This window comes from Streptomyces coryli (genome assembly GCF_011044975.1).
Lineage (GTDB): Bacteria > Actinomycetota > Actinomycetes > Streptomycetales > Streptomycetaceae > Streptomyces > Streptomyces coryli.
Genome location: NZ_JAAKZV010000017.1, coordinates 1 through 57,671 on the forward strand (window position 1 = coordinate 1; position 57,671 = coordinate 57,671).

The 57,671-nt window shown below is 71.4% G+C and carries 45 protein-coding genes and 1 pseudogene (1 of these 46 running past the window's edge); 23 read left to right on the top strand and 23 right to left on the bottom strand.

The features are described from left to right. The first annotated feature begins 230 nt into the window (after window positions 1–230). Window positions 231–1,667, top strand: a complete 1,437-nt coding sequence (locus G5C51_RS06535) for a DHA2 family efflux MFS transporter permease subunit (RefSeq protein ID WP_165233188.1) — start codon at window positions 231–233, stop codon at window positions 1,665–1,667. 15 nt (window positions 1,668–1,682) lie between these two features. Here G5C51_RS06535 and G5C51_RS06540 read toward each other — a convergent pair whose 3' ends face one another. Continuing rightward, window positions 1,683–2,396 (bottom strand): FadR/GntR family transcriptional regulator, encoded by a 714-nt coding sequence (locus G5C51_RS06540; RefSeq protein ID WP_165233191.1) that lies wholly within the window; start codon window positions 2,394–2,396, stop codon window positions 1,683–1,685. A 175-nt stretch (window positions 2,397–2,571) separates the two neighbouring features. Here G5C51_RS06540 and G5C51_RS06545 point away from each other — a divergent pair, with 175 nt between their 5' ends. From G5C51_RS06545 to G5C51_RS06560, 4 genes are read left to right on the top strand one after another with little or no spacing between them, the layout of a single operon-like run. Continuing rightward, the gene (locus G5C51_RS06545) at window positions 2,572–3,816 is read left to right on the top strand and encodes an aminotransferase class V-fold PLP-dependent enzyme (protein ID WP_165233194.1); all 1,245 of its coding nucleotides are present in this window, start codon (window positions 2,572–2,574) and stop codon (window positions 3,814–3,816) included. Next, a complete protein-coding gene (locus G5C51_RS06550; RefSeq protein ID WP_206313518.1) occupies window positions 3,813–5,126 on the top strand; it encodes an ABC transporter substrate-binding protein in 1,314 nt (437 codons plus the stop codon). Before G5C51_RS06545 ends, G5C51_RS06550 begins: the two co-directional genes overlap by 4 nt. Window positions 5,127–5,128: 2 nt before the next feature. Beyond that, entirely contained in the window at window positions 5,129–6,118 is a 990-nt protein-coding gene (locus G5C51_RS06555; protein WP_165233196.1) for a carbohydrate ABC transporter permease, read from the top strand. After that, window positions 6,115–6,951, top strand: a complete 837-nt coding sequence (locus G5C51_RS06560) for a carbohydrate ABC transporter permease (RefSeq protein WP_165233198.1) — start codon at window positions 6,115–6,117, stop codon at window positions 6,949–6,951. Before G5C51_RS06555 ends, G5C51_RS06560 begins: the two co-directional genes overlap by 4 nt. A gap of 5 nt (window positions 6,952–6,956) precedes the next feature. Here G5C51_RS06560 and G5C51_RS06565 read toward each other — a convergent pair whose 3' ends face one another. Beyond that, window positions 6,957–8,657: an AMP-binding protein gene (locus G5C51_RS06565; protein ID WP_206313519.1), complete on the bottom strand. Its 1,701-nt coding sequence runs from the start codon at window positions 8,655–8,657 to the stop codon at window positions 6,957–6,959. Window positions 8,658–8,858: 201 nt separating this feature from the next. Between G5C51_RS06565 and ccrA the strand changes: the two genes are divergently transcribed. The 3 genes from ccrA (at window position 8,859) to G5C51_RS06580 (ending at window position 12,876) form a co-directional block, all read left to right on the top strand. Further along, entirely contained in the window at window positions 8,859–10,184 is a 1,326-nt protein-coding gene (gene ccrA, locus G5C51_RS06570) for a crotonyl-CoA carboxylase/reductase (protein WP_165233202.1), read from the top strand. A 31-nt stretch (window positions 10,185–10,215) separates the two neighbouring features. Beyond that, window positions 10,216–11,514, top strand: coding sequence for a lipase family protein (locus G5C51_RS06575; RefSeq protein ID WP_338118034.1), 1,299 nt, complete (start codon window positions 10,216–10,218; stop codon window positions 11,512–11,514). Window positions 11,515–11,673: 159 nt separating this feature from the next. Further along, window positions 11,674–12,876: a PucR-like N-terminal domain-containing protein gene (locus tag G5C51_RS06580; protein ID WP_165233206.1), complete on the top strand. Its 1,203-nt coding sequence runs from the start codon at window positions 11,674–11,676 to the stop codon at window positions 12,874–12,876. A gap of 9 nt (window positions 12,877–12,885) precedes the next feature. Here the strand turns inward: G5C51_RS06580 and G5C51_RS43990 are convergent, their stop codons facing one another. The 5 genes from G5C51_RS43990 to G5C51_RS06605 form a co-directional block, all read right to left on the bottom strand. After that, entirely contained in the window at window positions 12,886–14,193 is a 1,308-nt protein-coding gene (locus G5C51_RS43990; RefSeq protein WP_206313520.1) for a phosphatase PAP2 family protein, read from the bottom strand. An 80-nt stretch (window positions 14,194–14,273) separates the two neighbouring features. Continuing rightward, window positions 14,274–16,343, bottom strand: a complete 2,070-nt coding sequence (locus G5C51_RS06590) for a dipeptide ABC transporter ATP-binding protein (protein WP_165233212.1) — start codon at window positions 16,341–16,343, stop codon at window positions 14,274–14,276. Then, window positions 16,340–17,218, bottom strand: coding sequence for an ABC transporter permease (locus G5C51_RS06595; protein ID WP_165233215.1), 879 nt, complete (start codon window positions 17,216–17,218; stop codon window positions 16,340–16,342). The genes G5C51_RS06590 and G5C51_RS06595 overlap by 4 nt, the downstream gene beginning before the upstream one ends. Next, window positions 17,215–18,162: an ABC transporter permease gene (locus G5C51_RS06600; RefSeq protein WP_165233218.1), complete on the bottom strand. Its 948-nt coding sequence runs from the start codon at window positions 18,160–18,162 to the stop codon at window positions 17,215–17,217. The genes G5C51_RS06595 and G5C51_RS06600 overlap by 4 nt, the downstream gene beginning before the upstream one ends. 4 nt (window positions 18,163–18,166) lie before the next feature. Then, the gene (locus tag G5C51_RS06605) at window positions 18,167–19,714 is read right to left on the bottom strand and encodes an ABC transporter substrate-binding protein (RefSeq protein WP_165233221.1); all 1,548 of its coding nucleotides are present in this window, start codon (window positions 19,712–19,714) and stop codon (window positions 18,167–18,169) included. Window positions 19,715–19,913: 199 nt separating this feature from the next. On the opposite strand from G5C51_RS06605, the gene G5C51_RS06610 reads away from it, so the two are divergent. Further along, window positions 19,914–20,927, top strand: a complete 1,014-nt coding sequence (locus tag G5C51_RS06610; RefSeq protein WP_165233224.1) for a LacI family DNA-binding transcriptional regulator — start codon at window positions 19,914–19,916, stop codon at window positions 20,925–20,927. A 65-nt stretch (window positions 20,928–20,992) separates the two neighbouring features. After that, entirely contained in the window at window positions 20,993–22,399 is a 1,407-nt protein-coding gene (locus tag G5C51_RS06615; RefSeq protein WP_165233227.1) for a sulfatase family protein, read from the top strand. A gap of 1 nt (window position 22,400) precedes the next feature. Here the strand turns inward: G5C51_RS06615 and G5C51_RS06620 are convergent, their stop codons facing one another. From G5C51_RS06620 to G5C51_RS06635, 4 genes are read right to left on the bottom strand one after another with little or no spacing between them, the layout of a single operon-like run. Next, window positions 22,401–24,422, bottom strand: a complete 2,022-nt coding sequence (locus tag G5C51_RS06620) for an aldo/keto reductase (RefSeq protein ID WP_165233230.1) — start codon at window positions 24,420–24,422, stop codon at window positions 22,401–22,403. 18 nt (window positions 24,423–24,440) lie between these two features. Continuing rightward, window positions 24,441–25,223: a carbohydrate ABC transporter permease gene (locus G5C51_RS06625; RefSeq protein ID WP_165233339.1), complete on the bottom strand. Its 783-nt coding sequence runs from the start codon at window positions 25,221–25,223 to the stop codon at window positions 24,441–24,443. A 58-nt stretch (window positions 25,224–25,281) separates the two neighbouring features. Beyond that, complete coding sequence (locus tag G5C51_RS06630; RefSeq protein WP_165233233.1) at window positions 25,282–26,289, bottom strand: carbohydrate ABC transporter permease; 1,008 nt, start codon at window positions 26,287–26,289, stop codon at window positions 25,282–25,284. Continuing rightward, window positions 26,290–27,570: an extracellular solute-binding protein gene (locus G5C51_RS06635; protein ID WP_206313521.1), complete on the bottom strand. Its 1,281-nt coding sequence runs from the start codon at window positions 27,568–27,570 to the stop codon at window positions 26,290–26,292. Between the two features lie 237 nt (window positions 27,571–27,807). Between G5C51_RS06635 and G5C51_RS06640 the strand changes: the two genes are divergently transcribed. Together G5C51_RS06640 and G5C51_RS06645 are read left to right on the top strand one after the other, a co-directional pair. Further along, a complete protein-coding gene (locus G5C51_RS06640) occupies window positions 27,808–28,830 on the top strand; it encodes a LacI family DNA-binding transcriptional regulator (RefSeq protein WP_165233239.1) in 1,023 nt (340 codons plus the stop codon). An 81-nt stretch (window positions 28,831–28,911) separates the two neighbouring features. Continuing rightward, window positions 28,912–29,547, top strand: coding sequence for a TetR/AcrR family transcriptional regulator (locus G5C51_RS06645; RefSeq protein WP_165233242.1), 636 nt, complete (start codon window positions 28,912–28,914; stop codon window positions 29,545–29,547). On the opposite strand, the gene G5C51_RS06650 is transcribed toward G5C51_RS06645, so the two are convergent. After that, the gene (locus G5C51_RS06650; RefSeq protein ID WP_206313522.1) at window positions 29,508–30,389 is read right to left on the bottom strand and encodes a 2-dehydropantoate 2-reductase; all 882 of its coding nucleotides are present in this window, start codon (window positions 30,387–30,389) and stop codon (window positions 29,508–29,510) included. The genes G5C51_RS06645 and G5C51_RS06650 overlap by 40 nt on opposite strands. 148 nt (window positions 30,390–30,537) lie before the next feature. Here G5C51_RS06650 and G5C51_RS06655 point away from each other — a divergent pair, with 148 nt between their 5' ends. Beyond that, entirely contained in the window at window positions 30,538–31,755 is a 1,218-nt protein-coding gene (locus G5C51_RS06655) for a DUF6777 domain-containing protein (RefSeq protein ID WP_165233248.1), read from the top strand. Window positions 31,756–31,773: 18 nt separating this feature from the next. Here G5C51_RS06655 and G5C51_RS06660 read toward each other — a convergent pair whose 3' ends face one another. The 5 genes from G5C51_RS06660 to G5C51_RS06680 form a co-directional block, all read right to left on the bottom strand. Further along, complete coding sequence (locus G5C51_RS06660; RefSeq protein ID WP_165233252.1) at window positions 31,774–32,931, bottom strand: alpha/beta fold hydrolase; 1,158 nt, start codon at window positions 32,929–32,931, stop codon at window positions 31,774–31,776. 126 nt (window positions 32,932–33,057) lie between these two features. Beyond that, a complete protein-coding gene (fdhD, locus tag G5C51_RS06665) occupies window positions 33,058–33,906 on the bottom strand; it encodes a formate dehydrogenase accessory sulfurtransferase FdhD (protein ID WP_165233255.1) in 849 nt (282 codons plus the stop codon). A gap of 5 nt (window positions 33,907–33,911) precedes the next feature. Next, complete coding sequence (locus G5C51_RS06670; RefSeq protein WP_165233258.1) at window positions 33,912–34,814, bottom strand: 2Fe-2S iron-sulfur cluster-binding protein; 903 nt, start codon at window positions 34,812–34,814, stop codon at window positions 33,912–33,914. After that, the gene (locus G5C51_RS06675) at window positions 34,811–36,643 is read right to left on the bottom strand and encodes an NAD(P)H-dependent oxidoreductase subunit E (protein ID WP_165233261.1); all 1,833 of its coding nucleotides are present in this window, start codon (window positions 36,641–36,643) and stop codon (window positions 34,811–34,813) included. The genes G5C51_RS06670 and G5C51_RS06675 overlap by 4 nt, the downstream gene beginning before the upstream one ends. Then, window positions 36,643–38,595, bottom strand: a complete 1,953-nt coding sequence (locus tag G5C51_RS06680; RefSeq protein WP_165233264.1) for a molybdopterin oxidoreductase family protein — start codon at window positions 38,593–38,595, stop codon at window positions 36,643–36,645. The genes G5C51_RS06675 and G5C51_RS06680 overlap by 1 nt, the downstream gene beginning before the upstream one ends. Window positions 38,596–38,774: 179 nt before the next feature. Between G5C51_RS06680 and G5C51_RS06685 the strand changes: the two genes are divergently transcribed. Both G5C51_RS06685 and G5C51_RS06690 read left to right on the top strand, forming a co-directional pair. After that, window positions 38,775–39,992, top strand: a complete 1,218-nt coding sequence (locus G5C51_RS06685) for a molybdopterin molybdotransferase MoeA (RefSeq protein WP_165233267.1) — start codon at window positions 38,775–38,777, stop codon at window positions 39,990–39,992. Between the two features lie 121 nt (window positions 39,993–40,113). Further along, complete coding sequence (locus G5C51_RS06690; protein WP_165233270.1) at window positions 40,114–40,803, top strand: GntR family transcriptional regulator; 690 nt, start codon at window positions 40,114–40,116, stop codon at window positions 40,801–40,803. 70 nt (window positions 40,804–40,873) lie between these two features. Here the strand turns inward: G5C51_RS06690 and G5C51_RS06695 are convergent, their stop codons facing one another. The 4 genes from G5C51_RS06695 to G5C51_RS06710 all read right to left on the bottom strand — a co-directional run bounded on the left by G5C51_RS06695 (window position 40,874) and on the right by G5C51_RS06710 (window position 47,472). Next, the gene (locus G5C51_RS06695) at window positions 40,874–42,265 is read right to left on the bottom strand and encodes an MFS transporter (protein WP_165233273.1); all 1,392 of its coding nucleotides are present in this window, start codon (window positions 42,263–42,265) and stop codon (window positions 40,874–40,876) included. Window positions 42,266–42,387: 122 nt separating this feature from the next. Further along, window positions 42,388–44,535 carry an acetate--CoA ligase family protein gene (locus G5C51_RS06700; protein ID WP_165233276.1) on the bottom strand — a complete coding sequence of 716 codons (2,148 nt, stop codon included), beginning with the start codon at window positions 44,533–44,535 and terminating at the stop codon, window positions 42,388–42,390. Between the two features lie 4 nt (window positions 44,536–44,539). Beyond that, a complete protein-coding gene (frc, locus tag G5C51_RS06705) occupies window positions 44,540–45,769 on the bottom strand; it encodes a formyl-CoA transferase (protein ID WP_165233279.1) in 1,230 nt (409 codons plus the stop codon). Between the two features lie 11 nt (window positions 45,770–45,780). Further along, window positions 45,781–47,472, bottom strand: a complete 1,692-nt coding sequence (locus G5C51_RS06710; RefSeq protein WP_165233282.1) for a thiamine pyrophosphate-binding protein — start codon at window positions 47,470–47,472, stop codon at window positions 45,781–45,783. Window positions 47,473–47,629: 157 nt separating this feature from the next. On the opposite strand from G5C51_RS06710, the gene sucC reads away from it, so the two are divergent. From sucC to G5C51_RS06745, 7 genes are all read left to right on the top strand, one after another. Further along, window positions 47,630–48,766, top strand: a complete 1,137-nt coding sequence (gene sucC / locus G5C51_RS06715) for an ADP-forming succinate--CoA ligase subunit beta (protein ID WP_165233285.1) — start codon at window positions 47,630–47,632, stop codon at window positions 48,764–48,766. Window positions 48,767–48,768: 2 nt separating this feature from the next. After that, window positions 48,769–49,662: a succinate--CoA ligase subunit alpha gene (gene sucD, locus G5C51_RS06720; RefSeq protein WP_165233288.1), complete on the top strand. Its 894-nt coding sequence runs from the start codon at window positions 48,769–48,771 to the stop codon at window positions 49,660–49,662. Next, a complete protein-coding gene (locus G5C51_RS06725) occupies window positions 49,659–50,099 on the top strand; it encodes a carbonic anhydrase (protein WP_165233291.1) in 441 nt (146 codons plus the stop codon). The genes sucD and G5C51_RS06725 overlap by 4 nt, the downstream gene beginning before the upstream one ends. After that, window positions 50,096–51,634, top strand: a complete 1,539-nt coding sequence (locus tag G5C51_RS06730; protein WP_165233294.1) for an aldehyde dehydrogenase family protein — start codon at window positions 50,096–50,098, stop codon at window positions 51,632–51,634. Before G5C51_RS06725 ends, G5C51_RS06730 begins: the two co-directional genes overlap by 4 nt. Window positions 51,635–51,756: 122 nt before the next feature. Then, window positions 51,757–53,415: an FAD-binding oxidoreductase gene (locus G5C51_RS06735; RefSeq protein ID WP_165233297.1), complete on the top strand. Its 1,659-nt coding sequence runs from the start codon at window positions 51,757–51,759 to the stop codon at window positions 53,413–53,415. A 10-nt stretch (window positions 53,416–53,425) separates the two neighbouring features. Then, a complete protein-coding gene (locus tag G5C51_RS06740) occupies window positions 53,426–53,887 on the top strand; it encodes a universal stress protein (protein WP_165233300.1) in 462 nt (153 codons plus the stop codon). A gap of 54 nt (window positions 53,888–53,941) precedes the next feature. After that, entirely contained in the window at window positions 53,942–54,160 is a 219-nt protein-coding gene (locus G5C51_RS06745) for a dodecin (RefSeq protein WP_165233303.1), read from the top strand. Between the two features lie 7 nt (window positions 54,161–54,167). Here the strand turns inward: G5C51_RS06745 and G5C51_RS06750 are convergent, their stop codons facing one another. Beyond that, entirely contained in the window at window positions 54,168–55,223 is a 1,056-nt protein-coding gene (locus G5C51_RS06750; RefSeq protein ID WP_165233306.1) for a hypothetical protein, read from the bottom strand. Window positions 55,224–55,520: 297 nt separating this feature from the next. On the opposite strand from G5C51_RS06750, the pseudogene G5C51_RS06755 reads away from it, so the two are divergent. Continuing rightward, window positions 55,521–56,816 (top strand): annotated as a pseudogene (locus tag G5C51_RS06755) (MFS transporter); the annotation flags it as partial. 48 nt (window positions 56,817–56,864) lie between these two features. Here G5C51_RS06755 and G5C51_RS06760 read toward each other — a convergent pair. Then, on the bottom strand, window positions 56,865–57,671 hold the 3' portion of the coding sequence (locus G5C51_RS06760; protein ID WP_165233312.1) for an Fpg/Nei family DNA glycosylase. 66 nt of this gene lie beyond the right edge of the window; 807 of the gene's 873 nt are visible here — the last part of the coding sequence; the start codon falls outside the window, past its right edge — the gene reads right to left on this strand; its stop codon occupies window positions 56,865–56,867.

A 57,671-nucleotide genomic window follows, 5' to 3' on the forward strand; every position in this document is an offset into this window, starting at 1 on the left:
GGGATGGCTGGCGGGGGACATGGCGGCTCCAACGTCGTCCTTGAGCACTTCGGCGCGCGAGGCCGGGCGCGGGCGGGACCTCGGTGAATCAGGTTCCGCTCCGGAGCTACTCACGGGTTAGAGGGCGGAGTGACAGTCGGGGCGGCGGTGCTTGTCAACGCGGGCACAAGGGTGCGGGCGGGTGCGGAAGCTAGCCTTCAGGCGCACTGCGCGTACGTGAGGAGGTGCGGGTGACCGGGGCGCGGCAGTTCGCGGTGATGGCGATGATCGCGGTCGCCGGCTTCATCACCATGCTGGACAACACGGTGATCAACGTCGCCCTCCCGACGCTGCAGCAGGAACTCGACCTGTCGCTGAAGGACCTGGAGTGGGTGGCGACGTCGTATGTGCTGAGCTTCGGGGCGCTGCTCCTGGTCGGCGGCCGGCTGGCGGATCTGGTGGGGCGGCGGCTGGTGATGGTCGTCGGTCTGGTGATCTTTACCGTCTCGGCGACGCTGGCCGGAATGGCCGGGAACGGGACCGAGCTGATCGCGGCGCGGACGGTGCAGGGCATGGGCGCGGCGCTGGTGATCCCGGCGTCACTGGCCATCGTCGCCGGCGATCTGCCCAAGCACCGGCGCGGGCTGGCCATCGGCGTGTGGACGGCGGCGCTTGCGGTCGCGCTGGCGCTGGGCCCGATGACCGGGGGCATCATCACGGACCACTGGGGCTGGGAGTGGGTCTTCTACAGCAACCTCCCGTTCGGGGTGGTGGCGCTGGTGCTGGCGGTAGCGGTGCCGAAGGCGCCGCGGCCGGACAAGGGACTGCTGAAGACGCTGGACCTGCCGGGGGTGGTGCTGTCCACCGCGGCGCTCTACTTTCTGACGTACGCGCTGGTGGAGGGCGGGACCCTCGGCTTCACCAAGTCACCGGTGCCGCAGTATCTGCTCGCGGCGGCAGTGTGCGCGGTGCTGTTCCTGGCGGTGGAGTCGCGGACGTTCCTGCCGCTGGTCGACCCGGGGCTGTTCCGCAACCGGTCGCTCAGCGGCGGCACGGTGGCCCAGATCCTGTGGGGCATCGGCATGAACGGGGTGTTCTTCTACACGGCGCTGTATCTGCAGCGCATCCTCGAATTCTCGCCGACGAAGGCTGGCTTGGCCTTCCTGCCGCTGGCGGGGGCGCTGCTCGTGACGACGCCGCTGGCCGAGTGGCTGGCGAAGGTGGCCGGCGCACACCGGGTGATCTCCGGCGGCCTGCTGCTCGTGTCGGCGGGGCTGTTGTACGTATCGAATCAGGGCCTGGACGCCACCTACGGCTCGCTCCAGCCGGGCCTGATCCTCATCGGCATCGGCTCGGCGCTGGCGACCCCCGTGACGGTGCGCTCGCTCGACGGCGTCCCACGGACCCGTACCGGCATGGCCTCGGGGGTGGTGAGCGCGGCCCGCGAGGTGTCCGGGGTCTTCGGCGTGGTGCTGGTCGGCGTCGTGCTCACCCGCAAGGAGCAGTCGGGCCTCGAGTCGGGGCTGCTGCCGCACGAGGCGTTCCTGCGCGGTTACGACGCGGGGCTGCAGCTCGCGGCGGCCTGCGCGCTCGCGGGCGCGGTGGTCACGGCGATCACGCTGCGCCGCTCCGGGCGCCATCGCAAGCCGGAGGTGCGGCCGGCGAACCGGCGGGCGCAGCACGTGTGACCGGCGCGCCGCGCGTCAGCCGGCGGCCGTCCCCGGCACCCCCTCCTCCTCCACGGGCGGCATGAAGGCGCGCAGCCAGCGCTCGGTCTGGGCGACGTGGGCCTCGGCGGCGCCGGCGGCCGCGCCCGGATCTCGGTCGGCGATCCCGGTGGCCATCAGACGGTGGTCGGCGTCGCTCTTCTGCCGCATCTCCGGGCCTTCGGGGAGCGTGAAGACCTGGTACTGGCGGGAGCGGGCGCGGAAGACCGACAGCAGGGACGCCAGGGTGGGGTTGCCGCCGATGCGGGCGATCTCGGCGTGGAAGCGGTGGTCGAGCTCGGACGCCTTCGTGGGGTCGTCGGTGGCCTCCATCTCCTCGATGAGCGAGAACAGCGTCTCGACCTCCTCCGCGCTGCGGCGCGCGGCGGCCTTCGCCGCGACATGCGCCTCCAGCACCCGCCGGATCTCGTAGATCTCCAGCAGCCCCGGCAGCGGCAGCAGTTCGAACGTCAGCAGCAGGCTGCGGATCACATCCTCGGGACGGAGCTGGGAGACATACGTGCCCGAGCCGTGCCGCGGCTCGACCACGCCCAGGGCGGACAGCATCCGCACCGCCTCGCGCAGCGGGCCGCGGGAGACGCCGAGTTCCTCGCAGAGGTCGCTCTCGGGCGGGATGCGCTCCCCCGGGCCGAGGCGGCCCGTGGCGATCATGTGCCGTAGGCCGTGGAAAGCCTTCTCTACTGCGGACATCCGTCACCTCTCATGGGTGCACTGTAGCGAGCCGGATGCTGGACAAGTCATCGGATGACGCACGATCCCTCCCCAAAGTCGTCTGATGACTTTTGCATTTCAACCCTTGCAGAGCGCGAAACGACCATGCCAGGATGCCGAGTCATCATACGAGTTCCGACGAATGTGGAGTCACGTGAGCGACTCGGAGGCCATCGCGGCCCCTGCCCCGCTGCTGCTCGCCGACGGCCGTCCGGCGGCCGACGCGTGGTCGCTGGACCCCGGCATGCGGCACCTCAACCACGGTTCGTTCGGCGCGGTCCCGCTCGCCGCGCAGGAGCGCCAGCTGCTGCTGCGGGCGGAGATGGAGCGCTCCCCGGTGGTGTGGTTCCCCGCGCTGCCGGACCGGATCGCCGCCACCAGGGCCGAGATCGCGGCCTTCCTCCGGGTCGCGGCCGACGATCTCGCCCTCGTGCCGAACGCCAGCGCCGGCGTCAGCGCGGTCTTCGCCTCGCTCCCCGAGCACCGCGGCGGCGAGATCGTGGTCACCGACCACGGCTACGGCGCCGTGACCATGGGCGCCGAGCGGCTGGCCCGGCGCTGGGGCGGCCGGGTCCGCACCGCCCGGGTGCCGCTCGACGCGGGTCCCGAGGAGGCGTACGAGGCCGTGGCCGCCGAACTCTCCCCGGCCACCGGCCTGATCGTGATCGACCACATCACCTCCCCGACCGCCCGCCGGCTGCCCGTCGCGAGCATCGGCGCCGAGGCCCGCCGCCGCGGCATCCCGCTGCTGGTGGACGGCGCGCACGCGCCCGGCCTCATCGACACCCCGCTCGCCGGAGTCGACTGCGACTTCTGGGTCGGGAATCTGCACAAGTGGGGCTGCACCCCGCGCGGCACCGCGGCGCTCATCGCGCGCGGCCCGCTGCGCGAGCGGCTCCATCCGCTCATCGACTCCTGGAGCGCCGCGGAGCCGTACCCCGACCGGTTCGACCAGCAGGGCACTTTGGACGCCACCGGCTATCTCGCCGCGCCCGTCGCCCTCGACTTCGTCGAGCGCAGCTGGGGCTGGTCCGCCGCCCGCCGGTACATGGACGACCTGGCCGGCTACGGCGCCGCGGTGATCGGCGCCGCGGTCGCGGAGCTGACCGGCGAGAGCTCGGCCGTCGACGTCGGCATGCCGGTCCCCGGCATGCGCCTGGTGCGGCTGCCCGACGGCCTGGCGAACGGCCGCATCCAGGCCGACGAGCTGCGCGACCGGGCGGCGAGCGAGCTCGGGGTCGAGGCCGCCTTCACCGCGTTCGGCGGCGTCGGCTATCTGCGCCTGTCCGCCCACGTCTACAACACCCCAGCCGATTACGAGTACTTCGCCGAGACCTGCGTCCCCGTCCTCGGCACCTGGGCCCGCGCCGCCCACGACAAGGAAGAGGTCAGCTCATGACAAAGCCCGTGAAGTCAGGGACCGCGGCGGTGGCCCTCGGCACGGCCGCCGTGATGGTCATGTCCGGTTGTTCCGCCATGGGCGGTGGCTCCGGCGGCACGGTCACCCTCAACATGGTCGAGAGCCTGACGAACCCGACCCGCACGGATCTCCTCAAGGACCTCATAGCGGACTTCGAGGAGCAGCACCCCAAGGTCCAGGTCAACCTGATCTCGCCGCCCACCGAGCAGGCCGACCAGAAGATGCAGCAGATGCTGCAGTCCGGCAGCGGCGTGGACGTCCTCGAGGTCCGCGACCTCACCGTGGGGCCGTGGTCCACCAACGGCTGGCTCTACGACATGAAGAAGGACCTCGACGGCTGGAAGGGCTGGAAGGCGATGACGGGCAACGCCGTCAACGCCGGCGAGTTCATCAAGGGACACACCTACTTCGTCCCGTACGGCTTCTACGGGCTGAGCCTCTTCTACCGCACCGACCTGATCAAGGAGGCTGGCTTCAGCAAGCCGCCGGCCAGCTGGGCCGACCTGGAGAAGCAGGCCGCGAAGATCCATGACCCGGCGAAGCGCCGCTATGGCTACGCCTTCCGCGGCGGCGCCAATGGCAACAGCAACGTCACCGCCGCCATCTCGGCCTATGTCGCCGACAGGATCGACCCCGAGAACGGCTACCAGCTCAAGGACGGCAAGACCATCTTCTCGGCCCCCGAGGCCCAGGACGCCGTCGACATGTACTTCAAGCTCTTCAAGAAGGCCTCCCCCAAGTCGTCCGTCTCCTGGGGCTACCCGGAGGTGGTCGAGGGCTTCTCCAACGGCTCCACCGCCTTCCTGCTGCAGGACCCCGAGGTCATCGCCACCGTCCGCGAGTCCAAGGCGGTCACCGAGAAGCAGTGGAACACCGCTCCGCTGCTGACCGGGCCGAGCGGCAAGACCGTGCAGCCGCTGGCCACCGCCGGCTGGGGCATCGCGAAGGGCAGCAAGCACAAGAAGGAGGCCGTCGAACTGGTGAAATTCCTGTCCGAGGGCAAGGCCTCGACGACCTTCTCGAAGAAGAACAGCCTGGTCCCGATCCAGAAGGCCGCGGCCTCCGACCCCTTCTACAAGACCGGGCCCTGGTCCAGCTACGTGACCATGACCAAGAACCCGGAGAAGTACCAGAACGTCGTCCAGCCGCGCAGCGTCGCCTGGTGGACCGAGTGGGAGCAGAAGGCCGACGCCGATGTGCAGAAGGTGCTGCTCGGCAAGATGACGCCGAAGCAGCTGCTCGCCGAGTGGGACTCCTTCTGGACCGAGAAGTGGAAGCAGGAGAAGTAGGCATGCCCGCCTCGTCCGCACACACAACGGCGGCGAAGGAACCGGCCGCGGCGCGCCCCACGCATCCGAAGGGCGCGCCGCCCGCCCCGGGCCGCCGCAAGCGCGAGTTCACCACCCGCCGCGGCCTCGTCATCGCCGCCTATATGGCCCCGGCCGCGATCTTCGTGGCGATCTTCACGTACTACCCGATGGTCGCCGGCAGCCAGATGGCGTTCCGCAACTGGAAGCTGGCGGACCTCACCGACACCTCGTGGGTGGGCCTGAAGAACTTCCAGGACGTCTTCGCCGACCCGGCCTGGGGCACGGTGCTGACCAACACCGGTGTGTGGGTGGTCGCGTCGATCGTGCCCCAGCTGGTGATCGGCTTCGCGCTCGCGCTGTGGCTGCGCCGCCGCTTCCGCTTCCGCGGCGTCTACCAGGCGCTGATCTTCTTCCCCTGGGCGATCTCCGGGTTCCTCATCGGCATCCTCTTCCGCTGGCTGTTCAACGGCGAGTTCGGCGTCGTCAACGACCTGCTGCAGAAGGCCGGGATCATCGACGAGCCGATCGGCTGGCTCTCCGATCCGCAGACCGCCATGGCCGCGGTGATCGTCGCCAACATCTGGTACGGCGTCACCTTCTTCGCGATCATGATCCTCGCCGCGCTGCAGTCGATCCCCGACGAGCTCTACGAGGCGGCCGCCCTGGACGGCGCGGGCAAGGCCAGGACGCTGTTCCGGATCACTATCCCGTACATCCGCACCACCCTGGCGCTGACCGTGCTGCTGCGGGTGATCTGGATCTTCAACTTCCCCGACCTGATCTTCGGCATGACCGGGGGCGGGCCGAACAACGAGACGCACATCGTGTCCACCTGGATGATCAAGATCACCCAGCAGGGCGACTACGGCCGGGCCTCCGCCATCGGCCTGCTCATCGTCGCCGGGCTGCTGCTGTTCGCGATCTTCTTCCTGCTGGCCACCCGTGAGCGCAAGGAGGCGAGGTCGCGATGATCGGCAGGGAGACCACGGCCGGGCGGGCCGTGAAGTTCACCTTCCTCGGCCTGTGGCTGCTCTTCACGATCTTCCCGCTGTACTGGATCGCGATCACGTCGCTGAAGGCACCCGGCGACATCTTCGCCTACCCGATCTCGTACTGGCCGGAGACCTTCTCGCTGGAGAACTACCGCGGCCTGTTCGGCAAGGCGAACTTCGGCACGTACCTCACCAACAGCATCATCGTCGCGACCGTCGCCGCCACGGTGGCCACGGCGGTCTCGATGCTGTCGGCGTATGTGCTGGCCCGCTTCGAGTTCCGTACGAAGTCCGCGCTGCTGATGGCCGCGCTGGTCACCCAGATGATCCCGGCCTTCATCGCGCTCGGCCCGCTGTATCTGCTGATGACCGACCTGCAGATGGTCGACAACCGCTTCGGCCTGATCCTCGTCTACATCGCCGTCTACATCCCGTTCTGCACGGTGATGCTCCGCGGCTTCTTCGAGAACATCCCGGACGCGCTGGAGGAGGCCGCCATGATCGACGGCCTCTCCCGCTTCGCCACCCTGTTCCGGGTGCTGCTGCCGGTGATGCGCCCCGGGATCATCGCCGCCTTCATCTTCAACTTCGTCAACTGCTGGAACGAGCTGTTCCTGTCGGTGACGCTGATGAACAGCGACGACACCAAGACCATCCCCACGGCGCTCAACGGCTTCATCTCCAGCTTCAACATCGACTGGGGCTCGATGTCGGCGGCCGCCGTGCTCACCATCGCCCCCACGATGCTCCTGTTCGCCTTCGCCAGCAGGCACATCGTCCAGGGGCTCACCGCCGGCGCGGTCAAGGGCTGAGGAGATTACGGGACTTCGCGCAGGAAGCGCCGCACCACCTTGCCGAGCTGATTGCGCGGCAGCGGATCCGTACGGAAGACGACCTCCGTCGGGACCTTGAACTCCGCCAGCTGCCCCGTGCAGTGCGCGATCAGCTCCGGCTCGCCCAACGCCGCGCCCTCGCGGAGCACCACGACCGCCGTGACCCGCTCCCCCGCGCGCTCGTCGGGGGTGCCGATGACGGCGACCTCGGCGACCGCGGGGTGTTCGGACAGCACGGCCTCCACCTCGGACGGATAGACCGTGAAGGCGGCCGTGTTGATGATGTCCCGCTTGCGGTCGATGAGGGTGACGAAGCCGTCCGGGCTCATCACGCCGACGTCGCCGGTGAGCAGCCAGCCGTCGCCGGGCAGCGCCCGCGCCGTGTCCTCCGGGTCGTTCCAGTAGCCCGCGAAGACCTGCGGGCCGTGGATCGCCAGCTCGCCGGCCTCGCCGTCGGGCATCGTCTGCGACGGGTCGTCCTCCCGTACGATCCGCGCCCGGGTGCCGGGCAGCGGGACGCCGACGGTGCCGGCGCGGGCGTTGGCGTTCAGCGGGTTCGCCAGCGCCACCGGTGAGGCCTCCGTCAGGCCGTAGCCCTCGACCAATACGCAATGCGCCGTGTCGCGGAAGCGGTCGGCGGTGTCCGGGGGCAGGCGCATGGCTCCCGAGACGCAGAATTTCAGGCTGCGCAGCGCCTCCAGTTCCCGTTCCGGGCGGTCCAGGAGCTCCTCGTATACGGGCGGGATCGCCGGCAGCAGCGTCGGGCGCCAGCGGCGGGCGGCCCGCAGCAGCAGCTGGGTGTCGGGGACGGGCAGCAGCACGGTCCGGGCGCCGGCGAGGATGGCGGCGGCAAGGCCGAAGGTGAGGCCGTAGACGTGGAAGTACGGCAGCACCGCGATTCCGGTCTCGCGGCCCGGCTGCAGCTGCGGGTACCAGGCGGTGACCTGGTGGGCGTTGGCGACGAGGTTGCGGTGGGTGAGGCAGGCGCCCTTGGGGGTGCCGGTGGTGCCGCCGGTGTACTGCAGCACGGCGGTCGTCGTCGGGTCCAGCCGCGGGGCGTCCCGCAGCGGTGGGCGGCGGGCGACCTTCCGGTACGGCACGGCGTCGGCGCCGGCGGGCAGGCCGGGCGACAGGCGGGCGCGCAGGGTCTGGATGCGCTCGAGGGGCAGGCGCACCAGCAGCCGCAGCCACCAGGGCAGCTCCTCCGCGAGACCGGTCGTGACCACGTGCCGCAGGGCCGTGAACTCCCGTACCGCCGCCATCCGTTCCCATACGCCCTCGAAGGCGACCGCGACGACCGCGCCGCAGTCGGCGAGCTGATGGCGCAGCTCGCGCTCGGTGTAGAGCGGGTTGACGGGTACGGCGACCGCGCCCGCGCGCAGCGTGCCGAAGAACGCGACCGCGAACTGCGGGCAGTTGGGCAGCACCAGCGCCACCCGGTCGCCGGGTTCGACGCCGAGCCGGCGCAGCCCGGCGGCGAAGCGGTCGGCGGCGCGCTGCAGCGCCCGGTAGCGGATCCGGCGGCCGAAGAAGACCAGCGCGGTGCGGCCGCCGTGGTCGCGGGCCGCATCGTCGAGGAGCGCGGTGAGCGGGACGTCGGGGATGGCGACGCGGTGCGGGACGCCTGCCGGGTAGAACCGCAGCCAGGGCGCCTGGCTTTCGGCGGCAGCCACGTCGCTCGGCACATGACTCCTTTCGCGCCGGCGCCCGCCGCCGGCATCCGCATGGTCGCGCAGGCCGCGCGCACCCGTCTTGTCAGCGGGCCCACAGGCCGCGTGGTGCCCGTTGTCCCCCTGCTGACTATCTGGGTCGCGCGCCGCGTTCCTACTCTCCCGCAGCAGACCCGAAAACGGCCCCTCTCGGTAGGGGCCAGGAGAGGGGACACCATGGATGCCCTGGCAGAGGCCGTCGTCGCAGGAGCACCCCGGGAGACCCTGACCCGGATCCCGCTGCCGGACACGTACACCGCCGCTCATCTCAGAGCCGCCGACGTCGGCCTGTTCGAAGGCGTGGAGGACAAGGACGTACGCAAGTCGATCCACGTCGGCGACGTGCCGATGCCGGAACTCGCCCCGGACGAGGCCCTGGTGGCCGTCATGGCGAGCGGCATCAACTACAACACCGTCTGGTCGGCGACCTTCGAGCCGGTCCCGACCTTCGCCTTCCTCAAGCACTACGGCAAGCTGGACCGCTGGTCGGCCCGCCACGACCTGCCGCACCACGTCCTCGGCTCGGACGCCGCGGGCGTGATCGTACGGACCGGGGCCGGGGTGCGCCGCTGGCACGTCGGCGACGAGGTGGTGGTCGCCACCGCCTATGTCGACGACGAGGATCCGGCCACGCACTGGGACGGCATGCTCGGCGACACCCAGCGCGCCTGGGGCTTCGAGACGAACTTCGGCGGGCTCGCCCACTACGCGGTCGTGCGCGCCAACCAGCTGCTGCCGAAGGCGCCGCACCTGACCTGGGAGGAGGCGGCGGCGAACCCGCTGTGCGCGGGGACGGCGTACCGGATGCTGGTCAGCGAGCGCGGGGCCCGCTTCAAGCAGGGCGATGTGGTGCTGATCTGGGGGGCGGCCGGCGGCCTCGGCGCGTATGCCGCGCAGTTCGTACGGAACGGGGGCGGGATCGCGGTCGGTGTCGTGTCGGCGCCGGAGAAGGCGGAGCGCGCGAAGGCCATGGGTTGTCATGTCGTACTCAACAGGCAGCAGTTGGGTCTCACCGGCAACGAGCCACCGGATCCGGCCACCGCGGGCAAGCGGCTCGGGAAGCTGATCCGCGGCGCCGTCGGCGAGGATCCGCACATCGTTTTCGAGCACGTCGGCCGGGCCACCTTCGGCATCTCCGTCTTCGTGGTGCGCCGCGGCGGCACGGTCGTCACCTGCGGCTCGTCCACCGGCTACCAGCACGAGTACGACAACCGCTACCTGTGGATGCGGCTGAAGAAGGTCATCGGCAGCCACGGCGCGAATCTGCAGGAGCAATGGGAGACCAACCGGCTGATCTCGCTCGGGCATGTGCGGCCCGCGCTGTCGGCCACGTACCCGCTGTCGGAGACCGCGGAGGCCTCACGCCTCGTCCAGACCAACCGGCACACCGGCAAGATCGGCGTCCTCGGCCTGGCCCCGCGGTCAGGGCTCGGGGTGTCCGACGAGGCCCGGCGGGCCGAATTGGGCGGCGATGCCATATCGCCGCTGCTCACGCGCCAGTAGGCGCAGTCACCCTCGCCAAGGAGCCGTATCCGTGAAGCACCGCACCCCTTTACGAAAACGCCTCACCGTCGGACTGGCGGCCGCCGCATTGCTCGGCGCCGGACTCAGCGTGCCCGCACTGACCGCCGGCGCCGACGAGCCCCGGGCCGCCGCGAGCTGCGGCGCCACCGACGCGCAGATCTACACCCCGCCCGGCAGCGCCCCCGCCTCCCCCGGCACCGTGATCGCCTGCCGTGAGACCAAGCTGCCCGAGGTCCCGGGCAACATCCCGATGAAGGCCTGGAAGGTCCAGTACAGCTCCAGCGACAACCAGGGCAAGCCGGTCGCGGTCTCGGGCACCGTCGCCGTACCGGAGAAGACATGGACCGGCGGCGGCCCGCGGCCGGTGATCGCGTTCAACCCCGGGACCCTGGGCCTCGGGCCGCAGTGCGCCTTCTCCAAGCAGTTGGCGGGCGCGTACCAGGACATGTACGAGGGCGACAACATCGCCGCGGCGCTCAAGGCCGGTTACGCGGTCGCCGCCACCGACGGCGCCGGCTATCTGAACGGCCAGACCCACCCGTACGTCTCCGGCCTCGACGCCGGTCACGCGCTCCTCGACATCGCCCGCGCGGCGCCCGGCGTCCCGGGCAGCGGGCTGGGCAAGGACGCGCAGGTCGGGCTGTGGGGCTACTCCGAGGGCGGGCAGGCGAGCCTGTGGGCCGCGCAGCTCGCGGGCAAGTACGCGCCGGAGCTCAAGGTCGCCGGGGTCGCGTCCGGTGGCGTGCCCGGCGATCTCAAGGTGGTGGCGAAGGGCCTCAACGGCGGCCCGTTCGCGGGCTTTGCCGCCGACGCCGTCATCGGCCTCGCCGCCTCGCATCCGGCGATGCCCTTCGACGAGCTGATGAACGACCAGGGCAAGGAAGCGATCAAGAAGGCCAAGTCGCTCTGCCTGGCGGGGACGATCGCGCAGTTCGCCTTCAACAAGATCGACAACTTCACCAAGGACAAGCTCACCCTCGACCAGCTCTACGCGCTCAAGGGCACCGACGGCAAGACGTGGGGCCAGGTGGTCGACGAGCAGAAGCTGGGCGTGGGCATCGGCCCGGCCGGCTCCGGCGCCACGCACCGGATCGCCTTCCCCACGTTCCAGTACCGGGGCCTGCTCGAGGAGGTCATCCCCATCGAGACCGAGGACGCGACCCGGCAGGCGTACTGCAAGGCGGGCATCCCGGTGAAGTGGAAGACGTACGCCGGTGAACACCTGACGACCGACAATATGGCGTCGGGAGACGCGGTCGCCTTCTTCGGTTCGCGGTTCCAGGGAAAACAGCCCGAAAACAACTGCTGAGCGATTTCTGACAGACCGTCAGGTCAGGGCCCCTCCTTGTCATACGCGTGACAAGAAGGGGCCCTCCGCTTTTGCCGCCGCTACAACGACTCGCACCCTTGTGCGGCGTTACGGTTCCTTCACGCCAAAGATCTAGCGGCGCGGAAGGAGCGAAACAGCGTGAGCGTCAAAGAGCTGCCAGTGCGCGAGGCCTTCGCCCGGATGCCCCCGGATGTCGCCGAGACCCTGCGCCCGTATCTGCCGCTGATCTCCGAGGACGTGGTCGCGGAGATCCAGCACGAGGTCCCGGAGTACGCCCGCCCGGACGATGCCACCTACATGGCCAACCTGCGCACCGGCGTCGAGCAGGCGCTGTCGCTGTTCCTCGACCGCATCGGCCGCCCGGCCGCGGGTGCGGCGGAGGTGACCGAGACGTACGAGGCGATCGGCCGGGGTGAGGCGTACGAGGGCCGTACGCTCGACGCCTTCCAGAGCGCGCTCAGGCTGGGCGCGCGGGTGGCGGTGCGGCGCTTCAACGAGGTGGCGGACATCTCCGCGCTGCCGGACTACGCGCCCGCGGTGCTGGTCGAGGCGGTGTTCGTGCACCTGGACCAGATCGCCGCGGCCGCCACCGCCGGTTACGCCGAGGCGCAGCTGCACGCCGCCGGGGAGCTGCAGCGCCGCCGCGACCGCCTGGTCGAGATGGTGACCTCGCAGCCGCCGGCGCCCGAGGAGGCCGTGGTCGACCTCGCGCACGCCGCCCGGTGGCCGGTGCCCGCCACCCTCGCGGTGATCGTGGTGGACCGGCCGCCGGAGGGGCCCGCGCCACGGCCGCTGCTGCCGCCGGAGTTCCTGACCCGCTTCGACGCCTGGCCGGGCCGGATCGTCGTCCCCGACCCCGAAGGGCCAGGGCGCGCCCGCGACATCGAGCAGGCGCTGCGCGGCCACCGCGCCGCGCTCGGGCCGACGGTGCCGCTGACGGACGGCGGCCGGTCGCTGCGCTGGGCGACGGCGGCCTTAGGGCTGGCGCGGCGCGGCATCCTGCCGGACGAGAAGGTGGTGCGCTGCGCGGACCACCTGTCGGTGCTGCTGCTCTTCCAGGACGAGTCGATGGCCGACGCCCTCGGCGACGAACTCCTCGCCCCGCTCCGGCAGATCCGCAGCCCGCACCGGGAGCGGCTCGCCGAGACGCTGCTGTGCTGGCTGCAGTGCGGCCGCAACGCGAGCGAGGTGGCCGCTGTGCTCGGCATCCATCCGCAGACGGCGCGCTACCGGCTCAGACAGCTGGACGAGCTCTTCGGCGCGCTGCTGCAGGACGCGGACGCCCGCTTCGAGCTGGAGCTGGTGCTGCGGGTACGGCAGCTGCGGCTGCCGGCCGCCTGAGCGTACGGATCACAGCGGGCAGGCACCGTGGTGGGTAGGACCTGAGGTGTAGAGGAGCTTGCCGGCCAGGATCTCGGCGGCCAGGTCGCGGCCCATCTCCAGCCCGGCCTGGTTGCTGAACTCGAAGTGGCTGCCGCCGACGACCCGGGAGCGCCCGGCGTCCGCGGCGGCCGCCGAGAAGCTGTCGAAGGTGCGCTCCATCGGTCGGCCGGTGGCCGGATCGGTGGGGGCGGAGTCGGTGACGTGGGTGAAGGTGCGGCGGTCCGCGCAGAAGTAGCCGGCGAGGACGGCGGCCGCGGCGCTGCTGAACGAGCTGTGCCCGGAGACGTATTCCGGCGTGCTGCCGGGGCTGCCCGCGCGCGCCTTCCAGTCGGCGTCCTTGTCGGTGTACGGGTTGCCGTCGGTGTCGGCCTGCTGGATCGCCGTTTCCGGCCGCCAGTGGCGGAAGGCGTACTTGGTGCGCACCGTCGGGATCGAGACATCGGAGAGGGTGGCGCCCAGCAGCGCGAACAGGCGTGCCTTCGCGGGCAGCGACCGGCCCGCGGAGACCTCCAGGGCGATCTTCAGCCACTCCCCCGGCGGCTGCGCCGAGCCGGCCGGCAGCGACCAGTACTGGTAGTGGGCGACCTTGGCGGGGTCGTGGATGCGGATGTCGCCGATCAGGGCGACCTCGGCGAAGGCGGCCGCGTAGTCGAGGCCGGCGAGGGCGGGCGGCCCTGGCGCCACGTAGCGGCCGGGATCGGCGACCGCGAACGGGGCCATGGCGCGGTACTGCACCCCGGACCACGCCGACGGGAAGACGCCGGGCCCGGTGCCGCCGGGCTGCGACTCGACCGGGCGGGAGCCGTCCGCCGCGCGGGTGTCGACGACGTAACTGCCGACCGTCGCGCCCCACTTGCGGCCGGCGGTCACGCGTGGGCTGTCGCCGAGCTCGGCGAGGTCGGCTGCGAGCTGCGTGTCGAACTGGGCGGCCCGGTCGGGGTAGAGGCGGGTGAGGACGGCGTGCGCCGCGGCCACGGCTGCCGCGTGCTGATCGCCGTATCGTGGCGCGCCATCGGGGGCCCGCAGCAGATGGGCGCGGTCTCGCCTGTCCCGGTGCGCGGCGATCCCGTTGACGGCGTCATACAGGGCGGCGTTCACCATCGCGTACGAGCGGGCCGCGTCGGCGTCGCTCGCGCGGGTGGCCCGCACCGATTCAAGTGCCAGGCCGTTCCAGGTGGCCACCGGATCGAGGTCCTGAGCCGCAGCCGTGGCGGGCAGCACACCTCCCGTCACGGCGAGAAGTAACGCGCACACTCCGACGACGAGTCTCTTCACGGCGCACCTCGCAAGGGCCATCCGGCAAAGCCCCCAGGCTAGCCACGCCGCGGCACCTTAACCCGGGGCCACATGGGCCACTACGCGTCCGGCAGCAGCTCCTCCGCGAAGTGGCACGCCGCCGCCCGCCCCGGCCCCAGCTCGCGCAGCACCGGCGCCTCGGTGACGCACCGCTCGCGGCCCTCGCGGTGCTGCGGACCGATCGGGCAGCGCGGGTGGAAGCGGCAGCCGCCCGGCGGGTCGAGCGGGCTGGGCAGGTCGCCCGTGAGGGCGGGGCCGCGTTCGTCGCGGCGCTCGGCCGTGGCCGCGTCCGGCTCCGGTACGGAGTCGATGAGGCTGCGGGTGTACGGGTGCAGCGGCGCGTCCACGACGGGAACCGCCGGGCCGGTCTCGACGACCGTGCCCAGGTACATCACGGCGATCCGGTCGCTGAAGTACCGCACCAGGGACACGTCGTGCGAGATGAAGACATAGGCGAGCCCGCGCTCGGCCTGGAGCTCGTCGAGCAGGTTCACCACCTGCGCCTGCAGCGATACGTCCAGCGCGGACACCGGCTCGTCGCAGATGATCACCTCCGGGTCCACGGCGAGCGCCCGCGCGATGCAGATCCGCTGCAGCTGCCCGCCGGAGAACTGCCGCGGCCGCCGGTCCAGCACGTCCGCGGGCAGCCCCACGGCGTCGAGCAGCTCGACGCACCGCTTGCGGCGCGCCTCGCGGTCCGGCTCGATGCCGTGCACGATCATCGGCTCCTCGATCAACTGCCGCACGGTCCGGCGCGGGTTGAGGGAGGCCTGCGGGTCCTGGAAGATCATCTGGACGGTACGGCGGAAGTCCCCGAGCCGCCTGCCGGAGAGCCCCGTGACGTCTCGGCCGGCGGCCCGCACCGTGCCCGACGTCGGCTCGTCGGCCCGTACCAGCAGCCGGGCGAGCGAGGACTTGCCGCAGCCGCTCTCGCCGACGATGCCGAGCGTCTCCCCCGGCGCCACCGACACCGAGACCCCGTCCACGGCCCGTACGACGCCGGCGCCTGACCGGCTGAACAGGCGGGCGCGGACGCGGTGATGCCTGGTCAGGTCCGTGCCGTCGAGCGCGGCGGCCACGGCCGCGCCGTCGCCGTGCTCCGGGCGGATGGCGCGCGGCAGCAGCTCGGCTGCGGAGGTCGCCTCGCCTGCCGGGGCCGGGTTCCAGCAGGCCGCCTCGGCGCCGTCGGCGCCCATCGTCTCAAGTGCCGGATCGTCCGTCGCGCACCGGCCGACCGCGCGCGGGCAGCGTGGGCGAAAGGCGCAGCCCGGGGCCGGGTGCGCGGGGTCGGGCGGGCCGCCGTCGATGACCGGAAGGCGGCGGTCGAGGCGGGAGGACATGTTCGGCACGGACTCGATGAGCGCGCGGGTGTACGGGTGCCGGGCCGCGGTGAAGACGGCGGGCACGCGGGCGCGTTCCACGATCCGGCCCGCGTACATCACCGCGACCTCGTCGCACACCTCGGCGACCACGCCGAAGTTGTGGGTGACCAGGACGACGGCGGTGCCGAACTCCCGGTTCAGGCGGGCGAAGACCTGGAGGATCTGGGCCTGCACGGTGACGTCGAGGGCGGTGGTGGGCTCGTCGGCGACCAGCACCTCCGGGTCGCCGCACATCGCAAGGGCGATCATCATGCGCTGCCGCATGCCGCCGGAGAAGGCGAACGGGTAGTCGTGGTAGCGGCGTTGCGGCGCCGGGATGCCGACGACGCGCATCAGCTCCAGGGCCCGGTCGCGCACCTGCTGCCGGTCCAGGTCGGGGCGCTTGGCGTGCAGGGTCTCCTCGAGCTGGGCGCCGACCTTCATCACCGGGTCGAGGGAGTTCATCGGGTCCTGGAAGACCATGGAGATCTTGCCGCCGCGCAGCCCGGCGCGCTCGGCCTCGCTCATCGCGAAGACGTCCCGCCCGTGGAAGGTGACGGTCCCGGACTCCACGGTGCCGGGGTCGCGCACCTCCCCCAGCATGGCGAGCGCGGTCACGGACTTGCCGGAGCCCGACTCCCCGACCACGGCGAGGGTTTGCCCGGCCCGTACGTCCAGGTCGACGCCGCGTACGGCGTGCAGCCGGCCGCCGGGCGTGGTGAAGGCGATGTTGAGGTCGCGGACCTGGATCACGGGGGCGGCGGTCATCGGGCGGCCAGCTTTCGGTTCAGGGCGTCGGCGAGGAGCGTGAAGCACAGCACCAGGGCGGAGATCACGACGAGCGGGCCGATGGCGTAGAACGGCGACGAGGTCAGGAACGTCAGGCTGGAGCTGAGCAGCCCGCCGAGCGAGGAGTCCGGCGGCCGCACCCCGAGCCCGAGAAAGCTGAGGCCGCCCTCGATGAACACCGCGGTCGCGCAGGCCAGGGAGGTCTGGACGAGGACGACGTCGAAGCAGTTCGGCAGGATGTGCCGGACGTAGAGGCGCCAGGGCCGCACGCCGGTGACCTTGGCGGCGAGGACGTAGTCGCGGGCGGACTGGGAGCGTACGGCGCCGCGCAGGACCCGGCCGATCATCGGCGCGGCGGCCACGGCGACGGTCACGATGACCGCGGTCAGCCCGGCGCCGAGCAGGGCGGCGAAGGCGATGCCCATGATCAGCGCGGGGAAGGCGAGGACGACGTCGAAGAGCCGCTGGGTGGGGGTGTCCGTCCAGCGGCCCGCCGAGGAGAAGAGGCCGAGCAGCCCGCCCGCGAGCAGCGCGAGCGGCACGGCGGCGACGATGACGAGCAGGCTCACCCGGATCCCGGCGAGGAGCCGGGCGAGGAGGTCGCGCCCGAGTTCGTCGGTGCCGAGCGGGTGGGACCAGGAGGGCGGGTCGAGGGCGGTCGCGGAGGCGAGTTCGTTCGGGCCGTACGGGAGCAGCGGTGGCACGATCAGCGCTGCGAGGAGCAGCAGGGCGAGCACGCCCGCGCTGCCGCCGATCGCGGGGGTGCGCAGCAGGTCGCCCAGGCCGGTGGCGCGCTTGCGCTCGGGGGCAGCGGCCGCCGCAGGTAGGTGGACGTCTTCCGTCAGCTCACTCATGTCCGCTCCCGTACGCGTGGGTCGATGACCGCGTAGACGACGTCGCTCAGCAGCTGCAGCGCGATGAAGACGGTCACGGCGAGCAGCAGCAGCGCCTGGACGAGGGGGTAGTCGCGGGCGCTCGCGGCCGTGACGAGGGTCTGGCCGAGGCCCGCCCAGGCGAAGATGGACTCGACGATGACGGCGCCGCCGAGCAGGTGCCCGATCTGGATGCCGAGCACGGTGACGACGGGGCCGACGGCGTTCGGCAGTCCGTGCCGCAGCACGAGGCGTTTCGCCGACAGGCCGCGCATCCGGGAGGCGAAGTAGTGCTCCTCCTGGAAGACCCGCTGCAGCGAGGCGGTGAGGAAGCGGGCCAGGACGGCCGCGGCGGGCAGCGCCAGGCAGATCGCGGGCAGCAGCAGGAACTGGAAGCCGGCTACCGGGTCGTCGAAGACGGAGACGTAGCCGCCGGGCGGCAGCAGCCGCAGGCCGACGGAGAAGATCAGCACCAGCACGACGCCGGTGACGTACGGCGGCACGGACAGCATCACGACGTTCAGCCCGGACAGCAGGGACCGCAGCCGGCCGGTGCGGGCGAGCGCCTGGGCCAAGCCCAGCGGGAAGGCGATGAGGACGGCGAGCAGCAGCGCGCAGAGCGTGAGCGTGCCGGTGTTGCCGAGGCCGCGCATCACCAGGTCGGAGACCGGTGCCTTGCTGACGAAGGAGGTGGCGAAGTCGCCCTGCAGCGCGTCGCCGAGCCAGGAGAAGTACTGGGCGGTCAGCGACCGGTCGAGGCCCATGTCGTGGCGTACGGAGGCGATGACCTCGGGTCCGGCGTCGGGCCCGGCGACGGTGGCGGCCGGGTCGCCCGGGGCGAGCCGCAGCACGGCGAAGACCGGGATGGTGGCGAGCAGCAGCACGATCACGGCGGACGGCAGCCTGCGCAGCACGTAGCGGAGCATCCGATCAGCCCTCCGCCAGGTAGGCGTCGTCCAGGATCAGGTCGTTGAACATGTTGTAGCGGTAGCCCTTCAGGGACCTGCTGACGGAGTACGTCATCGAGCTGCTGACCAGGTCGATGACGAACTGCTGGTCCAGGAGGAAGTCGGTGACCTCGCCGTAGACCGCCGCGGCCGCCTTCTCGTCGGTGGCCTTCCAGGCGCGCTGGGCGAGCCGGCGGTAGCGGGCGTCGGTGAAATTGGAGGCGTTCTTCTGGGCGTTGAAGGGATAGGCGCCGTTGAGCAGGGTGGCCGGGTTGAGCTGGCCGAAGCCGTGGCCGCCGATCCACAGACCTGGAAAGGAGGCGGTGTTCAGCCGCTGCTGGAACTCGGCCGGCTGCAGCGGCTCGATGCGGGTGTCGAGGCCGATCTCGCGCAGCCCGTCCTGGACGATCTCGGCGATGGAGCGGGGGCCGCCGGGCTCGTTGCCGTTGATGGTGAGCTGCAGCCGGGCGCCACGTGCCCCCGCGTCGGCGATGAGCTCGCGGGCGCGGTCGAGATCGCGGTGGTAGTGCCCGGCGGCCTCGCGGTCGTACGCGGGTGAGGTGGGCGTCCAGGGGACGGAGGTGATGACGCCGACGCCGGCCATGCCCATGTCCCGGATCCGCTCGCGGTCGACGGACCAGGCGATGGCCTGCCGGACCCGCTTGTCGTCGAGCGGCTGCCGCTTGACGTTGCAGCCGATGTACTGGCCGTTGTCGCGGGTGTCGACCTCGACCAGACGAAGGCGGTCGTCGGCCTGGACGTTGCGGCCGTTGCTGGGGTTGAGCGCGTAACCGACGTGGGTCTGGCCGCTCTGCAGGGAGGCGACGATGGCCTGCTGCTGGGTGATGATGCGCAGCTCGACGTCGTCGAGATACGGGCGTCCCGGCTGCCAGTAGCGGGGGTTGCGGGTGAAGCGGACGGCGACGCCCGGGTCGTAGCCGGCGAAGCGGAAGGCGCCGGTGCCGTTGAGCTCCTTGCCCGCTTCCAGATCGGGTATCGACTCGTGGTCGAAGATCAGCATGATCTCGCACAGGTCGAAGAAGTTGCTGATGCCGTGGGCGAGGCGGAGGGTGATCTCGTTACGGCCGGTGACCTCGGCGTCCTTGATGGCGGAGGCGGCGGAGGCGAGCTGGCCCGGTACGCCCTTCTTGCTCGCCTGATAGGCGATGTTCTCGGCGACGTCCTTCGGTCCGAAGGGCCGGCCCGAGTGGAAGCGGACGTCGTCGCGCAGCCGGAGCACGACCGTGCGGCCGCCGTCGGTGACCTGCCAGTCGGTGGCCAGCTGGGGGCGGGGGCGCAGGGTCTTGTGGTCGTATTCGGTGAGGGTGTTGAAGACCAGGCGGGGCCAGGAGATGTTCGGGGTGTTCTGCTGCCGCAGGGTCGGCAGGTTGAGGTCGCCGACCTGCGCCATCTTCAGACTGCCGCCGCGTCTGCGGCCGCCGTCGCCGCGGCCGACCTGCTGGGCGACGGGAGTGCATCCGGCCACGGCAGCGGCTGCCGCACCCAGGAGCAGACGTCGCGACGGCTGCATGGGACCCTCCTCCACCTTGGCGTGAACGAGCACCACACACCAAAGCAGCGGCCGGAATGGGAGGCAATACCTGTGAAGGTAATCGATTAACCTTGCCCGTCAATCGCGTCTGGAACAGCAGGGTTTGTGCTGCTATGAGCCCGCCCATCCCTTGACGGCGGCCGACGCAGTCGGTTAAACGAATAAGGTGCAGCAGCCGATGAAGCGTGTTCGCCCCACGGCCCGTGATGTCGCGGAGCTCGCCGGGGTCTCCGTCGCCACCGTCTCGCATGTCGTCAACGGCCGTGGCGGCCGTTTCGGCGCGGACACCCGCGACCGGGTTCTGGCCGCCGTCAGCGAGCTCGGCTACGCCCCCAACAGCTCCGCCCGCGGCCTGCGCAGACAGCGCACCGACCAGGTCGCGCTGCTCGTCGGCTCCATCGGCGTCCCCGCCAACGACCGCCTCACCGCGCAGCTCCACGAGGCCGCCGACGCCGCCGGATACGGCGTCCTGACGCTGCTCGTGGACTCCGAGCTGCGCGCCCGGCACGCCCTGGACCTGCTGCACCGCGGCATCGCGGACGGCGCCGTGATCTCCGACCCGTATCACTGCCTGGACGACGACCGGCTGGCCTCGCTCGCCCACCACCTGTCCATGGTGGTCATGGACAACACCGTGGCCCCCGATGGCTTCGACGTGCTGCGCATGCGCGAGCTGGCGGCCTGCGCGGAAGGGCTCGACCAGCTCATCGGCGGCCGCCGGCGGCGGGTCGCGTTCATCGGGCACCACTCCGACCTGCTCGACACCGGCCGCCCGTCCGAGCGTTACACCGCCTACACCCAGGCGCTCGAACGGCACGGTCTGGAGCGGGACGAGCGGCTCGTCGTGTCCGGCGCCGACGACCGTTCGCTGAGCTACTGGGCGATGACCGGCCTGCTGCAGCTGGCCGACCCGCCGGACGCGGTGTTCTGCGCCTCCGACCGGGCCGCGGTGTCGGCGATCTGGGCGATACGGGACGCTGGCATGTCGGTGCCCTCTGACGTCGCGGTGCTCGGGGCCGGGAACATCAAGGAGGGCCTGATCACCCGCCCCGCGCTCTCCACGGTCGGCCTGCCGCACCTCGACTTCGGCGAGGTGGTGCGGCTGCTCTTCGAGCGGCTGGCGGCGCTGGAGCCGCTGCCCGGCCGCGAGGTCGTGAAGGAGTGGGCCTTCATCCCCCGAGGTTCTACGTAACACCCGTCGCGCTACACCCGCCGCGGTCCCGCGCACAGCACCGTAAGCAACCGAAAGGACACCGCATGCCGTCCAGGCGCCCCAATGTCATCGTCGTCTTCACCGACCAGCAGCGCTGGGACACGACGGGGGCGCACGGCAATCCGCTCGGCCTGACGCCCGAGTTCGACCGGATGGCGCGCACCGGCACGCACGCGGTGCAGGCCTGCACGCCGCAGCCGGTGTGCGCGCCGGCCCGGGCGGCGCTGCAGACGGGGCAGTACCCGACGACCAACGGCGTCTTCCGCAACGGCCTCACGCTCGCCGAGGACGCCCGCACCCTCGCCCACCACTTCGGGGACGCGGGCTATACCACCGGCTACATCGGCAAGTGGCACCTCGCGGACGACGATCCGGTCCCGGCCCACCAGCGCGGCGGCTACGACCACTGGCTGGGCGCGAACACCCTCGAGTTCACCTCGGAGGCGTACAAGACGGTGATGTACGACGAGGACGGCGAGCCGGTGCGGCTGCCCGGCTACAGGGCCGATGCGATCTTCGACGCGGCGATACGCTTCGCCGCCGACCACCACGAGGAGCCGTTCTACCTCTTCTGCTCGCTGATCGAGCCGCACCACCAGAACGAGGTCGACTCCTACCCGGCCCCGGACGGCTACGCCGAGCGCTACCAGGGCCGCTGGATGCCCGCGGACCTGGCCGCGCTGTCGGCGGACCCCGCCAACTCCAGCACCGCGCACCGCCACATGGGCGGCTACCTCGGCCAGATCCGCCGCGTCGACGAGGGCCTGGGCCGGCTGCTGGACGCGCTGCGCAGCATGGACCTCCTCGACGACACGATCGTGGCCTTCACCTCCGACCACGGCAGCCACTTCAAGACCCGCAACTCCGAGTACAAGCGCTCCTGCCACGACGGCTCGGTGCGGGTGCCGCTCGCCGTGCGCGGCCCGGGCTTCGAAGGCGGCCGCGCGATCGATACGCCGGTCTCGACCGTCGATCTGCCGCCGACGCTGCTGGACGCCGCCGGTCTCGGGGTGCCGGCGGAGATGCAGGGCCGCTCCTTCCTGCCGCTGGTCCGCGACCCGGGTGCGCAGTGGCCGGACGATGTGCTGATCCAGGTGAGCGAGTCGGAGTGCGGGCGGGCGCTGCGGACGTCGCGGTGGAAGTACTACGTGAGCGCGCCGGACGCCGATGCCTGGGAGCAGCCCGCGGCCGCGGAATACCGGGAGGCGGCGCTGTACGACCTGGCGCACGATCCGTACGAGCTGGACAACCTCGCCGGACTCGTCTCCCACCGCGAGCTGGCGGACGGCCTGCGCGACCGCCTCGTCGAGCGGCTGGTCGCGGCCGGCGAGGCGGCGCCGCGGATCGATCCCGCGCCCGTACGGACGCATCCGCAGCGCCGGGTGGACCCCACCGTGCACTCCTTCAAGCTCGACGGGGTCCGCTTCGGGCATCAGCAGCGGGCGCGCTGACTCACTCCTCGCGCAGGTCCAGCCAGGCCACCTCCTGCGGGGTCAGGCGCACGCCCAGGCCCGCCATGGAGGTGCGGGTCTCGGAGACCTGGCGCGGGCCGATCAGCGGGAAGACCGGGTACGGCTGGTGCAGCAGCCAGGCCAGGGCGATGGCCGTCGGGTGGACGCCGTGCTCGCGGGCGAGCTTGCGGGCGCGGGCCAGGCGCTCGAAGTTGGCGTCCGAGTAGAAGCAGCGGACCAGTTCGGCGTCGCTGGTGTCGTCGGGCCGGGCCCGGCCGGTGAAGAAGCCGCGCGCCTGGCTGGACCACGGGAACAGCGCCACGTCCCGCTCCCGCAGCCACTGCTGCGCCTCCGGGTCGCCTACGTGCCGGCAGCCGTCCCAGGGCAGCGCCTGGGCGCGGGCCAGGCTGAGGTGGTTGCTCAGCACGGTGAAGGGCTGCCGGCCGTTGGCGCGCGCCCACTCGTTGGCCTCGTCGAAGCGCTCGGTGCTCCAGTTGGAGCCGCCGTAGACGCCGATCCGGCCGGCGCGGCGGTGCTCGTCGAGGACGTCCACGAACTCCCCCGCCGGGATGTCGGGGTTGTCGCGGTGCATCAGATAGATGTCGACGTGGTCGGTGCCCAGCCGCTCCAGGCTGGTGTGCAGCTGGCGGCTCAGCGATTCCGGGTCGCAGTGCGGGGTGTGCGCGCCCTTGCCGAGCACCACCACGTCGTCGCGTACGCCGCGGGCCCGCATCCAGCGGCCGAGCTGCTCCTCGAGCCGGCCGCTGCCGTAGATGAACGCCGTGTCGAAGGCCGTGCCCCCGCGTTCGAAGAAGTCGTCGAAAACGACCGACGCGTGCACCTGGTCGGTCTGGTTGTCGACGCCGAAGACCAGCCGGGAGATGTCCTTGTCGACACCGGGGATACGGGCGTGGGCCATGCTCGCGTCGGGGCGGCGGGCCAGCGGACGCCCGGACGCGGTGGGCACCGCCGCTTCCGGGGCCTCGCTGTCGTAGCGCTGGCCGATGGCCGCCCGCCAGGCGTCCTGGACGGTCAGGTTGCCGAGCGTGTCGGCCCAGCTCATCGCGGGCGCCTGCCGGTCGGCGAGGTGGGCGGCGACGGTGTCGGCCTCGGCGGCGTAGATGTGCGCCGGCTCGACCTCGATCCGCTGCGGCTCCTCGCCGACCCGGTGCAGGGTCAGCTCGGTGGGCTCGCCGTCGCCGCAGAACCAGGGGTCGGGCACGTCGAGGTAGCCGCGCGAGCCGTAGACCCGGACCCGGTTGGCGTCGGTGAGCCGGACGCCGGTGCTGACCTGGGCGGTCAGGCCGCCGGCGAAGTGCAGCGTGGCCACCGCCCACTCGTCCACGCCGGTCTCGCCGACGGTGCCGGCGCCGGTGGTGCGCTCCGGATCCGCGAACGGTGCCCCGGTGGCGGCGCCGGCCAGCAGCCTGGCCACGGAGACCGGGTAGCCGCCGACGTCGAGGATGCCGCCGCCGGCCAGGACATTGGACAGCACCCGGCTCTCCGGGGCGAAGGCGGTACCGCCGAACGAGAACTGGGCCTGGATGTGCTGCAGTTCCCCGACCGCGCCGTCGCGCACCAGCTGCGCCAGCCGGGCGGTCTGCGGGGTGCAGCGGTACATGTACGCCTCCATCAGGAAGACGTCGCTGCGCACGGCCGCCTCGATGACGGCGGTCGCCCAGGCGCGGTTGATCGCCAGGGGCTTCTCGACGAGCAGATGCTTGCCGGTCTCGGCGGCCCGTATCGCCCACTCGACGTGCTGCGGGTGCGGCGTGGCGATGTAGAGCGCGTCCACGGTGTCGTCGTCGAGGAGTTCCTGGTACGAGCCGTGCGCGCGCGGTGCGCCGAAGCGGGTCGCGAACGCCTGGGCGGAGTCGGGGGTGCGGCTGCCGACGGCGGCCAGGGTGCCGGTGCGGGAGTGCGGGAGCTGGCCGGCGAAACGGGCGGCGATGTTGCCGGTGCCCAGAATCCCCCAGGCGACCTGGTCGGCCGCCGGGGGGTTCGGGTCGGTGCTGTCAGGCATGCAGCGTGAACCTCTCTGTCAGAACTTCATGGCGCCTGCGGCCAGGTTGGCGATGAAGTGGCGGGCGCCGATCAGGAAGACGCCGATCAGCGGGATCACCGACATGAGCGCGCCGGCGATCACCATCGACTGGTCGGTGGTGTAGATGCCGTTCAGCTGTTGCACGGCCACCTGGAGCGGGAGCTTGCCGGGGTCGGTCATCACGATCAGCGGCCACAGGTAGTCGTTCCAGATGGTGAAGAAGGTAAAAATGCCGAGGAACGCGAGCCCGGGGCGGAGCACCGGTAGGCCGACCGTCCACCACTGGCGGAAGAAGCCGGCGCCGTCGACCTTCGCCGCGTGGATGAGCTCGTCGGCGATGGCGCCCTTGGCGTACTGCCGCATCCAGAAGATGCCGAAGGCGTTCGCCGCGCCCGGCAGGATCAGCGCCTTCAACGATCCCACCCAGCCGAGCCAGGCCAGGGTGACGAACTGCGGCACCAGCGCCAGCTGCATCGGGATCATGAAGGTGGCGAGCACGATGGCGAACAGCACGTTGCGCGCGGGGAAGTCGTACTTGGCGAAGGCGAAGGCCGCCAGGGAGTCGATGAGCAGGACCAGGATCGTGGTGCCGGTGGCGGCCACGATGGTCAGGGCCATCGAGCCCCAGAAGTCGGTCTTGTCCAGGACCTTGCTCATGTTCTCCCACAGGTGGGAGCCGGGGACGAGCTTGGGCGGGTAGCTGAAGATGTCCGCCGTGGTGTTCGAGGCCATCACGAACATCCAGTAGAACGGGAAGACGGTGATCACCACGCCGAGCATGAGCACGGTGTGGCCGAGCACCAGGCGGACTCTGGACGCTCGGACTCGAAAAGAGGTGTCAGCGCGCACGTCGCTTCCCCTTCCGCTTGTCGGCGGCGAGCTCGTCGCGGCCGCCGATCAGCCGCCAGTTGATGACGGAGAACACGGCGATCAGGATGAACAGCGCCCAGCCGATGGCGGCGCCGTAGCCGAACCGGTTGAAGATGAACGCCTGTTGATAGAGGTAGAGCACGATGGTGGTCGCCTCGCCGCCCGGGCCGCCGACGTTGCCGGCGGCGTCGGGGAAGAGCACCTGCGGCTCGGTGAACAGCTGCAGTCCGCCGATGGTGGAGGTGATCGCCACGAAGAGGATCACCGGCCGGAGCATCGGGATGGTGATGCGGAAGAAGGTCTGCCGGTTGTTGGCGCCGTCGACCCTCGCCGCCTCGTAGATGTCGCTGGAGATCGCCTGCAGCCCGGCGAGGCAGATGATGGCGTTGTAGCCGACCCACCGCCAGGTGGTGATGGCCGCGACGGCGACCTTCATCGCCCACGGGTCGGAGAGCCAGCCGACCTCACCCGCGCTGATCGCCCGCAGCATGTTGTTCAGCAGACCTGAGCTGTTGCTGAAGACCGAGCCGAGGACGAGGGTCATCGCCACGATCGAGGTGATGTTGGGCATGAAGTAGGCCACCCGGTAGAAGGCCTTGAAGCGCACCGTGGTGTGCAGCGCGTAGGCGATCACCAGGGCCAGGAAGATCATGGGGACGGTGGACAGCACCCAGATGATCAGCGTGTTGGTAATCGACTGCCAGAAGTCGCCGTCGGTGAGGAGGTAGGCGTAGTTCTCCCAGCCGACGCCCTTCATGTCCCCGATGCCGTCCCAGGACATGAAGGACAGGTAGATGGAGTAGCCGACCGGGAAGACGCCGAAGACGGCGAAGAGGAAGAAGAAGGGTGAGACAGCGGCGTACATCGGCCAGTAGCGGCGCCACCCCGGCAGCGGCCGGGATCCGTCCAGCTCCTTGCCTGCGGTGGCGCGGCGCCGTTCGCCCGCGCTCCCCTGCACGGATTCGGTGACGGCCATTCAGATCGCCCCCTCGCGGGTGAGTTCGCGCTCGGCCTTGTCCTGCACGTCCTTCCAGGCCCGGGCGACGCTCTTGCCGGCCTCCAGGCTGGCCATCCCCGCGAAGAACACCGTGTGCAGCATCCGGTCGTACGGGCTGATGAAGGCGGTCTTGACCTGCTCGGCCGACTTCCCGAACACATCGACCGTGCGCTGTCCCCCGTAGAAGGGCGCCGGCTTGCGCATGGGCGGCAGCTCGAAGGAGCGCGGTGAGGACGGGAAGAGCGACATTTCGTCGTAGGCGCTGCTCTGGTTCTCCGGCGACTGCAGCCAGGTGATGAACTTGTAGGCCGCCTCGGGGTTCTTGGAGTACCTGGTGATCGCGAGGAAGGAGCCGCCGACGTTGGCCGCGCCGCCGGGCGGGGCGGTGACCCGCCACTTCCCCTTGGTCTTCGGCGCGGCGGACTCCGGCGCCAGCTGGCCCCACCAGACCGCGCCGATGGCGGCGGGCTGGCGGCCGCTGGTGATGAGGCCGTACTGGTCAGTGGAGTCCTGCACGACGCCTGCCGACAGGCCGTCCTTGAGCACCCGTTCGCCCAGCTCGAAGACCTCCCGTATCTCGTCGCGGCCGCCGACGTACTCGCCGTCCTCGGTCATGTAGCGGGCGGGCAGCTGGCCCAGCCGGGTCTCCCAGACGTTCTGCAGATGCGGGAAGAGCACCGTGTTCCTACGGGACTTCTGCAGCCGGCGGCCGAAGGCGAGATACGCGTCCCAGTCCGGCACCTGCTCCGCCAGCTCCGCCGGGTCGGTGCTGACGCCGGCGTCCTTCAGCAGGTCGGTGCGGTAGAAGAGCGCGGTGGGACCGGTGTCCATGGGGAAGGCGATCATCTTGCCCTCGGGCGTGACGCACTGCTTCCACTTCCAGTCCAGGTAGCGGTTCTTCAGCTCGGCCGCCCCGAAGTCGTTGAGGTCGACGAACTCGTCCTGGTTGGGAAAGTAGGTGGCCACGTCCCAGTTGATGGCGATGATGTCCGGCACGCTGGACTTGCCCGCGAGCGTGGTCCGCACCTTCGTGTTGTAGTTGCCGCCGATGTTCGTACGGCTCAGGCGCAGCCCTTCGGCACCCGGGATGCCCTTGGTCTCCGCCGCACCGACCAGCTTGTCGCTCACCGACCGGTCCCAGGTCCACAGCGTGATCTCGTCCTTTGCGCCCAGCGAGCGCTGCGAGCCGCACCCCGCGAGACCGAGTCCTCCCGCGGCGGCCGCCCCGGCGCTGAGCGCCAGCAGCCGTCTGCGTGACACAACCATCAGGCATGCACCACCTATCGCGATTTTGCGAAAAATGTTTCGATCAGGCCTGGTGGTGCTGGACCATAGAACTGCCCCAAGAGGCCGTCAATGCATTGCGCGGGCCGTTGACTTGGACCAATGCGCGGCGAGTTGGACTAATGCGGAATGCGCCGCCGGGGCAGTGCTGCCGACATTCTTTTCGACACCGTCAGGCGCTACCCTGCCCCCGGGGAGAAGCAGGGGGGATTCATGCCGTCAGAGCCCAGCCGCGTCACGCTCGCAACGGTCGCCGCATCCGCCGGCGTGTCCGTCCCGACGGTCTCCAAGGTCGTCAACGGGCGGCCGGACGTCTCGCCCGCCACCCGTGCGCGCGTGCAGGAGCTGCTGCGCCGCCACGACTACGGGGGCTATCGCGACGACTTCCGCGGCCACCCCACGATCGAGCTGTTCTTCGGCAAGGGCCGGCTCACAGCGTATTCGGTGGAGGTCATCCAGGGAGTGATCGCCGCCGGCGCCCGCTGCGGCGTCGCCGTCGTCGTCGGCAGCCAGGTGAGCCTCGACCCTTCCCCCGCGCCGGCCGACTGGGCCCACGGGCTCGTATCCGCGGGGCGGCGCGCGGTCGTCGCGATGGCGAACACGCTGACCGTGGAGATGATCGACGCGCTGGGGCGGGTCCGGCTGCCGCTGGTGGTCATTGACCCGCTGAGCCTGACCGAGTCGACGGTGCCGAGCGTCGGGTCCACCAACTTCGCGGGCGGCCACGCCGCCACCCAGCACCTGTTGTCGCTGGGGCACCGCCGGATCGCCTACCTCGGCAGCTACCCGGATGTCGCCTGCAACCTGGCCCGACTGCACGGCTTCCGCAGCGCGATGGAGGCGGCGGGCGTGCCGGTGCCGGCCGAATGCGTCCACCATGCCGGCGAGTTCGGTTACGAGCAGGGGATCAGCGGCGGCGGCACGCTGCTGGACCTGCCGGACCGCCCCACGGCCGTCTTCGCCGCCAGCGACGAGCTGGCCGCCGGGCTCGTCGAGGCAGCCCGCGCGCGCGGGCTGCGGGTGCCCGACGACGTCAGCGTCGCCGGCTTCGACGACACCCAGGTCGCCGAGCGCTGCTCGCCGCCGCTGACGACCGTGCACCAGCCGCTGCAGGAGATGGGGGCGGTCGCCCTGCGGACCGCGCTGCGGCTGGCGTCGGGTGAGGGGATCGACTCCCGGCACGTCGAGCTCGCCACCCGCCTGGTGGTCCGCGCCTCGACCGCCCCCTTGCCCTGAAGCCGCCACCTCCGACGCCGCCGACGCCAAACCGCAGGGCAGCCCACCGCCCCGTGCCACAATGCCCGGCGAGGAGGCTCCATGGCGCATCGACCACCCCCGGCCACGGCGCTGCGCCGGGACAGTGCGCAGACCCGCGAGCGGCTGCTCGACGCCGCCGGCCGGCTGCTCGCCGAGCGCGGCCCCGCCTTTACGCTGCCGGACCTGGCGCGCGCCGCCGAGGTCGCCTCCGCGACCGTGTACCGGCACTTCGCCGACGTACCGGACGTGCACCGCGCGTACTACCACCGCCTGGTCGCCGGGCTGACCGGGGACCTTGCCGCGGCCTCCGCGCGGACGCGCGGGCTGCGCCGGTTCGAGGCGGTGTGCGAGGCGTGGACGGCATGCGCCGTGCGGTGGGGCCGGGCCGCCACGCACATCCGCAGCGCCGAGGGCTTCCTCGAGCGGGTGGAGCGCGGCGAGTCGGGGACGACGGCGCTGTACCGGCAGCTCGCGCCGGTGGTCGCCGAGCTGCTCGCCGACGGCGAGATCCCCGAGCAGGACGAGCGCTATGCCGTACTGATGTGGGTCACGGTCTTCGACGAGCGGGTCATGGTCGACCTGACCCGGACGCTCGGCTGGTCCGCCCGCCGCATCGCCCGGGAGCTGTCGGCGTCGCTGCTCGGCGCGCTGGGACGTCAGGGGGATGCGGGCTCGAGGGCGCCGAGGAGGGCGTAGACGGCCTGCGTTACGGGCGTCGGTATGCCGTGCCGGCGGCCGAGGCGGGTCACGGTGCCGCTGATGTACTCGTGCTCCAGCGGCCGCATCGCGAGCCGGTCGGAGAGCATCGAGGTGCCCGCCTGGTCCGGGTAGTTTCCGTAGAACTCCAGGGTGGCGCCCACGTCCTCGGGCCCGACCTTCGCGCCCTCCGCGGCGCCGACCGCGACGGCCTCGGCGAGCAGGGCCGCCGCCACCTCCCGCACCTCGGGCTCCTTGAGCACCCCGAGGCGGCGGCCGGTGAGGGCGGTGACCGGGTTGGCGGCGGCGTTGCTCAGCAGCTTGCGCCAGGCGGCGGTGGTGAAGTCGGCCTCCTCGGTCACCTCGAGCCACGTGGCGGCGAGCAGTCCGGCCAGCGCACGGGCCTCTGGGCCGGCGGGCAGCACCAGGCCCTTGCCACCACGGTGCAGGACACGCCCCGGGGCGAGCCGCTCCGCGTTGACGTAGACGAGGGCGGGCACGACGCGGGCCGCAGGCACCAGGGGCTGCACCCGTTCGCGGTGGCCGACTCCGTTCTGCGCGGCGACCACGACGGTGCCGGGTCCGCAGAGCGCCGCCAGCCACGGCCGCGCGCTCTCGGTGTCCTGCACCTTCGTGGTGAGCAGCACCCAGTCGACCGGCCGCACCTCCCCCGGGTCCGCGGTCACCCGCACGGACAGCGGCCGCTCGGCGCCGAAGGCGTCGAGGACCAGACCGTCGACCGGCGTGCGGACGCACACCACGACGTCCGCGCCGGCCTCCTCCGCCGCCGCCCCGAACACGGTGCCGATCGCACCGGCACCAATGATCGCGACGGTGGGCACGGGACCTCCAGGCATCACTTGAGAAGATCTTCTCAGCTCTTGAGCTTAACAGCGCGACGCCGATGGGCGTGCAGAAGTTGCGGATTGGCCGCACTCGAAAGGGAGAATTGCGGCATAAGCCGTCAATCCCGCTCGGGAGGTAGCCCCCGTGGCACACATAGTCAGGGCCACGGCCGTGGCCCTCATGGTCACGTTCTCGTCGTCCGCCTGCGCCATGGACGTCATCAGCGGTGGCGAAGCACAGGCCGACACGGATCCCGCGGAGGCGCTCTACCTGCAGAAGGTCGCGGACGACGGCCCGGATCCGTTCACCGGATCGACGGCGAACGAGACGCCGCAGGAGGCGACGACCCCGACGCACCCGAGCGGCCGGCGGATCTACGCCGGGAACACGGCGGGCCTCTACGGCGGGACGCAGGACAAGGCCAGCTGCGATGTGAACAAGCAGATCGAGTTCCTCGCCGCCCACCGCGACAAGCAGGAGGCCTTCGCGAAGGTGCTCGGCCTCTCCGCGGCCGATGTGCCCGGCTATCTGCAGTCGCTGACGTCGGTCGTCGTACGGGCCGACACCCGGGTCACCAACCACGGCTTCAAGGACGGCGCTTCGACCCGCTTCTCGTCGGTGCTGCAGGCGGGTACGGCGGTGCTCGTCGACTCCAGAGGCGTGCCCCGCGTGCGCTGCGCCTGCGGCAATCCGCTGACCCGGAGCACGTCGCTGAAGAACAAGGCGGACTACCGCGGCACCCCGTGGAAGGGCTTCCGCGCCGACCGTACGGTCATCATCACCCCCGCGCCGCAGCCGATCGTGAACATCGTCATCGTCGACGTCACGAACAACATCTGGATCGAGCGCCCGGTGGACGACGACGACCAGGAGGACGAGGTGCTGCCCGATCCCCCGCCGGACCCGTACGACCCGGATGAGTCGGAGAGCCCGGACCCTGATGAGTCGGACAGCCCGGACCCGGACGAGTCCGACAGCCCCGACCCGGACGAGTCGGAGAGCGAGGACTCCCCGAGCCCGGACTCGCCGTCCCCGTCGGAGCCGACACCCTCGGAACCGACACCCTCGCCCTCAGAGCCCACGCCCCCCGAGGAGACGGACGCCCCGGACGACACCGGTGCGCCGGAAGAGCCGGACGCCCCCGACGACACGGACGCGCCGCCGGAGGCGCCGCCCGGCGAGGGCCAGACGGAAGAGCTCCCGCCCGAGGAGGCACCGACCGACCAGCCGCCCGGCGACGTACCGCCCGGGGACATCCCGAGTGACGACGTCGTCCCGCCAGGGCCCGGCGGCGACATGGGCGGCGACCCCGGGATGGGCGAGGCGCCCGAGCCGGCGGGCGGCGGCGACTGGGGCGGCTGAGCCGCACCCCCGCCGACGTCAGGCCTGGCGTACGGCCAGCGCGTCGACCTCTACCAGCAGGTCGGGGCGGATCAGCCCGGCGACCTGAACCGCGGTGCTCGCGGGCGGGTTGGCCGTGTCCACGTGCGCGTCGCGCGCCTCGCGGAGGGCGGGGAGCTGGTCGGTGTCGGTCACGTAGAAGCCGATCTTGACGACGTCGGCGAAGGTCAGGCCCTGCGAGGCCAGGGCCTTGGCGATGTTGCGGAAGACCTGCTGAGCCTGCGCCACCGGGTCGCCGGGGCCGACCAGTTCGCCGTCCGCGTCGAGGGCGATCTGCCCGGAGATGGCGACGAGTTCGCCGCGGACCGGCACCGCGTGCCGGTAGCCGTTCACCGGCGGCAGCGTGACGCGGGCCAGGAAGGCGCCGAGGGCGGCGTTGAAGTCCACGGGGCGTTCCAGGTTGGGCATGTGGGCGGCGCCCTCGATGATGTGCAGCGTGGCGTCGGGCGCCAGCTCGTGCATCAGCTCGGCGTCGGGGACCGGGGTGTACGGGTCGTCGGCGCCGGTCACGACGAGCACGGGGACGCGCAGGTCGCGCAGCGTGTCGCAGTAGTCGGGGCGGCCGGCGCGGGCGCGGTGGGCGAGGGCCGCGCCCTCGGCGGGCGCGCCGTGCATCATCCGGCGGACGTGGGCGGCGACGTCGGGCAGCGCCTCGATGTTGTACGGGGCGACCATCTTGTCGAGCACTTCGTCCGACCACGGCGCCATGCCCTCGGCGAGCAGCCGGTCCGCCATCGCGTGGCGCCGCTTCACGCCCTCCTCGGTCTCGGCCGTCGGGAAGGTGTCGGCGAGCAGCACGCCCCGCACCCGCTCCGGGAAGAGCCGGCAGAAGTCCATGACGATCTGCCCGCCCATCGACAGGCCGCCGATCACGACGCGCTCGAGGCCCAGGTGGTCCAGGAGCGCCGCCAGGTCGCGGGCGAAGTCGGAGAAGTCGGCGGCGCCCGCCGATCCGCTCGTTTCGCCGAAGCCGCGCAGGTCCGGGGTGATCACGCGGTATCCCTGTGCGGCGAATTCCGCGGCCTGCGGGGCCCACATGGACCGGTCGAAGGGGTGGCCGTGGACGAGGAGGAGCGCGTCGCCCGTGCCCTCGTCGTCGTAGGCGATGGATATGCCGTTCACCAGTGCAGTTGCCATGGTCAGAGCCTAAGCGGCCGCTGCTCGGCGGCCGACGGGATTTCGGGCAGTGGGGACCGGCCGGCGCAGGGGGCGCACCCAGCCGGCCGGTCCCCGGCCCGCGTACGGCCGGGCGGGCCGCGCCGGTCAGACCCCCGCGGCAGCTCGGCGCGGGGCGACGCGGTGATCGCCGGCGTACACGTTCATGGAGGTGCCGCGGAGGAAGCCGATCAGCGTCATGCCGGACTCGGCGGCGAGGTCGACGGCGAGCGATGAGGGAGCGGAGACGGCCGCGAGGACCGGGATGCCCGCCATCACCGCCTTCTGCGCGAGCTCGAACGAGGCGCGGCCGGAGACCATCAGGACGGTGCCGGAGAGCGGCAGCCGGTCCTCGCGGAGGGCACGGCCGATGACCTTGTCGACGGCGTTGTGGCGGCCGACGTCCTCGCGGACGTCGAGCAGTTCGCCGCGGTCGGTGAAGAGCGCGGCGGCATGCAGCCCCCCGGTCCGCTCGAAGACCCGCTGATGCTCACGCAACCGGTCGGGGAGCTGGGCGAGCAGGTCCGTATCGAGACGGACCGGGGGGTGGCCGGTGAGGGGGAAACGGGTCTGGGTGCGCACGGCGTCGAGGCTGGCCTTGCCGCAGAGGCCGCAGGAGGAGGTGGTGTAGACGTTCCGCTCAAGGGTGATGTCGGGGACGGGCACTCCGGGGGCAAGCTTCACGTCCACGACGTTGTACGTATTACTGCCGTCGGCGGTCGCGCCCGCGCAGTACACGATGCTCGACAGTTCGTCCGCCGCGCCGAGCACGCCCTCGCTCACCAGGAAGCCGGCGGCGAGGGCGAAGTCATCGCCGGGTGTGCGCATGGTGATGGCGAGCGGCTTGCCGTTGAGGCGGATCTCCAGGGGCTCCTCGGCTACGAGGGTGTCGGCGCGGCTGGTCGTGCCGGTGGCGCGGATGCGCAGGACCCGGCGGCGTTCGGTGACCCGTCCCATGGCTGTTACTCCCTGGTCTGGACGTGCTGGTAGCCGAAGCGGCCCTTGATGCAGAGGTTGCCGCGGGTGATCGGGTTGTCGTGCGGGGAGCTGACCTTGACGATCTCGTTGTCCTGGACGTGCAGGGTGAGGTTGCAGCCGACGCCGCAGTACGCGCACACGGTGGTCGTCTCGGTCTGGGCGTCCTCGTCCCAGGTGCCCTCGGCGCGCATGTCGTACTCCGACTTGAAGCTGAGCGCGCCGGTGGGGCAGACCTCGATGCAGTTGCCGCAGTAGACGCAGGCCGAGTCGGGCAGCGGGCCGTCGTGCTCGACGGCGATGGTGTTGTCGAAGCCGCGCCCTGCTACCGCGATGGCGAAGGTGTTCTGCCACTGGTCGCCGCAGGCGTCGACGCACTTGTAGCACATGATGCACTTGGCGTAGTCGCGCACGTAGAGGTCGTTGTCGACCTTGGCCTCGCGGCCCGCGACCGTGGCGGCGTCCGGGCCGAAGCGGTCGGGCTCGGCGCCGTATTCCCTTATCCATCCGGCGACATGGGGAGTTGTCGACAAGTCGGTTGAGGACGCGAGGAGTTCGAGCACCAGCTTGCGGCTGTGCCGGGCGCGGTCGGTGTCGGTACGGACCTTCATGCCCGGCTCCGCCTTGCGGGAGCAGGCCGGGGCGAGGGTGCGGGCGCCCTCAACCTCGACGACGCAGACACGGCAGGCGTTCTTGGGTGTGAGGGTGTCGCCGTAACAGAGGGTCGGGATGTCCTTGCCCGCGTCGCGGCAGGCGTCGAGGAGCGTGGCGCCCTCGGGGACGCGGACCTGGTCGCCGTCGAGGTCGAACTCGATCAGGCGGCGGGGCAGGCCGAGGGAGACGGGTGCGGAGCCCTGCGGCGTCCGGGTCCGCTCGGGTGTGGTGGTCATTCGTAGGCTCCCAGGCGGTCGATGGCGGTCTCCACGGCGTTCCAGGCGGTCTGGCCGAGGCCGCAGATGGACGCATCGCGCATGACCTGGCCGACCTCCCGCATCAGCGCGATGTCGGCGGCGGCGTCGGCGCCGGTCTTGTCGGCGATGCGGTGCAGCGCCTCCTCCTGGCGGACGGTGCCGACGCGGCACGGGACGCACTGGCCGCATGACTCGTCGCGGAAGAACTCGGCGATGCGGAGGAGGATGCGCGGCAGTTCGACGGTGTCGTCGACGGCGAGGACGACGCCGGAGCCGAGGGTGGCGCCGGCGGCGCGGGCGCCCTCGATGGTCAGCGGGATGTCCAGCTCGTCGGCGCGGACGAACCCACCGGCGGCGCCGCCGAGGAGGACGGCCCGGAGGCTGCCGGTGGCGCCGCCGGCGAGGTCGATGAGGTCGCGCAGGGTGGTGGACTCGTTGAACGGCACCTCGTAGACGCCCGGCTTTCCGAGCGCGCCGCTGACGCAGAAGAGCTTGGTGGCGCCCGTCCGGTACGCCTCGGCGCCGCGGGTGAGGATCGGGAGCACGTTGGCGAGGGTCTCGACGTTGTTGACCACGGTGGGCTTGCCGAACAGGCCCTTCTCCACCGGGAACGGGGGCTTGCTGCGGGGTTCGCCACGCTGCCCCTCGATGGAGTTGAAGATCGCCGTTTCCTCGCCGCAGATGTACGCGCCGGCGCCGCGGCGAATCTCGATGTCGAAGGCGTAGCCCTGGCCGAGGACGTTGTCGCCGAGCAGGCCGCGGGCGCGGGCCTGGTCGATGGCGTTGCCGAGGCGGACGAGGGCGCGCGGGTATTCGCCGCGGAGGTACAGGTAGCCCTGGTGGGCGCCGATCGCGTAGCCCGCGATGGTCATGGCCTCGATGACGGAGAAGGGGTCGCCCTCCATCAGCACGCGGTCCTTGAAGGTGCCCGGCTCCGATTCGTCGGCGTTGCAGACGAGGTAGTGCGGGGCGTCGGGCTGGCCGGCCGTGGCCTGCCACTTGCGGCCGGTGGGGAAGGCGGCGCCGCCGCGGCCCATCAGGCCGGAGTCGGTGACCTCGCGGATGACGGCGGCGGGGCCGATGGCGAAGGCGTTGCGCAGGGCCGTATAGCCGCCGGCGGCGCGGTAGTCGTCCAGGTCGGTCGGGTCGACCGTGCCGATGCGGCTCAGCAGGCTGAGCGTCGGGTCGCCCGCCTGTGCCTGCGGCACGGCCTCCAGTTCGGTGGCCTCGGGCGGGGCGGTCTCCGGGGCGGTCGCGGCGGCCACCGCGGCTTCCGCGGTGGCGGGCGCGATGACCGCCGTCGCGACCTCGTCGCCCGCCTGGATGGCCAGTGCTGCCGGGGCTCGTTCGCACAGTCCCAGGCACGGGCTCTCCTGCCACACCACCCCGTCCTTCGGCGTGCCCGCCGGGCCCAGGCGGTCCTCCAGTCCCGCGCACAGAGCCGCCGAGCCTTTCGCCGCGCACGCGATGTCCGTACACACATGCAGGACTTTCGCGGGCCGCGGCTTCAGCGAGAACATGGCGTAGAACGTCGCCACCCCGTACGCCTCCGCCGGCGGGATCGTCAGGCGGCGGCAGATGTAGTCCAGGGCGCCCTCGCTGATCCAGCCGATGCGGTCGTTCACCGCGTGCAGCGCCGGCAGCAGCTGGTCGCGGCGGTCGCGGGCCTCGTGGCCGCCCTTCGCCCAGCGGAGGTCGAGGTCGTCGCGGGTGCCGCCCTCCCAGCCCGAGGGGGCCGGGCCCAGGAGGGCGTCGACTGCCGCGCGTTCGTCGTCCGTGGGCTTCGCGTCGGTGTACTTGAGGTCCACTACGCCACCTTTTCGATGCGGATTGCCGACGCCTTGAACTCCGCCGTGCCCGCGATCGGGCAGTTGGCCTCGATCGTGAGCTGGTTCGTATCCACCTCGTCCGGAAAGTGGAAGGTCATGAACGCCAGGCCGGGCCGCAGGCCCGGGTCCACCCACACCGGCGCCGTGACGGTGCCCCGCCGGGAGGCGACCCGTACCTCCTCGCCCACCTCGACGCCGTAGGCGACCGCGTCCTCGGGACACAGCTCGATGTACTCACCGCGCCGCAGCGGCGAGGCGAAACTGCCGCTCTGCACCCCGGTGTTGTACGAGTCGAGGCGGCGGCCCGTGGTCAGGCGCAGCGGGTAGTTCTCGTCCGTGAGGTCGACGGGCGGGTCGTGCTCGACCAGGCCGAAGGGCGCTCGCCTGCCGCGCTTGGCGGGGTCGGTCTCCCAGAGGCGGGCGTGCAGGTAGCTGGACGGCAGCTTGTCGTCGTCCGGGCAGGGCCACTGCAGGCCGTGGTGCTCCTCGAGGCGGTCGTACGTCATGCCCCAGTGGTCAGGGGAGAGGGAGCGGAGCTCGTCCCATACCGCTTCGGAGTCGGCGAACTTCCACTCATGGCCGAAGCGGGCGGCCAGGTCGCAGAGGATGTCGATATCGTCCCGGGCCTCGCCGGGCGGCGTCAGCGCCGCCCGTACGCGCTGCACCCGCCGCTCACTGTTGGTGGTGGTGCCGTCGGTCTCCGCCCAGGAGGCGGTGGCGGGCAGCACCACGTCGGCCAGTTCGGCGGTCTTCGTCAGGAAGATGTCCTGGACGACGAGGTGGTCGAGGGCGGCGAGGCGGCGCAGGGCCTGCTCGCTGTCGGCCTCGGACTGGGCCGGGTTCTCGCCGATGCAGTAGACCGCGTGCAGTGTGCCCTCCTCCATGGCCTCGAACATCTGGGTGAGGGTCATGCCGTAGCTCGGCTGGATCACGGTGTCCCAGGCGGTCTCGAACTTCTGCCGGTGGCCGTCGTCGAGGATGTCCTGGAAGCCGGGGAGGCGGTTGGGGATGGCGCCCATGTCGCCGCCGCCCTGCACGTTGTTCTGGCCGCGCAGCGGCTGGACGCCGGAGCCGTAGCGGCCGACGTGTCCGGTGAGGAGGGAGAGGTTGATCAGCGCCCGGACGTTGTCGGTGCCGTTGTGGTGCTCGGTGATGCCGAGGGTCCAGCAGAGCTGGGCGCGTTCGGCGGTGGCGTAGACGTGGGCGAGCTCGCGGATGGCCTCCGCGGGGACGCCGGTCACCTTCTCGGCGAGGGAGAGCGTCCAGGGCTCGACCAGCTTGACGTAGTCCTCGAATCCGCTGGTCGCGCGCTCGATGAAGGTCTTGTTGTGCAGGCCGGACTCGATGATCTCGCGGCCGATGGCGTGTGCGAGGGCGATGTCGGTGCCGACGTTCAGGCCCAGCCAGCGGTCCGACCACTCCGCCGTGGAGGTGCGGCGCGGGTCGACGGCGAACATCCGGGCGCCGTTGCGGATGCCCTTCAGCACGTGCTGGAAGAAGATCGGGTGCGCGAAGCGGGCGTTGGAGCCCCACATCACGATCACGTCGGTGTCCTCCACCTCCCCGTACGAGGAGGTGCCGCCGCCGGAGCCGAAGGCCGCGGAGAGGCCGGCGACGCTCGGGGCGTGGCAGGTGCGGTTGCAGGAGTCGACGTTGTTGGTGCCCATCACCACGCGGGTGAACTTCTGCGCCACGTAGTTCATTTCGTTGGTGGCGCGGGCGCAGGACAGCATCGCGAAGGAGTCCGGGCCGTGCGCCTCGCGCGTCCGGCGGAATCCCGCGGCGGCGCGGTCGAGCGCCTCGTCCCAGGTGGCGCGGCGGAATGGCGCGTCGCGGGAGTCCCGGACCAGGGGGTGGGTGATCCGGGGATACGTCTTCGGGGTGCGGCCGGTGCGCCGGGAGTTGTCCGTACGGCCTTGGCGGTCCTTCATTGCGCGCTCCCTTGCGTGCTGCTCGCTATCGCGGGGGCTCTTTCGAAGTCGACAGAATATTGTCTACAGTATCCGTTCGACGGCGGTCAAGGCTCGTGCAGAGCCTCAACCGGCCTGTCGAAACGGCTGGTTGGCAGCCGGGCTTCCGCCCGGCTCGACGCGGCGGAAAGGCGGCGCGCATGACCACGCTCGACGAACGGCCCACTGCCCGGCACCCGGAGACACACGAGTCCCCGACGCCGTGGCCGGAGGCCCGGCGGATCGCCGCCGGGGCCGCGCAGCCACTGCCCGCCCGCGACGCGCCCCTGCGCCGCTGCCGCGGCCGCGCGCTCGCCGAACCGCTCGTCGCCGGGCTCGCGTTGCCCGGCTTCGACACCGCCGCCATGGACGGATACGCGGTCGCGGGCCCGGCGCCGTGGCGTGTGGTGGGCCGCATCCTGGCCGGACGGGAGGCGGTCATCGACCGCATCGCGGCCGGCGAGGCCGCGGAGATCGCCACCGGAGCGCTGGTCCCGGCGGGCGCGACCGCGGTGCTGCCGTACGAACAAGCCGGACGGGCGGGTGAGTTGGTCACCGGCAGCGTCGAAGCCGGGCGGCACATCCGCCGCCGCGGCGAGGAGTGCGCCGAGGGGCGCGAGGTGCTGCCGGCCGGCACGGTCGTCTCCCCTGCCGCGCTCGGCCTCGCCGCGAGCCTCGGCTGCGACCGGCTCGCCGTCCACCGGCGCCCGCAGGTCGCGGTGCTGGTGACCGGCGACGAGGTGGTACGGCGCGGCACGCCCCCGCCGGGTCGGGTGCGCGACGCCATCGGGCCGCTGCTCCCCGGTCTGGTCGAGTGGGCGGGCGGCGAGCCGCTGCCGACGACGTATGTGCCGGACGGCCGTACCCCGCTCGCGGAAGGGCTCACCAGGGCAGCCCGCGCCACCGACGTGATCGCGGCGTGCGGGGCGTCGTCACGCGGCCCCGCCGACCATCTGCGCGGCACCCTGCGCGAGTTGGGCGCCGCATTCCTCATCGACGGCGTGGCCTGCCGTCCGGGCCACCCGCAGCTGCTCGCCCGGCTGCCCTGCGGCACGCTCGTCGCCGGGCTGCCCGGCAATCCGTACGCCGCCTACGCGGCCGGACTCACCCTCCTCGCCCCGCTGCTGGGCCGGCTCTCCGGCCGTACGCCTCCGGGCCCCCGCTACGCGCCCCTCTCCCCCGCGCCGGGCGGGACCGCGCCGCACCCCAGGGACACCCGCCTGGTCGCCGTCACGCTCGACGCCGCGGGCCGGGCCACGCCCGTCGGCCGGGACCGCCCGGGTCTACTGTGGGGCGCGGCGGCGGCCGACGCGCTCGCCGTGCTCCCGCCCGGCGGCGAACTCCCGCCGGAGGCGGAGCTCCTGGAGCTGCCGCAGTGACGGTGGCCGCAGTGGCCAAACACCGTGTGAAGAGGATCACCATCTGTGCAACCCGCCTGACAGGCGGGGTATCACACTCAGTAGACTGTAGACAAAAGCCAATCGAGGCCGGGGGGAAGCGATGCTCTCCACAGGATTGCCGCAGGGTGCCATGCCCAAGCTGGAGCGCCCTGGACCGCTCCGCGAGCGGGTGTACGAGGCGCTGCTGGACCTGATCATCACGCGCGCCCTGAGCCCCGGCCAGCACCTGGTCGAGACCGAACTCGCCGGCCACCTCGGCGTATCCCGGCAGCCCGTGCGCGAGGCGCTGCAGCGGCTCAACACCGAGGGCTGGGTCGATCTGCGCCCCGCCCAGGGCGCGTTCGTGCACGAGCCCACCGAGCAGGAGGCCGACCAGCTGCTCGTCGTCCGCGCCCTGCTGGAGACGGAGGCGGCCCGGCTGGCGGCGGCCAACGCGACGGGTCCTGGGGTGAAGGAGCTGGAGCGGCTGTGCGCCGTCGGTGAGGCCGCGGTGGAGGCCGACACCGTCGACGAGGTGGTGGCCGCCAACGCCGCCTTCCACGCCTACGTGATGCAGCTCGCCGGCAACGCGGTGCTGACGGAGCTGGCCGCCCAGGTGGACCGCCGGGTGCGCTGGTACTACACGCCTGTCGCCCGGCAGCGCGGCGCCCAGTCCTGGATCGAGCACCGCGAGCTGATCGCCGCCATCAAGGGCCGCGACGAGGCCGAGGCGCAGGCCGTGATGCGTACGCACACGGAGCACACCCGCACCTCGTACCACCAGCGGCAGAAGGACGACGGGAAGGGCTGAGCCCGGACGACGCGGGGCCCGCCCTGAGGGAGCGGGGCGGGCCCTGACGTGCGTGGGGACGGGATCGGGGTTACTCGGCCTCCCTGCTGATCGGCTTCGGGTTGGGGCTGACGACCAGCCGGCCCCGGTAGTCGCGTCCAGGCGCCTTGAGGAACAGCGCGATGAAGAACGCCAGGAGGGACAGCGAGCCGGCCAGGGTGAAGGCCCCGTTGAGACCCCAGGCGGTCACCGCGATGGAACCCATGCCGGCGCCCAGGCCGGACACGAGCTTCGAGCTGTAGACCATGCCGTAGTTGGACGCGTTGTTGTTCTCGCCGAAGTAGTCGGCGGTCATGGCCGCGAACATCGGGAAGATCGCGCCGCCGCCGAATCCGGAGATCGCGGAGAAGATCAGGAACAGCGGCAGGTTCTTGATGTCGGCCGACCAGATGATGCCGAACTGCGAGAGGCCCAGGACGATACAGACGAAGAGCAGGCATTCCTTACGTCCGTACCGGTCGGAGAGCCAGCCGATGACCCCGCGCCCGGTGCCGTTGACGATGGCCTTCAGGGACATGGCCGTCGCTACGATCCCGGCGGCGAAGCCGGCCTCTTCACCGATGTCGACCTGGAACGAGATGCCGAAGATATTGACGCCCGAGGTGAAGGCGAGACAGACCCACATCACCGCGACCCGGCCGGTCCTCCAGGCCTCCCCCGGCGAGTACTGCTTGATCGCCGGCGGGTTCTTCTGCAGCGAACGGGCCGCCCGCGGGTCCTCCGGCGGGTGCAGCGGGTCGATCTCCGCGGGCCACCAGTTCTTCGGCGGGTCCTTGAAGAAGAAGCCGGCGTACGCCACGGCTCCGGCGAGGAACAGCCCCGCCGAGACCAGCACCCACTGGTAATTGCTCGCGTCCATGTAGCCGTGGAAGAGGAAGACGAACGGCACCGAACCGTAGGCGAAGCCGCCGTTCACGAAGCCGGTCTTGCCGCCCTTGCGCTCCGGATACCACTTGCCGACCATGTTGACGCAGGTGGCGTACACCATGCCCGCGCCCATCCCGCTGAACACGCCGAAGCCGATGACCGCCAGCATGACGTGCGGCGCGAAGGCCAGCGACAGATAGCCGATGAAGGTGCCTGCGGCGCCGAGCATCATCGCCCAGCGGGCGGGCAGTTTTCCGGACTCACGCAGCTTTCCCGCCGGGAAGGCGACTGCGGCCTGGAAGAACACCCAGCACGTCAGCATCCAGTAGATGCTGGTGCTGGACCAGGCGTGCGCCTCGTGCAGCGTGTCCTCGGCGGACGCGAACGCGTACTCCGCCGAGGAAATGCCCATCATGCCGATCCACGGCAGGATGACCATCCACTTGCGCTTGCGGCCCATGATGTCGATATCGGACTCGCCCAGGCGGTAGGTCCGCCCGTTTGCATCGGTGACCTCCCGGTATGCGGCCACCTTTGGAAAGTCTGTTGTTGTCACGGCTGTTGCACCCCTTGCGTGGAGAGAATCCGGACAGCGCCCCCTGCCTGATCTCTTGCTGTGCTGTGGTGCGCCGGGGCCGGCCCCTGTCCTGACGGGGCCGGCCCCGGGGTGCTGCGGTGTTACGTGAGCAGGCCCGCGGCCCGGGCCCAGCGGTACTTCGCGCCGAGTACGGCGACCGGCTTCTCGGTCGTGTACGGGTACGCGACGACCCCCCGCTCGAAGAGGTACTGGCAGGCCTCCTCGACCTCCGTGTCGCCCGCGAGGGACGCCACGACGGGCTTGACGTTGCCCTTGGCCCGCTCCTCCGCCACCACGCGGGCGGCGAGCTCGGCGAAGACCATGGGCGGGGTGACAATCGTGTGCCAGTAGCCGAGGACCAGCGAGTGGATGCGCGGGTCGGTGAGCCCCAGGCGGATCGTCGCCTCGTAGGTGGACGGCGGCTCGCCGCCGGTGATGTCGATCGGGTTGCCCGCCGCGCCGAAGGGCGGGATGTACTTCATGAACGCCTCGTTGAGGTCCTCCGGGATGTCCATGAGCTGCATGCCGTTGTCGACGATGGCGTCGGAGAGCAGCACGCCGGAGCCGCCGGCGCCCGTGATGATCACGACGTTGTCGCCCTGCGGCGTGGGCAGGACCGGCAGCGCGCGGGCGTACTCGAGCATCTCGTTCAGGCCCGGCGCCCGGATGACGCCGGCCTGCTTCAGGATGTCGTCGTACACGGCGTCGTCACCGGCGAGCGCCCCGGTGTGCGACCCTGCGGCCTTGGCGCCCGCCGACGTACGGCCGGCCTTGAGCACGACCACCGGCTTCTTCGGCACGGTCGCCCGCGCCGCCTCGACGAAGGCGCGGCCGTCCTTGAGGTCCTCCAGGTGCATCGCGATGCACTGGGTGTTCTCGTCCTCCCCGAAGTAGGTCAGCAGGTCGTCCTCGTCGACGTCCGACTTATTGCCCAGCCCGACGATCGCGGAGACGCCGGTCTTGGTCGTACGGGCGAAACCGAGGATCGCCATGCCGATCCCGCCGGACTGGGAGGTGAGCGCCACGCCGCCCTTGACGTCGTACGGTGTGCAGAACGTGGCGCACAGGTCCTGCCAGGTGGAGTAGTAGCCGTAGATGTTCGGGCCGAGCATGCGGATGTTGTGTTCGGTGGCGATGTCCACGATCTGCTGCTGCAGCTCGTGCTCGCCGGTCTCGGCGAAGCCGGAGGGGATGAGGACCGCGTTGGGGATGTTCTTGCGGCCCACGTCCTCGAGGGCGGAGGGCACGAACTTCGCCGGGATGGCGAAGACCGCGACGTCGACCTCGCCCGGCACGTCGGTGATCGACTTGTAGGCCTTGCGGCCCAGGATGTCGTCGGCCTTCGGGTTGACCGGGTGGATGTCGCCGGCGAAGCCCCCGTTGATGAGGTTCTTCATCACCGAGTTGCCGATCTTCCCCTCCTCGTTGGAGGCGCCGATGACGGCGACAGAACGCGGCTTCATCAGCCGGTTCATGGCGGCGAGGATCTCGTCGCGGGAGAAGGTGCGACGGACCGGTTGCTCGCCTTCGGCGAGGATGATCCGCAGGTCCGCGGCCAGGGCGCCCTCAGGGGTGGCGATGACCGGGTTGAGGTCCACCTCGGCGATCTCGGGGAAGTCGGTGACCAGCTCCGAGACCCGGCGGATCTGCTCGGCGACCGCCCAGCGGTCCACCGCCTCTCCCCCGCGCACGCCGCGCAGGATCTCGGCGGCGCCGATGGAGTCCAGCATCCCGACGGCGGTGTCCGCGTCGACCGGCGCCAGGCGGAAGGTGACGTCCTTGAGCACCTCCACCAGTACGCCTCCGAGCCCGAAGGCGACGACCTTGCCGAAGGTCGGGTCGGTGACCGCACCGACGATGACCTCGTGCGCGTCGGGCCCGGAGGGCAGCATCTGCTGCACCTGCACGCCCTCGATGCGGGCCTCGGGGTTGTACGCCTTGGCGTTGTCGATGATGCGGTGGAAGGAGGCCCGTACGTCGGCGGCGCCCTCGATGCCGACCTCCACTCCCCCGGCGTCGGTCTTGTGCAGGATGTCGGGCGAGACGATCTTCAGGACCACCTTGCCGTCGAAGCGCGCGGCGGCCGCCACCGCCGCGTCCACGTCCTTCGCCAATTCCTCGCCGGGAGCGGCGATCCCGTACGCGTCGGCGACCTGCTTCGCCTCCGGTGCGGTCAGTGCGGTGCGGCCGTCGGCGGCGACCTGCTTCAGCAGCGCCTTGACGACGTCGCGGGACTGGGGCTCGACCATGGGCTCAGATCACTCCGTTCGTCTTGAGGTCGGCCAGCTCCGCGGCTGTGAGACCCAGTTCGCGTTCGTAGATGTCGGTGTTGTGCTCACCCAGGAGCGGGGACCGGTCGACGTCGACGGGAGAGTCGGAGAGCTTCAGAGGGCTGCCGACGGTGACGTACGAGCCGCGCTCGGGATGCTCGACCTCGACCACGATCTCGTTGTCCCGCAGGCTGGCGTCCTCGACGATCTCCTTGGTGGAGAGGATGGGGCCGCAGGGGATGTTGTGGGCATTGAGCTTCTCCAGGACCTGCCATTTGGGCAAGGTGCTGGACCATTCCTCGATCAGCTGGAACATCTTGCCGAGCTTCGGCAGCCGCGCCTCCGGGGTGTTCCACTCGGGGTCCTCGGCGAGCTCGGGCCGGCCGATCAGATCGGTGATCGGCTGCCAGCCGACGGGCTGCACGATCACATACACGTAGTCGTTCGGGCCGCCGGGCGCGCATTTGACAGCCCAGCCCGGCTGGCCGCCGCCGGAGGCGTTGCCGGAGCGCGGCACCTCGTCACCGAAGTCCTCGTTCGGGTACTCGGCGAGCGGGCCGTGGGCGAGCCGCTGCTGGTCGCGGAGCTTGACGCGGCAGAGATTGAGCACGGCGTGCTGCATCGCGACGTTCACGCGCTGACCGCGGCCGGTGTGGGTGCGCTGGAAAAGCGCAGCCAATATACCGGCTACTGTATGCATTCCCGTGCCCGAGTCACCGATCTGCGCGCCCGTGGCGAGGGGCGGCCCGTCCTCGAAGCCGGTGGTCGACATCGACCCGCCCATGGCCTGGGCCACGACTTCGTAGGCCTTGAAATTCGTGTACGGGCCGTCGCCGAAGCCCTTGATGGACGCGTAGATGATCCGCGGATTGATCTCCTGGATCCGCTCCCAGGAGAAGCCCATCCGGTCCACTGCGCCGGGGCCGAAGTTCTCCACCATGATGTCGCTGCGCTTGATCAGCTCGATGAGGAGCTCTTTGCCGCGCGGCGTCTTGGTGTTGAGGGTGATGCTGCGCTTGTTGCCGTTCAGCATCGTGAAGTAGAGGCTGTCCACGTCCGGCAGGTCACGCAGCTGCTTGCGCGTGATGTCTCCGGTCGGCGCCTCCAGCTTGACCACATCGGCGCCGAGCCAGGCGAGGATCTGGGTGGCGGAGGGGCCGGACTGGACATGCGTCATGTCCAGGACGCGCACCCCGTCGAGGGCTTTCGTCACTTCTCGTCACCTCACTTGTACATCGTCTGGTTCATGGTTCCGGGGGCGTACGCGTCCGGGTCGACCCAGACGTTGATCAGCGACGGCTTGCCCGACTCGCGGGCCCGCTGCAGCGCGGGGGCGATGTCGGCCGGGTCGCGGACCTCCTCGCCGTAGCCGCCGAGCATCTTGGCGAACTGGTCGTACGGCACGTCGCCGAGCGTGTTGCCGACCCGCTCCCGCTCCAGGCCGTACTTGGCCGCCTGGCCGTAACGGATCTGGTTCATCGAGGAGTTGTTGCCGACGATGCCGACGAACGGCAGGTTGTAGCGGACGAGGGTCTCGAAGTCCCAGCCCGTCAGCGAGAACGCGCCGTCGCCGAAGAGCGCGACGACCTCCTTGTCCGGGCGGGCCTGCTTGGCGGCCAGCACGAACGGGACGCCGACGCCGAGGGTGCCGAGCGGGCCCGGGTCCATCCAGTGGCCGGGCGTGCGCGGCTGGACCACCTGGCCGGAGAAGGTGACGATGTCGCCGCCGTCCCCGATGTAGATGGAGTCCTCGGTGAGGAAGTCGTTGATCTCGCTGACCAGGCGGTACGGGTGGATCGGCGAGTCGTTCTTCTTCAGGTTCGGCAGCCGCTTCTCGATGGCCTTCTGCTCGACGGCGCGCAGCTCGTCGAGCCAGTCCTTGCGCTTGGTGGCGCCGCCGTTGATCCGCCCGGAGGCAGCCTGGGTGACGGCGGCCAGGACGAGGGAGGCGTCGCCGACGATGCCGAGGTCGATGTCGCGGTTCTTGCCGACGGTCCGGTAGTCGAGGTCGATCTGGACGACCGTCGCCGAGGGCGAGAGCCGCTTGCCGTAGCCCATCCGGAAGTCGAAGGGCGTGCCGACGATGATGATGAGGTCGGCCTCGGTGAAGGCGTACCGGCGGGAGAGCTGGAAGTGGTGCGGGTCGCCGGGCGGCAGGGTGCCGCGGCCCGCGCCGTTCATGTACGCGGGGACGTTGAGGGTGCGTACGAGCTCGGTCGCGGAGTCGGTCGCGCGGGTCGTCCAGACCTGGCTGCCGAGCAGGATCGCCGGCTTCTCGGCCTGTACGAGGAGGTCGGCCAGCTTCTCGATGGCCTCGGGGTCGCCGGCCTGGCGGGTGGAGGCGCGGTAGTGGCCGGCCTTCGGGACGCGCGCCTTCTCCGCCGGGACCTTCGCGTCGAGGACGTCGCGCGGAATCTCGAGGAAGGACGGTCCCGGCGAGCCGTTGAAGCACTCACGGAAGGCCATCGAGACCATGTCCGCCGCGCGGGCGGTGTCGGGCACGGTGGCGGCGAACTTGGTGATCGGCGCCATCATGTCGACGTGCGGGAGGTCCTGCAGCGACCCCATCTTGTGCTGGGTGAGCGCCCCTTGGCCGCCGATCAGCAGCATGGGGCTTTCGGCGCGGAAGGCGTTCGCCACGCCGGTGACGGCGTCGGTGGTGCCGGGTCCCGCGGTGACGACCGCGCAGCCGGGCTTGCCCGTGATGCGGGCATAGCCGTCGGCGGCGTGCGCGGCCACCTGTTCATGCCGTACGTCGACCACTTCGATGCCTTCATCGACGCAGCCGTCGTAGATGTCGATGATGTGGCCGCCGCAGAGCGTGTAGATGACGTCGACGCCTTCGGCCTTGAGGGCCTTTGCGACGAGGTGGCCGCCGGAAACCTGGTCTGAGGTGCCGGAAGTGCCGTCAGCCATGGCGAGTTCAGTCCCTTCGGAGCACGACTCTGTACATTGCATACAGGACACGAATACTGTATGCAGACGGTTATCCCGCATCGGTGAGTCGATGTCCAGGGGGCGTGCACCGGAAATCTCTCCAGTCGAACCCGACCCAGGGCAGGTGCAGTTGACGATGGATCTCTTCGAGTACCAGGCGCGGGAGCTGTTCGCGCGGCACGGCGTCCCCGTGCTGGACGCGGCGGTCGTGTCGGACCCCGAATCGGCCCAGACGGCCGCTGAGTTGCTGGGCGGCCGCGTGGTCGTCAAGGCGCAGGTGAAGACGGGCGGCCGCGGCAAGGCGGGGGGTGTGAAGCTCGCCGCGCACCCGGGCGAGGCGGTGGCCGCCGCCCAGGCCATCCTCGGCATGGACATCAAGGGCCACACGGTCGGGAAGGTGATGCTGGCTCAGACGGCGGATATCGCCGAGGAGTTCTACGCCTCGTATCTCCTCGACCGCACCAACCGCACCTGGCTGGCGATGGCGTCGGCCGAGGGCGGCATGGACATCGAGGAGGTCGCGGCGACCAAGCCGGAGGCCCTGGCCCGTATCCCGGTGGACCCGGTCGAGGGCGTGACCGAGGCGGTCGCGCGCGACATCGCGGCCGCGGCCGGGCTGCCGCCGGAGACCGCGCCCGCGCTGGTCGCGCTGTGGGAGGTCTTCACCGCGGAGGACGCGGTGCTGGTGGAGGTGAATCCGCTCGTACGGACCACGGACGGGCGCATCCTCGCCATCGACGGCAAGGTCACCCTCGACGACAACGCCCGCGGCCGGCATCCGCAGCACGACGCGTACGACGTCCCGGGCGAGGGCGGCGATCTCGAGTCGCAGGCGCGCGCCAAGGGCCTCAACTACGTGAAGCTGGACGGCAGCGTCGGCATCATCGGCAACGGCGCGGGGCTGGTGATGTCCACCCTGGACGTGGTCGCCCGTAACGGCGCCGATCCCGCCAACTTCCTGGACATCGGCGGCGGAGCTTCGGCGCAGGTGATGGCCGACGGGCTCGGCGTGATCCTCTCCGACGCGGACGTGAAGTCCGTCTTCGTGAACGTCTTCGGCGGCATTACGGCCTGCGACGCCGTCGCCAACGGCATCGTGCAGGCCCTCGACCAGGTCGAGCTGACCAAGCCCCTGGTCGTACGCCTCGACGGCAACAACGCGGCGGCCGGGCGCGAGATCCTCGACGGCGCCGCGCACCCCCTCGTCACCCGACTCGACACCATGGACGGCGCCGCCGCGCGCGCCGCCGAGCTGGCACTCGCAGGGAGCTGATCATGGCCATCTATCTCACCGCGCACAGCAAGGTCGTCGTCCAGGGCATGACCGGCTCCGAGGGCCGCAAGCACACCGCCCGCATGCTCGCCGCCGGCACGAACGTGGTCGGCGGCGTGAACCCGCGGAAGGCGGGCCAGAGGGTCGGCTTCGATGGCACGGAAGTCCCGGTCTTCGGCTCCGTGAAGGAAGCGATCGACGCCACCGGCGCCGACGTCTCCGTCGTCTTCGTCCCGCCGCCCTTCGTGAAGGACGCCGTCGACGAGGCCACGGACGCCGGCATCGGCCTCGCGGTCGTCATCACCGAGGGCGTCCCGGTGCACGACTCGGTCGCCTTCCGCGCCCGCGCCGCCGCCGCGGGGACCCGGATCGTCGGGCCCAACTGCCCCGGCCTGATCACCCCGGGCGAGTCCAACGCCGGCATCATCCCCGCCGACATCACCAAGCCGGGCCGCATCGGCCTGGTCTCGAAGTCCGGCACGCTGACGTACCAGCTCATGTACGAGCTGCGCGACATCGGCTTCTCCACCTGCGTCGGCATCGGCGGCGACCCGGTCATCGGCACCACCCACATCGACTGCCTGCGCGCCTTCGAGGAGGACCCGGACACCGATCTGATCGTGATGATCGGCGAGATCGGCGGGGACGCCGAGGAGCGGGCGGCGGCCTTCATTTCAGGACAGGGGGGCATCAAGGCCAACGTCACCAAGCCCGTGGTCGGTTACGTCGCCGGCTTCACCGCGCCCGAGGGCAAGACCATGGGCCACGCGGGCGCCATCGTCTCCGGCTCGTCCGGCACCGCACGGGCGAAGAAGGAGGCCCTGGAGGCCGCCGGGGTACGGGTCGGCGAGACGCCGTCCGAGACCGCCCGGCTCGCCCGGGAGGTGCTCGGGTGACCGGGGGTACGGAAGCGCTGCTGCGGCGACGGCAGCTGCGGGGTGTGGAGTTCGTCCCACTCGACGCGCAGACCAAGCGGCCGCTCAGCGGGGTCGCTATCGTCGCCTGCATGGATGCCCGGCTGGGGATCGAAACGATCTTCGGTCTCGAGCCGGGCGACGCCCATGTGATCAGAAACGCGGGCGGATGCGTCACACCCGACGCCCTCCGCTCGCTGAAGTTGAGCCAGGAGCGCGGCGGCACCAGCGAGATCCTGCTGGTGCATCACGAGGACTGCGCGGCGCTGAGCGACCCGGCCGGCGACCTCGCGCAGTGCATCGACCGCCTCCGTACGAGCAACGAGCTGCCCCACAACGGCGTGGTCCGCGGCTTCCTTTACACGCGCAGTGGTGCGCTGCGCGAGATCCGCCCCCGACGAGCGGAGAAGCTCACATGACCCTCATTCTCAAGCCCGGAACCTCCTGGGCCGACGCGTGGCGGCGCTGCGGCGAGGTGGCCCCCGAGGCGTTCCGCGACGACCGCGTGCTCAATCTGCACAGCGGCGGCTGGCAGCTGGACGGCAGCGTGCTGCACACCGTCTCGCCGATCGACGGCAGCCACCTCGCGGGCCTCCCCCGCCTCGACGCCGCCACCGCCCACCAGGCCGTACGGGCCGCCGCCGACACCCACCGCGAGTGGGGCCGCAAGCCCCTGGCCGAGCGCAAGGCGCGGGTCAGCGCCGCGCTCGACGCGCTGACCGAGCACCGCGAGCTGCTCGCGCTGCTGCTCGTATGGGAGATCGGCAAGCCCTGGAAGCAGGCGCAGCAGGATGTGGACCGGGCCATCTCCGGCGTCCGCTGGTACGTCGAGGAGATCGACTCGATGGTCGACGGCCGGGCCCCGCTGCCCGGCCCGGTCTCCAACATCGCCTCCTGGAACTACCCGATGAGCGTGCTGATGCACGCCATGCTGGTCCAGGCCCTCGCGGGCAACGCCGTCATCGCCAAGACCCCCACCGACGGCGGCGTCGCCTGCCTCACCCTCGCCTGCGCCCTGGCCGTGCGCGAGGACCTGCCCATCACCCTGGTCAGCGGCAGCGGCGGCGAGCTGTCCGAGGCGCTCGTACGGGCCCCCGAGATCGGCTGCGTCTCCTTCGTCGGCGGCCGGGACACCGGCGGCCGCGTCGCCACCGCCGTCGCCGACCTCGGCAAGCCGCACATCCTGGAGCAGGAGGGGCTGAACTGCTGGGGCGTGTGGGACTACTCCGACTGGGACTCCCTGGCGGGCCAGATCCGCAAGACCTTCGACTACGCGAAGCAGCGCTGCACCGCGTATCCCCGCTTCGTCGTGCAGCGGTCGCGGTTCGCCGACTTCCTCGCGGCCTATCTGCCCGCGGTGCGGTCGCTCCGCTTCGGCCACCCCCTCGCCGTCGAGAACCCCGGCGACGACCTCCCGCAGCTGGACTTCGGCCCGCTGATCAACGCCGCCAAGGCCAAGGAGCTCGGCGACCTCGTCACCGAGGCCGTCAGCCGCGGCGCCGTGCCGCTCTTCCAGGGCTCCCTCACCGACGCCCGGCTGCTGCCCGGCCAGGACACCTCGGCGTATCTTCCGCCGGTCACACTCCTCAACCCGCCGCCCAGCTCCCCGCTGCACCACGCCGAGCCCTTCGGCCCCGTCGACACGATCGTCCCGGTCGACACCGAGGCGGAACTCCTAGCAGCCATGAACGCCTCCAACGGCGCCCTCGTGGCCAGCCTCTCCTGCGACGACGAGGAGACCTTCAACCGCCTCGCCCCGCAGATCCGCGCCTTCAAGACCGGCCACGGCAAACCCCGCTCCCGCGGCGACCGCGCCGAGCTCTTCGGCGGCTTCGGCCACTCCTGGCGCGGCGCCTTCGTCGGCGGCGAGCTGCTCGTACGGGCCGTCACGGAGGGCTCGGCGGACGAGCGGGCGCCGGGGAACTTCCCGGATTACCAGCTCATGCCGGCGTAGCCGGCCACCGACTATTCGGCAAACGCATATCGGCATCCCCAACACGGCCTTCAGCCACCCCGGTTGCAGGCCCATCATCGGCCACACCCACTGACGCCCTTCATGTGAACGGGAGTTACGCCATGGCCGATACGGACGATGTGTCACGCCGCAAGGTGCTGCTGGGAGGCGCGGCGCTCGGGGGTGCGGCGGCGGCCGGCATCGGCGGACTCGCCGCACCCGCAAGCGCCCGGGCCCACCCGTCGGCCGCCGCCGCGGCCGCGGGCCCGGGCCCGGCGGCGACCGTGACGCCCGGCGACGCCCGCTACCGCGACATGATCTCCGGCAGCAACGGCCGCTGGCGGGCCGCCCCCGAGGCGATCCGCGTGCCGCGTACCACCGCGCAGGTCGTCGACGCGGTCCAGGAGGCCGTACGGGCGGGCAAGCGCATCGCCGTACGCAGCGGCGGCCACTGCTACGAGGCGTTCGTCTACAACGCCGACGTCGAGGTGGTCATCGACCTGTCGGCCATGAATGACGTCCACTACGACACCGACCGCCGCGCCTTCGCCGTGGAAGCGGGCTGCACGCTCTGGGAGGTCTATCTGGAGCTGTACCGCACCTGGGGCGTGACGATCCCGGGCGGCACCTGCGGCTCGGTCGGCGCCGGCGGCCATGTGTGCGGCGGCGGCTACGGCGCGCTCTGCCGCCAGGCCGGGCTGACCGTCGACCATCTCCACGCCGTCGAGGTCGTCGTGGTGGACGCGGCAGGCCGCGCCCGCGCCGTGCTCGCCACCCGCGAGGACGACGACCCGCACCGCGAACTGTGGTGGGCGCACACCGGTGGCGGCGGCGGCAACTTCGGCATCGTCACCCGCTACTACTTCCGCACCCCCGGCACCGGCGGCATGGCCCCGGAGAAGCAGCTGCCCAGGCCGCCCGGCGAGGTGTACGTGCACTCCCAGTCCTGGCCGTGGAGCGACATCACCGAGGGCCGCTTCCGCACGCTGCTGCGGAATTACGGCGCGTTCTTCGAGGAGCACAGCGCCCCGGATTCCCCGTACGCGGGCCTGTTCAGCATGCTGGTGCTGAGCTCGCGGGCGAGCGGCGAGATCTCGCTGTCGACCCAGATGGACGCCACCCGGCCCGACGCGGCGAAACTGCTCGAGGAGTTCCTCGCCGCGATCGGCGGCGGGATCGGCAAGGCGAGGCCGATGACCAAGCGTGCGGGCGAGCTGCGGGCGCGCCCCGAGCTCTTCGCCGCGCAGAAGCAGTCGTGGCTCACCGCGACCAGGGCGCACGCGGGCACCGGATGGGGCGGCCGCGGGGACTACAAGTCGGCGTATATGCGCAAGGGCTTCCCCGACGCGCAGATCGCGGCCCTGTACAAGAACCTCACCGAGACGGAGCTGACCGGGGTGCTGGTCGCGGTCGACTCGTACGGCGGCGCGGTGAACCGGGTCGCGGAGGACGCGACCGCAGTGGCGCAGCGCGACTCGATACTCAAGCTGCAGTACCAGGCCTACTGGGGCGAGCCGGACGAGGAGGCCGCGAAGCTCGCCTGGATACGGGGCGTCTACCGCGACGTGTACGCGGACACCGGCGGCGTCCCGGTCCCCGGCGAGGTCACCGACGGCACGTACATCAACTATCCGGACATCGACCTCAGCGACCCCGAGTGGAACACCTCCGGCGTCCCCTGGCACGACCTGTACTACAAGGCCGGTTATCCCCGCCTGCAGCAGGTCAAGCGCCACTACGATCCGGGCGACGTGTTCCGCCACACTCAGTCGGTCCGATAGTTTTCCTCACGTGACCGATGGCCTGCACACACAGTTCGAACGCGGCACCGACGGCCCGAAGGTGATCGTCGTCGGCGTCGACGGCTCCGACAGCTCCTGGCGCGCCGCCGCCTACGCCGGCGGCCTGGCGCGGCGGCAGAACGCCCTCCTCGCCATCGTCTACGTCCAGCCGCCGCTGGCCGGCGCGGCCGCCTTCGGGGCGAACGTGGCGGAGGCGACGGAGGGCGTGGCCGAGGAGCTGGTGACCGAGATCCGGGACACGGCGGAGAAGCTGCGCGGGGTCTTCGACTTCCGCTGGGAGTTCCACACCCTGCACGGCGACCCGTACAGCGGCCTGGTGAAGGCGGCCGACGACCTGACCGCGGACGCGGTGGTCGTCGGCGCCTCCGAGTCGGCCGGGCACCGGATCGTCGGCTCGGTGGCGGTACGCCTGGTGAAGGCGGGCCGCTGGCCGGTCACCGTGGTGCCGTAACGGAGGATGCGCCTCACCTCGCGGAGCACGGGCCACTGCGGCACCTTGGTCCGTATGAGTAACCACACCTATCGCGTGACAGAGATCGTCGGCTCCTCGCACGAGGGCCTGGACGCCGCCATCAGGAACGGCATCGGCCGGGCCGGGCAGACGCTGCGCAACCTCGACTGGTTCGAGGTCACGCAGATCCGCGGGCAGCTGAACGACGAGGGCATCGAGCACTGGCAGGTCGGGATGAAGGTCGGCTTCCGGCTCGAGGACCCCGAGGAGTGAGCCCCGGTCAGTAGCCGACCCGGGCGCCGACCGCCCGGTGGTCGGAGTAGTCCAGGTCGGTGCGGTCGTCGCCGGTGAGCTCCTTGTCCGCGGCGTCGCCCTCGTCGAAGCCCGGGATGACGGTGCCGGTCGTCGCCGGCGGGCCGCCGGCCGGGCGGCGGGCGAGGAGGTAGTCGATGCGGCGGTGGTCGCCGTCGTCGTTGATGTGCGTCCAGTCCTTGGCCAGGCAGTCCGGGATGGAGCCGCCGCTCGCCGCGCACTTGGCGTAGCCGGCGTCGCGGAAGCGGTGCTTGCCGCCGACGTCGGCGTTCACGGCCGCGTACCAGTCGGTCCAGCCGCCCGCGGTTTTACGGTCGCCGTGGTTGGTGTCGCCGCCGGCGACGTAGAGGTCGGCGCCGCCGTAGCCGTCCTCGGTGAGCTCGTTGCTGAGCTCGCCCGCGTTGGACGGGGCGCACTTCATGCCGCCGTGGCTGATCGTCGGCCAGTGGAAGGACGCCGCGGTGACGTCCTTGCCGGACCCCTTGTCGTGCAGCAGCGCCTTGACGCCCTTGGAGCGGGCCTGGTTGTTGGCGATGCAGGTGTCCGGGTCGTTCGGGTCCTCGCGCTGGGCCTGCCAACGGTTCTTCGGGGAGGCGGAGAGCTTGAGCGACAGCCGGTCGGTGCGCCAGATGACGGCGTTGGTCTGGATCGCCTTCTCGGCGCCGCAGCTGCCGCCGCCGGGCTCCGGGTTCGCCTCCGCGACCACGCCGGCGTAGCTCTCGCCGAAGTGCTCCTTCATCCGCGTCAGCAGGGTGTTCAGCTGCTCCTGGCCGCCGACCTGCTGGACGAGATAGATGTCGGGGCGGTACTGCTGCAGCCGCATGTAGTACATGAGGTCGTGCCAGTCGCCCGGGCACTTCGGCTCCGTGCTGACCGGCAGGTTCTCCACGTTCGCGTCGTAGACCTGCAGAAACGACGGGTCGTTGTTGGGCACCGCCTCGGCCGGCGCGGCGGGCGCCGACGGCGTGACGAGCAGCGGTGCGGCCAGGGCGGCGACGCCGGCCAGCAGCCGTGATGTGCGCATGTGAAATCCCCCGTGTTGCGATGGTCGCGTCCGGAGGATTCTGCCGGGCGGTACGGGTCCACGGCCGGAGTTTGCACCGCAATGCAAACGGCGCACCGCGCGCCCGGCTACCGGGCCACGGCCGCCGCTACCGCCTCGGAGTCGGGACCCGCGGCCTCACCGTGCCGGTACGCGGCCGTGAAGGCCGCCTCCCCCAGCGCCTCCCGTGCCCGGTCGGCCGTACGGTCCACATCGCCGCGCTCCGCCGGGGGCAGCGGGGCGCCCGTTGCCGCACGGGCGGCGGCAGCGGCGCCCAGCAGCAGCGCGGCCGGCTCCGCCGCGGCCTCGGTGATCGCGGCGTACGCCCCGAACGCGGAGACGCTGATCGCGGCCCGCGCGCTGCTCGGCGTCGCCGGCGCGGCCGTGCTGCCGTCGACGCTGGCGCTGATCAGCCACATGTTCGCCGACCCGCTCCAGCGGGCCACCGCCATCGCGATGTGGGTGACGGCGCTGTCCGTCGGCCTGGCCCTCGGGCCGGTCGCCGGCGGGGTGCTGCTGGACAGCTGGTGGTGGGGATCGACGTTCCTGATGAGCCTGCCGATCATGGTGCCGGTGCTGGTCGTGGCCCCGCTGCTGCTGCCCGAGTACCGCGATCCGGCAGCAGGCCGGCTGGATCTGGCGAGCGTGGCCCTCTTCCTGCTGACCGTGCTGCCGCTGGTCTACGGCATCAAGGCGCTCGCCGAGCACGGCCCGGGTGCGGCGGCCGCGGTGGTCTTCGGCGCGGGCACGCTCTTCGGGGTCGCCTTCGTCCGGCGCCAGCACCGGCTGCCGACCCCGCTGCTGGACCTGCGGCTGTTCCGGCACCGGGCGTTCACCGGCGCACTGCTCACGCTGCTGCTCGGCATGATCGCGCTGAACGGGGTGGAGTATCTGCTGCCGCAGTACCTCCAGGCCGTCACCGGTCTGTCGCCGCTGGCAGCCGGGCTGTGGCTGCTGCCGGGTGCGGCGGGCCTGGTGGCCGGCTCGCAGCTGACGCCGCCGCTGGCCCGGCGGGTCCGGCCGGCGTACGTCCTCGCCGGCGGGCTGCTCGTCTCCCTCGCCGGGTATGCGGCGATGACCTCGACGACCGGTGTCGCGGCGCCGTCGCTGGCGCTTGCGGTGATCATGTTCGGGGTGGCGCCGATCAGCGTGCTGGGCACCGTGCTCGCCGTGGGCGCCAGCCCGGCGGAGAAGGCCGGCGCCGCGGCGGCGACCGGCCAGACCGCGTACGACCTGGGCCTGGCCCTCGGCATCGCGGTCACCGGCAGCGTGGCGACGGCGGTCTACCGCGGCGGCATCCCGGACGGTGCTCCGCCGGAGGCGAAGGACACCCTGGGCGCCGCGCTGGCGGCGGCCGACCGGCTGCCGGACGGCGGCGAACTGGCGGCCGTGGCGCGGGAGGCATTCACCTCCGGGCTGCAGACCGCGGCGGCGGTCAGCGCGGGCTTCGCGCTGGTGACGGCGGCTGTGGTGCTGACGCTGCTGCGCCGGGTGCCGCCGATCTCGGAGGCGGCACCGGAGGAGCCGGTGGCGCGGGGCGATGAAGAGGAGGCGCAGTTGGCACGGCAGGCATGAGCGAGCTGCTACGAACAGAGGCCGCGCCCGGGTGGGCGCGGCCTCCGGTCACTTCAGCAGCTTCGACAACCTCCGGTCGGCGAGCGGCTTGCCGCCCGTCTGGCACGTCGGGCAGTACTGCAGCGCCGAGTCGCTGAAGGAGACCTCGCGGATCGTGTCGCCGCACACCGGGCAGGTCTCGCCCTTGCGGCCGTGGACGCGCAGCCCGCTCTTCTTCTCCGCCTTCAGCCTGCCCGCCGCCAGTCCGCGCGAGCGCTCCACGGCCTCGCGGAGGGTGTCGCCGATCGCCCGGTAGAGGACGGACATCTCCTCGTCCGTCAGCTTGGCGGCGATCTTGAACGGGGAGAGTTTGGCCGCGTGCAGGATCTCGTCCGAGTACGCGTTGCCGATCCCCGCGATCGTCGACTGGTCCCGCAGCACGCCCTTGATCTGCCGCCGCTCCCCCGCCAGCAGCTCCCGGAAGACGTCCTCGGTGAAGGCTTCGTCCAGCGGCTCCGGGCCCAGTCGGGCGATCCCCGGCACCTCCGCCGGATCCCGTACGACATAGGCCGCGAGCTTCTTCTGCGTGCCGGCCTCGGTCAGGTCGAAGCCCCCGGTCTCCGGCGCGGCCAGCCGCACCCGCAGGGCGAGCGGGTTCTTGCCGCCGGGGCGGGGCGGCTTGGCGGGGAAGGAATCCTTCCACTGCAGCCAGCCGGCCCGGGCCAGGTGCACGCACAGATGCAGATCGTCGCCGACGGTCATATCCAGGAACTTCCCGCGCCTGCGCACCCCGGTCGCGGTCCGCCCCTCGAGGGCGTTGACCGGCGGGTCGTACGTCTTCAGCACGCTGATCGCGAGCGGCAGCACCCGCGCGAT

Excerpts from the sequence above, each read along its gene's own strand:
- G5C51_RS06540 (WP_165233191.1), bottom strand. The coding sequence starts at position 2,396 with ATGTCCGCAGTAGAGAAGGCTTTCCACGGCCTACGGCACATGATCGCC.
- G5C51_RS06550 (WP_206313518.1), top strand. The coding sequence starts at position 3,813 with ATGACAAAGCCCGTGAAGTCAGGGACCGCGGCGGTGGCCCTCGGCACG.
- G5C51_RS06555 (WP_165233196.1), top strand. The coding sequence starts at position 5,129 with ATGCCCGCCTCGTCCGCACACACAACGGCGGCGAAGGAACCGGCCGCG.
- G5C51_RS06560 (WP_165233198.1), top strand. The coding sequence starts at position 6,115 with ATGATCGGCAGGGAGACCACGGCCGGGCGGGCCGTGAAGTTCACCTTC.
- ccrA (WP_165233202.1), top strand. The coding sequence starts at position 8,859 with ATGGATGCCCTGGCAGAGGCCGTCGTCGCAGGAGCACCCCGGGAGACC.
- G5C51_RS06590 (WP_165233212.1), bottom strand. The coding sequence starts at position 16,343 with ATGACCGCCGCCCCCGTGATCCAGGTCCGCGACCTCAACATCGCCTTC.
- G5C51_RS06595 (WP_165233215.1), bottom strand. The coding sequence starts at position 17,218 with ATGAGTGAGCTGACGGAAGACGTCCACCTACCTGCGGCGGCCGCTGCC.
- G5C51_RS06600 (WP_165233218.1), bottom strand. The coding sequence starts at position 18,162 with ATGCTCCGCTACGTGCTGCGCAGGCTGCCGTCCGCCGTGATCGTGCTG.
- G5C51_RS06605 (WP_165233221.1), bottom strand. The coding sequence starts at position 19,714 with ATGCAGCCGTCGCGACGTCTGCTCCTGGGTGCGGCAGCCGCTGCCGTG.
- G5C51_RS06610 (WP_165233224.1), top strand. The coding sequence starts at position 19,914 with ATGAAGCGTGTTCGCCCCACGGCCCGTGATGTCGCGGAGCTCGCCGGG.
- G5C51_RS06615 (WP_165233227.1), top strand. The coding sequence starts at position 20,993 with ATGCCGTCCAGGCGCCCCAATGTCATCGTCGTCTTCACCGACCAGCAG.
- G5C51_RS06620 (WP_165233230.1), bottom strand. The coding sequence starts at position 24,422 with ATGCCTGACAGCACCGACCCGAACCCCCCGGCGGCCGACCAGGTCGCC.
- G5C51_RS06625 (WP_165233339.1), bottom strand. The coding sequence starts at position 25,223 with ATGCTCGGCGTGGTGATCACCGTCTTCCCGTTCTACTGGATGTTCGTG.
- G5C51_RS06630 (WP_165233233.1), bottom strand. The coding sequence starts at position 26,289 with ATGGCCGTCACCGAATCCGTGCAGGGGAGCGCGGGCGAACGGCGCCGC.
- G5C51_RS06640 (WP_165233239.1), top strand. The coding sequence starts at position 27,808 with ATGCCGTCAGAGCCCAGCCGCGTCACGCTCGCAACGGTCGCCGCATCC.
- G5C51_RS06645 (WP_165233242.1), top strand. The coding sequence starts at position 28,912 with ATGGCGCATCGACCACCCCCGGCCACGGCGCTGCGCCGGGACAGTGCG.
- G5C51_RS06660 (WP_165233252.1), bottom strand. The coding sequence starts at position 32,931 with ATGGCAACTGCACTGGTGAACGGCATATCCATCGCCTACGACGACGAG.
- fdhD (WP_165233255.1), bottom strand. The coding sequence starts at position 33,906 with ATGGGACGGGTCACCGAACGCCGCCGGGTCCTGCGCATCCGCGCCACC.
- G5C51_RS06670 (WP_165233258.1), bottom strand. The coding sequence starts at position 34,814 with ATGACCACCACACCCGAGCGGACCCGGACGCCGCAGGGCTCCGCACCC.
- G5C51_RS06680 (WP_165233264.1), bottom strand. The coding sequence starts at position 38,595 with ATGAAGGACCGCCAAGGCCGTACGGACAACTCCCGGCGCACCGGCCGC.
- G5C51_RS06685 (WP_165233267.1), top strand. The coding sequence starts at position 38,775 with ATGACCACGCTCGACGAACGGCCCACTGCCCGGCACCCGGAGACACAC.
- G5C51_RS06690 (WP_165233270.1), top strand. The coding sequence starts at position 40,114 with ATGCTCTCCACAGGATTGCCGCAGGGTGCCATGCCCAAGCTGGAGCGC.
- G5C51_RS06700 (WP_165233276.1), bottom strand. The coding sequence starts at position 44,535 with ATGGTCGAGCCCCAGTCCCGCGACGTCGTCAAGGCGCTGCTGAAGCAG.
- G5C51_RS06710 (WP_165233282.1), bottom strand. The coding sequence starts at position 47,472 with ATGGCTGACGGCACTTCCGGCACCTCAGACCAGGTTTCCGGCGGCCAC.
- sucC (WP_165233285.1), top strand. The coding sequence starts at position 47,630 with ATGGATCTCTTCGAGTACCAGGCGCGGGAGCTGTTCGCGCGGCACGGC.
- sucD (WP_165233288.1), top strand. The coding sequence starts at position 48,769 with ATGGCCATCTATCTCACCGCGCACAGCAAGGTCGTCGTCCAGGGCATG.
- G5C51_RS06730 (WP_165233294.1), top strand. The coding sequence starts at position 50,096 with ATGACCCTCATTCTCAAGCCCGGAACCTCCTGGGCCGACGCGTGGCGG.
- G5C51_RS06735 (WP_165233297.1), top strand. The coding sequence starts at position 51,757 with ATGGCCGATACGGACGATGTGTCACGCCGCAAGGTGCTGCTGGGAGGC.
- G5C51_RS06745 (WP_165233303.1), top strand. The coding sequence starts at position 53,942 with ATGAGTAACCACACCTATCGCGTGACAGAGATCGTCGGCTCCTCGCAC.
- G5C51_RS06750 (WP_165233306.1), bottom strand. The coding sequence starts at position 55,223 with ATGCGCACATCACGGCTGCTGGCCGGCGTCGCCGCCCTGGCCGCACCG.